This is a genomic window from Candidatus Poribacteria bacterium, from assembly GCA_026706025.1.
Taxonomy (GTDB): domain Bacteria; phylum Poribacteria; class WGA-4E; order WGA-4E; family WGA-3G; genus WGA-3G.
The window spans coordinates 1-57,671 of the sequence record JAPOZO010000100.1; the positions used below are offsets into that span (position 1 = coordinate 1).

General features: G+C 47.9%; 50 protein-coding genes and 1 pseudogene. 17 read left to right on the forward strand and 34 right to left on the reverse strand.

Going from position 1 to position 57,671, the window contains the following annotated elements:
• The 3 genes from OXH00_25395 to OXH00_25405 all read right to left on the reverse strand — a co-directional run.
• Positions 1-1,644, reverse strand: a 1,644-nt coding sequence (locus OXH00_25395) for a hypothetical protein (GenBank protein MCY3744364.1), incomplete at its 3' end; no start/stop codon positions are given.
• Between the two features lie 205 nt (positions 1,645-1,849).
• A complete protein-coding gene (locus OXH00_25400; GenBank protein MCY3744365.1) occupies positions 1,850-3,394 on the reverse strand; it encodes a S41 family peptidase in 1,545 nt (514 codons plus the stop codon).
• A gap of 90 nt (positions 3,395-3,484) precedes the next feature.
• Complete coding sequence (locus tag OXH00_25405) at positions 3,485-4,393, reverse strand: lysophospholipid acyltransferase family protein (GenBank protein MCY3744366.1); 909 nt, start codon at positions 4,391-4,393, stop codon at positions 3,485-3,487.
• Between the two features lie 237 nt (positions 4,394-4,630).
• On the opposite strand from OXH00_25405, the gene OXH00_25410 reads away from it, so the two are divergent.
• The 7 genes from OXH00_25410 to OXH00_25440 all read left to right on the forward strand — a co-directional run bounded on the left by OXH00_25410 (position 4,631) and on the right by OXH00_25440 (position 11,840).
• Positions 4,631-5,548 (forward strand): hypothetical protein, encoded by a 918-nt coding sequence (locus OXH00_25410; protein ID MCY3744367.1) that lies wholly within the window; start codon positions 4,631-4,633, stop codon positions 5,546-5,548.
• A gap of 58 nt (positions 5,549-5,606) precedes the next feature.
• Complete coding sequence (locus OXH00_25415) at positions 5,607-6,482, forward strand: hypothetical protein (GenBank protein ID MCY3744368.1); 876 nt, start codon at positions 5,607-5,609, stop codon at positions 6,480-6,482.
• A 45-nt stretch (positions 6,483-6,527) separates the two neighbouring features.
• Positions 6,528-7,616, forward strand: coding sequence for a hypothetical protein (locus OXH00_25420; GenBank protein ID MCY3744369.1), 1,089 nt, complete (start codon positions 6,528-6,530; stop codon positions 7,614-7,616).
• A gap of 41 nt (positions 7,617-7,657) precedes the next feature.
• Positions 7,658-8,245: a DUF4129 domain-containing protein gene (locus tag OXH00_25425; protein MCY3744370.1), complete on the forward strand. Its 588-nt coding sequence runs from the start codon at positions 7,658-7,660 to the stop codon at positions 8,243-8,245.
• A gap of 31 nt (positions 8,246-8,276) precedes the next feature.
• A complete protein-coding gene (locus tag OXH00_25430; GenBank protein ID MCY3744371.1) occupies positions 8,277-9,416 on the forward strand; it encodes a DUF4350 domain-containing protein in 1,140 nt (379 codons plus the stop codon).
• Between the two features lie 106 nt (positions 9,417-9,522).
• A complete protein-coding gene (locus tag OXH00_25435) occupies positions 9,523-10,476 on the forward strand; it encodes a MoxR family ATPase (GenBank protein MCY3744372.1) in 954 nt (317 codons plus the stop codon).
• 8 nt (positions 10,477-10,484) lie between these two features.
• Positions 10,485-11,840, forward strand: coding sequence for a DUF58 domain-containing protein (locus tag OXH00_25440; GenBank protein ID MCY3744373.1), 1,356 nt, complete (start codon positions 10,485-10,487; stop codon positions 11,838-11,840).
• Here OXH00_25440 and OXH00_25445 read toward each other — a convergent pair.
• Positions 11,829-12,830: a stage II sporulation protein M gene (locus tag OXH00_25445; GenBank protein ID MCY3744374.1), complete on the reverse strand. Its 1,002-nt coding sequence runs from the start codon at positions 12,828-12,830 to the stop codon at positions 11,829-11,831. The two genes, OXH00_25440 and OXH00_25445, sit on opposite strands and share 12 nt — an antisense overlap.
• A 236-nt stretch (positions 12,831-13,066) precedes the next feature.
• On the opposite strand from OXH00_25445, the gene OXH00_25450 reads away from it, so the two are divergent.
• Both OXH00_25450 and OXH00_25455 read left to right on the forward strand, forming a co-directional pair.
• On the forward strand, positions 13,067-13,834 hold the full coding sequence (locus OXH00_25450; protein MCY3744375.1) for an RDD family protein: 768 nt from the start codon (positions 13,067-13,069) through the stop codon (positions 13,832-13,834).
• Positions 13,835-13,853: 19 nt separating this feature from the next.
• Positions 13,854-14,825, forward strand: a complete 972-nt coding sequence (locus tag OXH00_25455) for a hypothetical protein (protein MCY3744376.1) — start codon at positions 13,854-13,856, stop codon at positions 14,823-14,825.
• A gap of 23 nt (positions 14,826-14,848) precedes the next feature.
• Here the strand turns inward: OXH00_25455 and OXH00_25460 are convergent, their stop codons facing one another.
• From OXH00_25460 to OXH00_25535, 16 genes and pseudogenes are all read right to left on the reverse strand, one after another.
• Positions 14,849-15,580: an AAC(3) family N-acetyltransferase gene (locus tag OXH00_25460; GenBank protein MCY3744377.1), complete on the reverse strand. Its 732-nt coding sequence runs from the start codon at positions 15,578-15,580 to the stop codon at positions 14,849-14,851.
• A 26-nt stretch (positions 15,581-15,606) separates the two neighbouring features.
• Complete coding sequence (locus OXH00_25465; protein MCY3744378.1) at positions 15,607-16,776, reverse strand: ankyrin repeat domain-containing protein; 1,170 nt, start codon at positions 16,774-16,776, stop codon at positions 15,607-15,609.
• A 477-nt stretch (positions 16,777-17,253) separates the two neighbouring features.
• Complete coding sequence (locus tag OXH00_25470) at positions 17,254-17,988, reverse strand: phytanoyl-CoA dioxygenase family protein (protein ID MCY3744379.1); 735 nt, start codon at positions 17,986-17,988, stop codon at positions 17,254-17,256.
• 313 nt (positions 17,989-18,301) lie between these two features.
• Positions 18,302-19,036 carry a phytanoyl-CoA dioxygenase family protein gene (locus OXH00_25475; protein ID MCY3744380.1) on the reverse strand — a complete coding sequence of 245 codons (735 nt, stop codon included), beginning with the start codon at positions 19,034-19,036 and terminating at the stop codon, positions 18,302-18,304.
• 133 nt (positions 19,037-19,169) lie between these two features.
• A complete protein-coding gene (locus OXH00_25480) occupies positions 19,170-19,904 on the reverse strand; it encodes a phytanoyl-CoA dioxygenase family protein (protein MCY3744381.1) in 735 nt (244 codons plus the stop codon).
• Between the two features lie 42 nt (positions 19,905-19,946).
• Positions 19,947-20,687 carry an HAD family hydrolase gene (locus tag OXH00_25485; protein MCY3744382.1) on the reverse strand — a complete coding sequence of 247 codons (741 nt, stop codon included), beginning with the start codon at positions 20,685-20,687 and terminating at the stop codon, positions 19,947-19,949.
• On the reverse strand, positions 20,677-20,823 hold the full coding sequence (locus tag OXH00_25490; GenBank protein ID MCY3744383.1) for a hypothetical protein: 147 nt from the start codon (positions 20,821-20,823) through the stop codon (positions 20,677-20,679). The genes OXH00_25485 and OXH00_25490 overlap by 11 nt, the downstream gene beginning before the upstream one ends.
• Positions 20,824-21,402: 579 nt before the next feature.
• Complete coding sequence (locus OXH00_25495) at positions 21,403-22,110, reverse strand: hypothetical protein (GenBank protein MCY3744384.1); 708 nt, start codon at positions 22,108-22,110, stop codon at positions 21,403-21,405.
• A 394-nt stretch (positions 22,111-22,504) separates the two neighbouring features.
• Positions 22,505-23,929, reverse strand: coding sequence for a DGQHR domain-containing protein (locus OXH00_25500; GenBank protein ID MCY3744385.1), 1,425 nt, complete (start codon positions 23,927-23,929; stop codon positions 22,505-22,507).
• 185 nt (positions 23,930-24,114) lie between these two features.
• Positions 24,115-25,536, reverse strand: coding sequence for a DGQHR domain-containing protein (locus OXH00_25505; protein MCY3744386.1), 1,422 nt, complete (start codon positions 25,534-25,536; stop codon positions 24,115-24,117).
• A 539-nt stretch (positions 25,537-26,075) separates the two neighbouring features.
• Positions 26,076-26,912: a phosphoadenosine phosphosulfate reductase family protein gene (locus OXH00_25510; protein MCY3744387.1), complete on the reverse strand. Its 837-nt coding sequence runs from the start codon at positions 26,910-26,912 to the stop codon at positions 26,076-26,078.
• Between the two features lie 72 nt (positions 26,913-26,984).
• Positions 26,985-30,479, reverse strand: a complete 3,495-nt coding sequence (locus OXH00_25515; protein MCY3744388.1) for a hypothetical protein — start codon at positions 30,477-30,479, stop codon at positions 26,985-26,987.
• The gene (locus OXH00_25520) at positions 30,472-31,320 is read right to left on the reverse strand and encodes a DUF4007 family protein (GenBank protein ID MCY3744389.1); all 849 of its coding nucleotides are present in this window, start codon (positions 31,318-31,320) and stop codon (positions 30,472-30,474) included. The genes OXH00_25515 and OXH00_25520 overlap by 8 nt, the downstream gene beginning before the upstream one ends.
• A 430-nt stretch (positions 31,321-31,750) precedes the next feature.
• A pseudogene (locus OXH00_25525) lies at positions 31,751-31,951 on the reverse strand (hypothetical protein).
• Positions 31,952-32,046: 95 nt separating this feature from the next.
• Entirely contained in the window at positions 32,047-32,319 is a 273-nt protein-coding gene (locus OXH00_25530; protein ID MCY3744390.1) for a BrnT family toxin, read from the reverse strand.
• A 575-nt stretch (positions 32,320-32,894) separates the two neighbouring features.
• The gene (locus OXH00_25535) at positions 32,895-33,215 is read right to left on the reverse strand and encodes a type II toxin-antitoxin system Phd/YefM family antitoxin (protein ID MCY3744391.1); all 321 of its coding nucleotides are present in this window, start codon (positions 33,213-33,215) and stop codon (positions 32,895-32,897) included.
• Positions 33,216-33,681: 466 nt separating this feature from the next.
• Here OXH00_25535 and OXH00_25540 point away from each other — a divergent pair, with 466 nt between their 5' ends.
• Together OXH00_25540 and mutY are read left to right on the forward strand one after the other, a co-directional pair.
• Positions 33,682-34,401 carry an SUMF1/EgtB/PvdO family nonheme iron enzyme gene (locus OXH00_25540; protein MCY3744392.1) on the forward strand — a complete coding sequence of 240 codons (720 nt, stop codon included), beginning with the start codon at positions 33,682-33,684 and terminating at the stop codon, positions 34,399-34,401.
• A 248-nt stretch (positions 34,402-34,649) separates the two neighbouring features.
• Positions 34,650-35,804 carry an A/G-specific adenine glycosylase gene (gene mutY / locus OXH00_25545; GenBank protein ID MCY3744393.1) on the forward strand — a complete coding sequence of 385 codons (1,155 nt, stop codon included), beginning with the start codon at positions 34,650-34,652 and terminating at the stop codon, positions 35,802-35,804.
• Between the two features lie 132 nt (positions 35,805-35,936).
• Here the strand turns inward: mutY and OXH00_25550 are convergent, their stop codons facing one another.
• Together OXH00_25550 and OXH00_25555 are read right to left on the reverse strand one after the other, a co-directional pair.
• A complete protein-coding gene (locus OXH00_25550) occupies positions 35,937-36,878 on the reverse strand; it encodes an aldo/keto reductase (GenBank protein MCY3744394.1) in 942 nt (313 codons plus the stop codon).
• A gap of 132 nt (positions 36,879-37,010) precedes the next feature.
• Entirely contained in the window at positions 37,011-37,634 is a 624-nt protein-coding gene (locus OXH00_25555) for a DUF1080 domain-containing protein (GenBank protein MCY3744395.1), read from the reverse strand.
• Between the two features lie 359 nt (positions 37,635-37,993).
• Here OXH00_25555 and OXH00_25560 point away from each other — a divergent pair, with 359 nt between their 5' ends.
• Together OXH00_25560 and OXH00_25565 are read left to right on the forward strand one after the other, a co-directional pair.
• A complete protein-coding gene (locus OXH00_25560; GenBank protein MCY3744396.1) occupies positions 37,994-39,451 on the forward strand; it encodes a sulfatase-like hydrolase/transferase in 1,458 nt (485 codons plus the stop codon).
• An 11-nt stretch (positions 39,452-39,462) separates the two neighbouring features.
• Positions 39,463-40,326 carry a phytanoyl-CoA dioxygenase family protein gene (locus OXH00_25565; GenBank protein MCY3744397.1) on the forward strand — a complete coding sequence of 288 codons (864 nt, stop codon included), beginning with the start codon at positions 39,463-39,465 and terminating at the stop codon, positions 40,324-40,326.
• Between the two features lie 290 nt (positions 40,327-40,616).
• Here OXH00_25565 and OXH00_25570 read toward each other — a convergent pair whose 3' ends face one another.
• Positions 40,617-41,870, reverse strand: coding sequence for a hypothetical protein (locus tag OXH00_25570; GenBank protein MCY3744398.1), 1,254 nt, complete (start codon positions 41,868-41,870; stop codon positions 40,617-40,619).
• A gap of 356 nt (positions 41,871-42,226) precedes the next feature.
• Here OXH00_25570 and OXH00_25575 point away from each other — a divergent pair, with 356 nt between their 5' ends.
• Positions 42,227-43,633 (forward strand): amidase, encoded by a 1,407-nt coding sequence (locus OXH00_25575; GenBank protein ID MCY3744399.1) that lies wholly within the window; start codon positions 42,227-42,229, stop codon positions 43,631-43,633.
• A gap of 208 nt (positions 43,634-43,841) precedes the next feature.
• On the opposite strand, the gene OXH00_25580 is transcribed toward OXH00_25575, so the two are convergent.
• Entirely contained in the window at positions 43,842-44,873 is a 1,032-nt protein-coding gene (locus OXH00_25580; protein ID MCY3744400.1) for an SMP-30/gluconolactonase/LRE family protein, read from the reverse strand.
• Positions 44,874-45,131: 258 nt separating this feature from the next.
• Between OXH00_25580 and OXH00_25585 the strand changes: the two genes are divergently transcribed.
• Together OXH00_25585 and OXH00_25590 are read left to right on the forward strand one after the other, a co-directional pair.
• A complete protein-coding gene (locus tag OXH00_25585; GenBank protein MCY3744401.1) occupies positions 45,132-45,350 on the forward strand; it encodes a type II toxin-antitoxin system HicB family antitoxin in 219 nt (72 codons plus the stop codon).
• On the forward strand, positions 45,347-45,532 hold the full coding sequence (locus OXH00_25590) for a type II toxin-antitoxin system HicA family toxin (protein ID MCY3744402.1): 186 nt from the start codon (positions 45,347-45,349) through the stop codon (positions 45,530-45,532). Before OXH00_25585 ends, OXH00_25590 begins: the two co-directional genes overlap by 4 nt.
• Positions 45,533-45,581: 49 nt before the next feature.
• Here the strand turns inward: OXH00_25590 and OXH00_25595 are convergent, their stop codons facing one another.
• The 10 genes from OXH00_25595 to OXH00_25640 form a co-directional block, all read right to left on the reverse strand.
• Positions 45,582-46,598, reverse strand: coding sequence for a Gfo/Idh/MocA family oxidoreductase (locus OXH00_25595; GenBank protein MCY3744403.1), 1,017 nt, complete (start codon positions 46,596-46,598; stop codon positions 45,582-45,584).
• Between the two features lie 170 nt (positions 46,599-46,768).
• Positions 46,769-48,679: a hypothetical protein gene (locus OXH00_25600; protein ID MCY3744404.1), complete on the reverse strand. Its 1,911-nt coding sequence runs from the start codon at positions 48,677-48,679 to the stop codon at positions 46,769-46,771.
• Between the two features lie 390 nt (positions 48,680-49,069).
• On the reverse strand, positions 49,070-49,279 hold the full coding sequence (locus OXH00_25605) for a hypothetical protein (protein ID MCY3744405.1): 210 nt from the start codon (positions 49,277-49,279) through the stop codon (positions 49,070-49,072).
• Between the two features lie 47 nt (positions 49,280-49,326).
• Complete coding sequence (locus OXH00_25610) at positions 49,327-51,054, reverse strand: UvrD-helicase domain-containing protein (protein MCY3744406.1); 1,728 nt, start codon at positions 51,052-51,054, stop codon at positions 49,327-49,329.
• Positions 51,055-51,166: 112 nt separating this feature from the next.
• Positions 51,167-51,685: a hypothetical protein gene (locus tag OXH00_25615; GenBank protein MCY3744407.1), complete on the reverse strand. Its 519-nt coding sequence runs from the start codon at positions 51,683-51,685 to the stop codon at positions 51,167-51,169.
• Between the two features lie 338 nt (positions 51,686-52,023).
• Positions 52,024-52,455, reverse strand: a complete 432-nt coding sequence (locus OXH00_25620) for a hypothetical protein (GenBank protein MCY3744408.1) — start codon at positions 52,453-52,455, stop codon at positions 52,024-52,026.
• 242 nt (positions 52,456-52,697) lie between these two features.
• A complete protein-coding gene (purQ, locus tag OXH00_25625; GenBank protein ID MCY3744409.1) occupies positions 52,698-53,489 on the reverse strand; it encodes a phosphoribosylformylglycinamidine synthase I in 792 nt (263 codons plus the stop codon).
• A 40-nt stretch (positions 53,490-53,529) separates the two neighbouring features.
• Positions 53,530-55,926, reverse strand: coding sequence for a phosphoribosylformylglycinamidine synthase subunit PurL (purL, locus tag OXH00_25630; GenBank protein ID MCY3744410.1), 2,397 nt, complete (start codon positions 55,924-55,926; stop codon positions 53,530-53,532).
• 367 nt (positions 55,927-56,293) lie between these two features.
• Positions 56,294-56,482: a hypothetical protein gene (locus tag OXH00_25635; protein MCY3744411.1), complete on the reverse strand. Its 189-nt coding sequence runs from the start codon at positions 56,480-56,482 to the stop codon at positions 56,294-56,296.
• Complete coding sequence (locus OXH00_25640) at positions 56,455-57,150, reverse strand: ankyrin repeat domain-containing protein (protein ID MCY3744412.1); 696 nt, start codon at positions 57,148-57,150, stop codon at positions 56,455-56,457. The genes OXH00_25635 and OXH00_25640 overlap by 28 nt, the downstream gene beginning before the upstream one ends.
• A gap of 114 nt (positions 57,151-57,264) precedes the next feature.
• Here OXH00_25640 and OXH00_25645 point away from each other — a divergent pair, with 114 nt between their 5' ends.
• Positions 57,265-57,552, forward strand: a complete 288-nt coding sequence (locus OXH00_25645; GenBank protein MCY3744413.1) for a hypothetical protein — start codon at positions 57,265-57,267, stop codon at positions 57,550-57,552.
• Positions 57,553-57,671: the final 119 nt, after the last annotated feature.

Consider the following 57,671-nt stretch of genomic DNA (forward strand, 5'->3'; position numbering starts at 1 on the left):
AAGGAATACGAAAGCGAACCCGCCAGACATAAAAGCGACTGCGCTGATATCGGGTTCTTTCGGGTGCTGCAGCCAACTTTGAAGTGGGTTGAAACTCTCCCAGCCGAATCGTCCGACAACGCCTTGGCATTGTGCGAGTACGCCGTAATGATATGCCACTTGTAAATAGGTCCAGAATGTTGCGAGTGCACCGACAGCGATAGCAAGAGCCATGCCTAAGAGCAAGGTTTTACCGGGCATACCTGAGCGTTCGCCGATCCGTAGAGATTCCATCTGGTTCGGCATCGGGTGTGAGCGGTTGCAGCGGTTAAAAGCGTAGAGGAAGGTCATCACGGTGAGGTTGGCACCCCCCAATTGCCGGGTCCCGAACATGCTCACCATCATCTGCCGTGGATTGATACCGATGACCTCGTGGTACGGGGGGCCAAGTTCGGCGCGCACGCGTCCTATCGCAATCGCAAAGGCGATAAACAGTGCATAAAACACACCAATTGCCCATAACGACATGCCTGCCGCGTAGCAGAATCCGAAGACAAGCCCGATGCTCACTACTGTGAGAACAGCCACTGTCCGGTAGGAGAAGGGTTCTCTGCTATCGTCTCCGCGTTCGCGCCCGATGATATGTCGGAAGAAGCGTACGAAATGCCGTCGGCTCATCCAGAGTGTCAACACAGCGATACCGACCCAAGCCCCCGAAGCCCGGTCGTTGAGATGCAGGACGCTGATATTCGTGACACCGACTGCGCTCGCAATGACGCGTTCTGCGCGCGTGAGCCAAAAGAAGAACCATGTTGAGAAGGCAAGGTCAAGCGGCATAAAGTAGGTGAGCCCAACAACCGCAAGGTTAAAGGACATAGAGGCGTAGCCGATTGCGTTCCAAGGGCGTTCTGTAAAGTGCTGATCGAGCCGGTAATTCGGTGGTAGGGCGGGGATAACAGGGAAAATGTCGTGCAGTCCAGCCATCACGCGAAGCAGGGCGGCGATTCCAAATCCGAACCACAGGGCGCGGGATCGGAAAAAACTGCGATTGGTTGTCATTTGTAGTGGCAGTTGTGTTAGCGGGAAACTTAGTTTTTCACGTTCCATCCACTGCTTGCGGAGGAGCAGCCCTAAACAGAGGAGTGAACCGTAGAGTAGAAAAATAAAGCCTGACCAGAGGAGTGCCGGTCTTATCCAGATGCGGAGATGTTCTGCCCAATAGATGCTGGATTCGCCTTCATAATACCCCGATAGAAACTCGAATTCGTGGACTGTGAGCCATGCTGGAATGTGATGGAGGAAGAGTTGTGCCCATTCGTTTTCAGGGCTTGCGAACCAGAAAGGATGTGCGAGTGTTCCCATCAGAATCGCCATCATTGCATGCCCTGAGATCGTGGACACCATTGTCACCATTATATAGATGAGTAGCAATTCTGCAGGTGTGAATGCAATACGGGGTGAAAGTTTACGGAGCAGGACGTTGAATGCTATTAGCACAAGTAGTGTGAAAACAGCATTGGAAAACGGGGATACCAGTGTGTAGACTGCATACCAGAGTTCGCTGGCGATGCCCACCCAGTAAGCGTTAACGACGACTAAGATTAATCCGACGATGAGTGCTTTTTTCGTGATGACATCGGGCGGGTTCGCGGTTCTGGAATTCATGTTTTGTATTCAAATACTCGCTGATGCGAATGAAAGTGAATGCGATGGTTCAGCGAAGCCATCCTCTATTAAGCAAATTTACGCAAAATCGGGGAATTAAACCTCTTCCGAGGCGGTAGGTGCGGTTAGGAAACCGCGCCTACCAGGGAATTGCGTAAATCCTGATGAAGTATGCTATGGACACGGGTAGCTTTGATAAAATTAGCTATTCCTCAGTGGTCGTTTCAGGTTCTACGGGTGTATTGGCATGTGTAGTTGAAGGCGATTCTGTCTCTTCTGGTGGGTTGAGATACTTTTCAACTTCATTGTTATTAATGATACGGATCGCCTCTTGCAATTGCTGGTCGTGTGCCAAATCGACGACCTGTTCAATACCGACATGGAAGTTAAAGAGTTGCTCAGCGCGCTGGCTCAACCATTTTAGATTCACGTGAATCCCTTCTTCTTGAAGCATTTGCTGGAGTTTCGGGAGTTCAGTTTCCAGGAGTGAAAAATCTTTGGGGATTTCACCGGGATCTGTGTAGTTATCATCAATCCATTTTGTGACAAAATCCCTGAAAGTATTACTTGCATCAATTTTTCGTAGCATGATCCCTTCAATCTCATCGGGAACTTCATCGGTAATAGAGACTTGTGGGCTGATACCTACTCTGTTAATTGAGGTGCCGTTTGGTGTATAATAGGCGGAGATCGTGAGCGACATAGAAGCCTCGTCTAACAGTTCGTAGCGTTTTTGGACGACTCCTTTGCCGTAAGTTTTTTGCCCAACGAGGATACCGCGGCGCGTATCTTTAATTGCGCCTGCTACGATTTCGGAAGCGCTTGCACTATATTCATTGACGAGTACAATGAGCGGGATATCTGGTGGGCAGAGGAGATTAGATGTTGCTTGATACGCCTCATTAAATTCACCTTTTCTCCCTTTCGTCGAGACGATAACGCCTTCATCAATAAAGGCATCAGCGATGTGATAGGCAGCGTTCAGCAAGCCACCCTGATTGTCCCGCAAGTCCAAGATAAGTGCTTTCATACCAGCGGTTTTATGTGCTTCGAGGGCGTTATTAAACTCTTCTTCCGTGCCTTCTGTCCGTCTGCTACCTATAAAACCTGTGATTCGGATATAACCGATGTCTCCGGCAAGCATGGTTGACTTGACGCTGTTGATCGGGATTTTGCCGCGTGTTAGTGTTACTTCAAAAGGGTCAATGAATTTACGTTGGATGGTAATTGTCACATCGGTACCGAGCCTGCCTCTAAGTAGATCGATCACATCGTCGAGTGTCATTCCGGTTTTTTCGCTAATGTGAATTCGCTGACCATTAACTTTGGTAATGTAATCTCCCGCTTGAAGATTGGAACGTGCGGCGGGTGTATTCGGTATCGGTTTAGAAATTTTGATGAAGCCTCGATGGTCGGGGTAAATCTGGACACCAAGTCCTCCAAATTCTGCGTTGTAAAGATCTTCAATAGCGCGCTGATGCTCGCGCTTTGGGACATAATACGTGTATAGATCCCCGAGCGATGCCAGTGCGCCTTTAATCGCACCACGATACATCAGATTGGTATCTTCTATCGGTTTATAGTTATTTGCCTCGGCAATTTGGATCACTTGATCCAATGTCTCAATGAGCATCGCTTTCGTGACACGTTCATCTCCACTCATCGCATTTTTTTCATTGGGATTAATGAGCAGGAACGGAATACCGATGGCGAGGATTAAGACGATGAAGGACAAAGTGTATCTTCTCATGGGAGTTCCTCTGTATTTTTAGGTTTGATTAATGTTCGTCACTATTTTAACACGGATGCAACATTCTGGCAATAGATTTTTTCCGAGTGGTCAGTCGGAATGCGGTTGTGTTTTCCAGCGATTGTGAAGCCACAGCCACTGTTCTGGATATTTATGGATGTAGGTCTCCAACTGTTTCAACATTTGTGTCGTGTATAATTCGACATCTTGCTCGAAATTGTTGGAAGGTTCGGTGTAGATGGGAGTTGAAATATAGACATGGTGCTGACCGTCGGGGTGGCGTATGTCGAGTGAAAAGAGGAGCGGTGCGCCGGTCTTGAGGGCAAGCACAGCAGGACCGCGAGCCGCGGAAGCCGTCTTCCCCAGAAACTCGACGAATACGCCTTCGGGCCCGGCGTTCTGATCGGCGAAGAACCCGACCGCCTCGTTGTTTTTAAGGGCGCGCAGCGTTTCACGGACTGCTTGTTTCCGCGGAATTAGTTTCAGGCTCATCTGCTGGCGGTGCTGCCAGATGTAGGTGTTGAGCAGATCATTTTTTATAGGGAAAGCGATGGCTTTCGCTCGGTCTGGGATCAAGGCACCGTATACGAGTGAAAGGAGTTCCCAATTTCCGAAATGTGCGAGAAACACGATCGCGCCTTTACCGCCTTCTAAAGCAGCATGGAGATTTTCCCCGCCTTCTACAGTGACTTCGTTCCAAATGTTTTCGGCGTTGAGTTTGGGAAATCGGAGGAATTCAATGCAGGTTTTGCCGACATTGATGAAACTTGCCTTACAGATTTCTCTGCCCTGCGCTGTTGTGAGTTGACTGCCAAACGCAATCTGTAGATTATGCAAGGCAATCTCGCGCCGTTTTTTGCTAACATGATAGAATAGGATTCCTATACCACGTCCGAATTGTAGTGCCCACTCTTTCGGAAGTTGACGGCACCACCACCCGAAGAGGGAGACTATCCTGTATATCCATCTATCTTTCCATTTACCGCGCGCATTAGGCATCCCGTTTTTCCTTTGTGTGTGAATCCAATAATAGATAGAGTATACCACACCTATTTGTCTGAGGCAAAGCATTCGTTTCTATGTTAAGATCATTTATGGTGCGGTTCGCGCCTATCGGGCCTCGGGGCCGATTGAATGTTCCTGACTTGACACGAAGACGTGAAACCTATAGAATACCTTCATAGGGGAACGTTAAAGTATAGTTTATCGGTATTACGGGCGATGGGTGGTGGACAGATGTTAGATTCGACTGATACGTTAAAGACAGACAATAGGCAGATGACCACGTTACAACCGATGGAACTCGGTGGTATTCTGGATAATGCTTTGAGTCTTTACCGAAATAATTTTCGGCTCTTTTTGGGGATAGTCGCTATCTATTTCATCTTAATAGCGTTGCAAGAGGCGGTAGTCGTCTGGTTATTAGAAGGCACCAACACACCGAACCTTGACGACTTCATTTCTGATGTGGATAGTCTATTAGACAATCTTGTATATATGTTCTGTGTTGGTGTTTCTGTCATTGCAAGCAGTGAAATCTATTTAGGCAGACCGGTCACATTTCAAACCGCATTACAGCAGTTCTGTTCCCAATTTCTGATATATCTTGGTGGATCGCTGCTTTTTTTGATGCCTTATATGATTTTAACATTAGATTCAATTGAGATATTAATAATAGCACCGCTCTCATTGCTCTCTCTGCCTTTTTTGTGTGTATTTTATATAAGTTGGGTTTTCTACGGGCACGCTGTATTGCTTGAGAGGTTTAGAGTTAGGGCAGCATTTGGACGGAGTAGGATATTAGTCCGAGGGACCTGGATGCGCGTCTGCAGCATAACGCTTGCAATTTTATTACTTGAAATAGGCATATATTATATATTAGGGGGCTCTTTGGGTGTTGTCTTAGCCTTATTGGGCATCGTTCAAGAGGGTAGCCTCATGGAGATGATTGGAGATCTGTTGCGTTTGAAATACATAGACATTCGCCCAACATCTTTGGATTCGCTGATTATGTATATTGTCTATCTTGGATGGGATGCCTTTACGCTCCCGATTTATGCCATCGGGGTGACACTTCTCTATTTCGATTTGCGTATTCGGAAAGAAGGATTTGATATTGAGATGCGGGTCCGTAATTCACAGGATTTGATGTAAAGCGTGAAGTGTGATAGAATAAACAGATACAATAGTTATTTTTTGAACAGGAGGAACTATGAACGAACGTAACGATTTAGTACAGACAGATAATAGTGAAATGACTTCTGCGCCCTTGCAACCGATGTCTTTTGTGGATATTTTGGATGGGATGTTCAGTCTCTATCGGAGCTATTTTCAACTGTTTTTTGGTATTGTTGTCGTTTATTTTGTGGTAGGGTTTGCGGTCAACCTTATTTCTGTGGCTACTGCTATTGATGCGGTACCGAGTACTGCTATTATCATATCAGTATTGACGACTGTTGTGAGTATTTTAGTGGCTCTTTTGGTTGTTGCGGGGTTGGCTTATGCGAGTGCCCAGGTATACTTAAGCAAGGACATTACTTCTCAAGCAGCCTTGCAACAAGCATGGCGACGTTTTTTCCCGCTTCTCGGTAGTACGATTCTCTATTACTTGGTTGTAATATGTTTATCTATTACAATTATCGGTTTACCGTTCGCAATCTATTTTGCGTTTCGGTGGGGTCTCTATACACTTCCTGTGTTGTTTGAGGAAACTACACCGAGGCACGCGTTGCGACGGAGCACAGAGTTGGTCAAAGGTACTTGGTGGCGAGTGTTTGGGATTAGTATAGCGATTACTATAATCGGTTTCATGATAGCGTTTATTCTTCAGACATCTTACGCCATTCTTTTTGCTGCGTTAACTGGCGGAATCGGAGGCGGGGATGCAGATTTTTTGGGGATGATTCGCCGTCTATTTGCCCCGACTCCTATTGATATTGGATGGGCGTATTATACGATTTATACTATCGGTTCATTGATCATCGCTGGACTCGCGATGCCGATTAGTACCATCGGTTTTGCGCTACTTTACTTCGACCTCCGGATCCGGAAAGAGGCTTTTGATATTGAGATGCAGGTGCCCGATTAAGAGCTTGGATGGACACTTTCCGCACACACCGGAAGGGACATTGGAATGGTTGACAACCAAGGCGCGAATCTTGCGCGAACAATTTTCACACAGTATCGAGACAATTTTGGGGTGTTCTGGCGTATCATGTTACCGATTGCTATTATTGCAATCGTTTTAGAAGTTGTGGTGTTTTTTCACAGTGTCACACGCTTTGAAAAGTATGTTGATGGGACATTTCGCGAAGATGTCTATACAACTGTCAGTAATGTTAACACAATCAGGGGCGTTCACCCGACGCTTTCACTGCCGAAAACGAACGCTTCAGCAGAAACATCTGAACCCGATGTCAGTTGGGGGATCCTGCCGATTCCGTATTTCACTTCAACAGAGCGTGGCGGGATTACATGGCTATGGGGACTTAATTTCCGAAGTTTTGACTACAGTCCTCTAATTCTCCTGCTGCTAACGCTCTGTCCGTTATCACTTGCTGTTGCTCGGATATCGCGTGGCTCGGCTTCAGAGGCATCAGTTCCGCTCACCGCTCGTGATATATGGCGGTCCACTGGACGTAAGGCACTGGCAGTCTTTGGTGCCTCTCTGCTATTCGTCCTGATTGTGGATGTAGGTAGTTATCTCTATATTTTAGCTTCGTGGTTGATACCGTCACAGGTTCATGCATTACCTATAGAACTACTGTCTATTTTGATGATAGTTTACCAAGCCTATGTTCTGGTAACGTTGAGCCTCTACAATCTGTGTCTCATCCTTGAGAACACCTCCATCGTAGGTATTTTTCGCCGCAGCCATGCTTTGGTTAGTGGGGCAAGGTTGCGGTTTTTCGGGGTTTATCTTCTAACGGGTTGGATCGCGTCGGTTATGACTTCTGTTGTACTTGGTGCCGTCTTATTGGGATTTTCTGTGTTTATTCCTGATCTTGCCCAGGTTCGCGATGCGTTGTCACCACTGAGATTTTTAACGCTGTTCATCGGCGGCGATATTGAGGTTGTCCTGCCCGAGTTATTGAGTGTTCCAGTTACAGTAGCAATTCTTATCGTCAAGGGGTTGATTGCCACCTTTTTGGTGCCGATATGGGCAATTCTAACGACCCATCTCTATTTTGAAGGCGTAGATGGAATAAAAGAGGCGGTATGAGTTTGAAAATAAGCATCGGTATTTGTATGATAATGTCTCTTATGAGTCTTTTTGTCCTTTCGGTATTGGCGGCAGAGGAGCAGATGTTTCGCGAAGAATTGGAGACACGCCGTTCAGGTACGGAGGTCTCATACGAGAAATATCGGGAGGATTTGGAGAAAATTCTTAATCCGCGTATGTGGGATGCCGATCTCAGATTTGTGCTGTTTCCGCTTGCAGCCGTCGCGCTGGGGGCGGTGATTATCTTTTTTATTCGGCAGATCCGGATGAATTTGATTCGCGAGGCGCGCGACGAAGTTGCAGAAACCGAGTTGGAACAGGTAGAGACGGAAAGAGCAGCACTTGCCCGCGCTGACTCAGCAGAAGCCGCAAACGATTTTCGCAGCGCACTCCGTTTCTTGTATCTCTCCGCGATTTTGCACCTCCAAGAACGCGGTGTGCTTCCTTACGATAAGAGTCTCACGAATCGTGAGTACCTCCACCAAGCACAAACAGATATTGATCTGCACACTGCGCTTGGGCCTGCGATTACCGTTTTTGATGAGGTCTGGTACGGACACAAACCGTGTGATGCGGAAACTGTGGCGAGTTACCGAAATCTGCTAAAAAATGTCTACGCGAGTCACTAAATTTATCACTACTTTGCGGGCAAAGGTGAAAATGCGAATCGTCCGAACATGTATTTCCAGTCTCATTTTGGTAGTGTTTGTTAGTTTCCTGAGTTCGTGTGATGGACCGGGATATGGTACTGTACTTTACCAGATCTTGGGGAAGTTAAAGTTCCGCGTCACGGAAATATCGGAGGTGTATCCGGCGCGTCTGTCCAGATACGATGTGTTGTTCCTGCAAGCTCTCGACCAGGCACCTACAGAAACGGAGGTTCGGGACATCCAAGATTTCGTCAACGCCGGTGGCATCTTAATCGTGGCAGGAAACAATAAAGTTTTGGACGGTCTTTTCTCGGCTTACGGCTTAGAACTACGAGATTTAAAAAAGCGGTTAGAATTCTCGCAACGAATTCCAGAGGAACCGCTGTTTCCACTACACCCGGTTGACGAAGTTCGCACGGGTACGGATTTTGCTATTGAGGCTATAGAACGTGAAGTCGCTGTGCTTTACGGTAGAGAAAACGATGCGACGATTGTAACGCTGCACGACGGGGAAGGACGCGTTTACTTTATTGCGTCTGATTATCTGTTCAGCAGAAGTGGGATGCGGCATGGTGGTAACGCTGCGTTCCTTTATAATTTGATGTCAACGCTCCCAGACAAGGCACGCATCGGTCTCGCTGAAAGAAGATATTACACGCTTGAAACAAAGCCTCCGAATCCGTTTGTTGCATTTGTGTTTGGGACACCTGGGGGTTTGGGTGCCGTTTATATCTGCTTGACGCTTTTCATTTTTTTGGTGCTGCGGGGTCGGCGGTTCGGCAAACCTTTGGATGCAGAAAAAATAAATAGACGCTTGAGTGCCGAATACGTGCACGCAATGACGGCTCTGTATCAAAAGGGAAACCATACGCGCAGGGAAGTTTTAAGACACATTCGTGACAGGTTCAAGGCGGATCTTGGTGCCCGTTGGCGTGTCAATCCGAATTTGGATACGGCGACCTTTTTGGCGGAATTGGCACTGCGGAGTGCTATTGATGAAGAGGGCGAACTCACAAACCTCATGGCGGATTTAGATCCGTCTGTGAATATATCAGAGGCGCGGTTGCTCGACATTGCGAAGCGCGTTGAAGCTTACCGTGAAATTGCGAAGATCGGGAGGACAAAATTGACTGTGGGTCGAAGTTTCTAAGTTAAAGCCGTCAATCGTAGGCATTCTTCCGATGGAAGAAACCCGCTGAATCCCCCTTATCAGGGGGACTTGCAACTTCCTGTTGTGGAAAGGCATTTTTTACTATATGAGTAATCTCGTTCAAACTGTTTTTGAGAAGATGAAGCAAGAGGCAGAGAAAGTTATTGTCGGACAGACAGAACTCTTTGAGCTTGTCGTCGTTAGTCTGTTTTCAGGTGGACATGTATTGTTAGAAGGTGTCCCCGGTACCGCGAAAACGCTTATCGCCAAGACGTTAGCGATGGTAGTTTCTGGCGAATTCAGTCGTGTGCAGTTTACGCCGGACCTGATGCCGTCAGATATTGTCGGTACGAGTGTCTATGATTTGACGACGAACCAATTTAACCTAAAACGCGGTCCTGTTTTCACGAATGTCCTGCTCGCTGACGAGATCAACCGTGCGCCTGCCAAGACGCAATCTGCGCTCTTAGAATGTATGGAGGAACGGCAGGTAAGCATTGACGGTGTCCGTCATGTGTTATCGCCGCCGTTTATGGTGTTAGCGACGCAAAACCCTATTGAATATGAGGGCACCTACCCGCTCCCCGAAGCCCAACTGGACCGGTTCCTGTTCAAATTGCGCGTCGATTATCCGGTTGCCGAGGTTGAGACGCAAATTTTGATGAACTATCACCACGGTTTTAACGCCACGCGTCTGGAAGCAGTAGGGATCGAAAGTGTTGTTGATAGCACGTCGCTTCAGGAGTGTCAAAGCGAAATTCAAACAGTGACGGTAGAGGATTCAATCTTCAATTATATTGTCGGTTTAGCGGCGGCATCGCGTAATTCCAATGAATTAGTTCTCGGTGGGAGTCCACGGGCTTCAATTGCACTCTTATTGGCGAGTAAAACCTACGCTGCGCTGCAGGGACGCGACTATATCCTGCCTGATGATGTTAAGTTTCTGGCACCACATGTTTATCGGCATCGTATCCTGCTGAAACCTGATGCCGAGATTGAGGGGTTAACGCCAGACGATGTGATTGATCGGCTGCTTGCGGAGGCAGAAATTCCGCGTTAGGTACAAAGATGCACTTTAGCAACCGCCTCCTCCTCTTCCTGCTTCCGGTAGTGATCCCGATTGTGCTTTACAACGTTTCACCGAACCTGCTGTTCGTCGGTGGTGCCTATCTGGTACTGCTGTTCGTCGTGAGTGTTATAGATTATGCTACCAATCCTTTGTTGGAGCAGGTTGCGGTCAGTCGTGAGATGAATTCCAAATTCTCGTTAGGGGTGGAGAACGTTGTGACGCTGAAGGTTATCAACCGGTCTCGGCATCGGTTAAGACTGCGTATCAAAGACGACTTTCCAGACGAGTTTTTGTATGAAACGGTGCTCCATGAGTGTCGTGTTTCGCCGACGCATTCTACGGATGTATCGTATCGGCTCACGCCGCTACGGCGAGGGGTTTACGAGTTCGTAGATATTCATCTGCAGTGTTGGGGTGTGTTGGGGTTGATTGTTCGTCGCCGACGTATTCCTGCAGCGGTGGAAATAAAGGTTTATCCGAATCTGCAGGCGGTGCGGCAGTATGAACTCTTAGTAAAGCGCGGTATGCTCCACCAAATCGGGCTTAAGACTTCTCGGCAATTTGGGGAAGGCACAGAGATGGAACGGCTGCGTGAATATTCGCCGGACGACGATTTCCGCCGCATTGATTGGAACGCGACTGCGCGCCAACGCAAACCGATCGTCCGCGAATTTGAGACGGAGCGGAGTCAAGATGTTGTGATTATGTTGGATACCGGTAGACTCATGGCATCGCCGATTCTTTTAGAAACGTCCGCTCTGTCTGCTGAAGCATCGACTGCACAAAAGGCGATGCTTAAATTGGATTATGCCATCAATACAACTCTGATGACGGCTTACGTCTCAATGTTAAAGGGTGATAAAGTCGGGTTGATCGCTTTTGCAGATAGCGTTCACCAATATCTCGCGCCGAAGCCGGGCAAAAAGCAGTTTCTGACGATGTTAGAGACCATCTACGCGCTACCGGTGCATCCGGTTGAGCCGGACTTTGAGGAAGCGTTCAAATATCTGGCTTCGAAACAGCGTAGGCGTGCCCTCATTATCCTTTTTACGGACATCTTAGACAGTGATTCTGCCGAAGGGATCGCCGCTTATGTCTCGCAACTTTCCAAACATCACCTCGTTGCCTGCGTGACCTTGACCGACTCTGGCATTGTTGAATTGGCGGAGCAGCGTATCCAAGACTCTAAATCGGTCTATCAGAAAACGATTGCCGAACGGTTATTGCAGGAGAAACACGCGACGTTAGAGATATTGCGCCGTCGAGGCGTTATCACGATTGATGTGCCAGCACATCAGTTGACAATGGCGGTCGTGAATAAGTATTTGGAACTTAAGGCAAAATCAAGGATTTGAGTGCGTAGTTGTAGCGACACTTTGTGCTTGTGGTTTAGTTGATGCGTCAGTGTCAGGGGCTTTCATTGCGAAGAGGTAGGTAAACAGCAAGATACCTGTCAGGGCACCGAACCCGATTTTGACGGCATTTGACAGCTCGGAGGGTGAGACGAAGCCTTCAATTGTCCCTGCAACGATGAGCAGGGCCACGCATCCACCCAGTAGCCGAACAGCGATTTTGGCAGCGTCTGTCAAAGCACGTTTGCGCGTATACAATGACGGGGCGATAAGCGAATATCCTAACTTCAATCCGGCACCGCCTGCGATAAAGATTGTTGTTAGTTCTATATAGCCGTGTGGCGAGACAAACGACCAGAGTGCTAATGAAACGCCGTTGGCATGGCATAACCCTGCAATCGCACCGATATGGATACCGTTGAAGACTAAAATATAGGCGGTGCCGACCATAAATATGATGCCCCACGCGAAGGCAAAAAAGGCGACGCGGATGTTATTTGTCATCACAAAAGAGGCGAATAGGTTTCGCCATTCAGCTGACGTATCGTTCCATGCGTCATCTTCTAACTTCTTGATATGGGATACATAGTGTTCAGGGATAAGTTTTTCCGCAAAGTCGGGATTCGTCAGGCCGATCCAGTACGCTGCCGCGAATGCAACAGCGAACATGAGGAACGATGCGCCAATGAAACTGAGGTTTTCGCGAAACAGTGTCGGGAAGCCGAAGCGAAGGAACTGCCGGAGATTCCCTCGCTTGAACGGAGAGGTCTGGTAAACCGTGGCGTGTGCGCGTGATGCGAGTTCGTTGAGATATGGCACACATCGGTCTTGGGGGAAATCGCGGCGTGCTACCGCTAAATCGGATGTGACACGCCGATATAGATAGCCGAGCCGGTTAAGTTGCGTTGCATTCGCATCTCGTGGACGGTTAAGCAATGTTTCGAGTTCGTTCCAGGTTTCTTGTTTCTTTGAAATGAATTCTGTAATTGTCATAACGGGGAATAGTTGATAGTTGCCAGTTAGCAGTTGCCAGTTAATCTGAATGTGAATTTTTCTCTACATCATTAAACGCTATTTCATATCAAAAATCAAGCCTTTTTATGGTAGATTACAGAATTACTTATACATCCTCTGTAAGCAGAAACCGCCCTATAAGAAACACCCCAGCAAAAACACCCCCCTTATCAGGGGGGAATTTGGAAGTTTGAAAAGGAGAGCTGCTTTCCAAAATGAACGAACAATTATCGATAGAAACACCAGAACAGATTGACATTAGTTTTCAAAAGGCGGGCATCGGGTCGCGTTTTTATGCGGCACTGCTTGATACCTTACTGCTGGTGCTGATCCTCTTTATCGGATTTTACGTTAACCGAAATTTCATAATGGAACTCGGTGAGACGCTCGGTAACTGGCTCGGTGCGTTAGGCGGTATCATCGTCTTCGCCCTCTTCTGGGGTTATTACATGGTTTTTGAAGTTACAACGAACGGTCAATCACCGGGAAAACGTGCGCTCGGACTGCGTGTCATCAAAGACGGTGGCTACCCGATCGGTTTTGCGGATTCAGCGATCCGTAATCTGGTACGAGTGGTTGATTTCCTTCCCTTCTTTTATGGTGCCGGATTGATGGTGATGCTCATCACCGACGACTGGAAGCGATTGGGGGACTTGGCTGCTGGGACACTCGTCGTTAAAACGGCGCGTACGGACCTGAAACTTACAGGTGTGAACGCAAAGGCAGCGGCATCCGCTCTCAATATTTCACCGCAAGTATTTGACTATGCGGCTTGGATCCGACCTGAGTTGGTTACAGAGACCGAGTTGGGTACGATGCGGGAGTATCTTGTGCGTCGGGGAACCCTCCCAAAAGTTCGCCGCTCAGAGTTGGCACGGACGATAGCCGCTCCTATCATCGAAAAGATGGGGGGCAGCGGTTCGGTGGATTACGAGAAATTTTTAGAAGAGGTCTACGCGCTTAAGACCCCGCAAACGCCCTGAAACAGTTAAGGAAATAGTCATGCCAGAGCCAACGAATAATGGACTCCGAAAACTGCAAACAATGGGATTTGGCGAACTCCTGGATGCGGTATTTAGCCTCTATCGTGCACATTTCCGTTCATTGCTTGGAATAGCCTCCGGTTATTTCATCGTGATGCTCATAGGAGTTTCAATCTTTTTCTTGGACGATGCGTTAGGACGAGGCGCGAAGATAATCATCTGGGTGCCAGTTATTCTTACAATCTTTGGTGTTTCTGTTTTCGTGGGAAGTGCCTTGATTTTTGCTGTTGCGGAAGTCTATCTGGGAAAGCCTATTAAGACAGGGATTGTGCTTGGGCAAGCGGTACGACAATTTTGGCAATGTTTCTTCGGTTCGCTTATTTTAGCATTAGTTTGGGGACTTCTTTTAATTTGCTTGCTAACAATCTTTGTCCTCTTAATAAGAGTATTTCTGGCACCTCTTGCAGAGGACAGTCTCTGGATTACTGCTATCGGTCTTAGTTACCTATTGACAGCGGCTTGTATCACGATTCTCTTTGTAGGTTATTGGTGTTTCTACATCTTAACTACCTATATGGAAGTGGTATCCGTGTGGAGTGGGCTGAAACGCTGCGGAGGGTTAGTCAAGGGCACGCGATGGCGGATTATTGGCACAGTGCTGGCGATATTCCTACTTTCTTTCGCTATCGGTTTTATACTCCGCACTGTTTTTGCGTTTCTATTTATTCTTATAGGACTTGAAGATATAGGAAACTTTAGGGAAACTATACAGTGGATGGCACTGTGGGAACTTCCTACAACACTGTCCGGGTTGCGTCTCTCTTACGCGCTAATGCACCTTATCAACTTAGGGATTGACACGTTTACAATGCCGATTTGGGTGATTGGTGCTACACTCCTCTACTTCGATCAGTGTATTCGGAAAGAGGGGTTTGATATAGAAATGATGGCGACGCGTCAAGGGGAAGATAGGAATGTCAGAGCAGATTGAGAACAGGAATGGCATCCAATCTCTCACCTGACATACGGTTCGGGGTTATGTTCTACCTCTGCCAAGAGTGTGTCCACGTAGGTTTTGATGTGGAACAACCGACAGCCTGAATCTCCCACCTTGCCTTGTCTTAATTCGCCGAGTGCGTCCCAAAACGCGCCGAGTTTCGGACGGTTCAGCCCGATAAACGTTGCCTGTGTGTCTTGCGCAAGACGTTTGTTCCAATAGATAACCTCAACGAGATGGATATAGGTCGAGGTGTTGTAATCGACACCAATCATGAGAAGTTTAGCGTTCGCCTTGTAAGCGCGGAACATCGGTGAGTGCGTGCCGTAAGTCTTTCCCCATGGGTGGAGATCCCATGGCGATTGATAGCCTTCACGTCGGTGGTGATCTGCCACAAACGCTTCAGCGTTTTTTCCGCGTGCAGCAACGGCGTGGGAGTAGTGGTCGGAGCGATAGGTGCCGGACATCTGCCGAAAAAACTCTGTCAGCCATCCGACTGTAGAGGGGGTTGTTGGTACATCCCACGATGCGACGCGTTCTTCCCGACTCGGTAAGAGGCTGAAGGTCGGCATCAGAATCAGCCCGTCTTGTCCGACGGTTTCTTCTAATGCAGCGATGACTGTGCCTGCCCCCTCCTCAACGGGACCCAGACTTTTGAAAGATGAGTGGATGAAGAGGGTGTCCCCTTTTTCAATGCCGAGATTGGTGAAGTCTTGAATGAGTCTCTCGCGTGTGTAAGGTGTTTTCATTATGATTAGCCGTCAGCAGTCGGCTTTCAACCGTCAGTCTTGTATTTTCGCAACAATTCAACGATTTTTCCTGCGTCTGCCCTTCGCATCCGCTGCGCGACTTGCAGCGGTGTCAGACCTTTCCTATTCTTAAAGTTTGGATCCGCACCTTTGACGAGGAGTGCTTCGATTGCTGCGCGCTGTTTTTCGCTGTCCTTTATTGTTGATCGGATCGCTTCAAACAGTGCGGTTTCGCTGTTGTTATCGAGGGCATCAACCGTGGCACCTTTTTCGATGAGCAGATTGATGACTGTGAAAAAGCCTGCTTTCGCGGCATAGTGTAACGCCGTTTTTCCTTTGTAATTCCGTACATCGATATCAGCACCGAGTTCCAACAGCCTCAGAATTTCGTCTGGATGCTCGCCGTTATCGCCCCGGCAGGCGTAAACGAGCATGGGCCATCCCATGTCACCCTGATCGTTTATGTCTTTCGGTGGGGCACCGTAACTTTCGAGGAGCTTGCTCATTTCGGAACCGTCGTCCAGGATCCGTGGTGCTTTGTTCGGATCCGCCCCATTCTTGAGTAATAACGCGGTAATTTCTATCCGGTTCCCTGAGACGGCGTAATCCAGAAAGCGTTCGCTATAGGGTTCGATTGTCGCCCCTCGCGAGATGAGCAATTCAACGATTGCCGGGTCTTCGCCCCTGATCGCATAGCAGAGCGGCGTTGCCCACGCCGTTTTTCGGTGCTCAAAGGTGTGCGGTTTTCCCGCAGGTAGCATGACGGCTTGAAGATAGGCACTATTGACGAGACTTGGGTCGTTATCAAGATGCGAGCGGACAGTATCGTAATCGGCAAGGTAGGCGGCGGTGTGGATGTCGATTGTCGCGCCGTGTTGAAGTAGATAGTCTGCCACAAGGTCGCGTCCTTCGTAGCGTGCGACACAGTAGGGTGTTATCTCAAGGCGGTGTTGGATATGATAGCAACCGGGTAGGTTTATGTCGGCACCGCGTTCAAAGAGGAATTGCACCATCTCCAATTTCCCGCGATATGCCGCTTCCCACAACATCGTCCGACCGTGCGAACCGACGGTGTGAATCCAAGCGGGGTTATCGTCAAGCAGTTGGCAAACAGTTTCGATATCACCGCGACCTGTCGCTGCGACAACAATTTTAAGGAAATCGCTCTGGTTTCCAGTGAGTTGGACTTTTGGCATTTATATGTTCCTTCTCTGTTTCCAGACCCGGTAGGTGTGGTTTCCTAACCGCACCATAGGTGTCAATTTAGCGACTTTAATGGCATTTTGTCGAGTAGATATAAACATACTGAAGAAACACCCTATCAAAAACCCCTTACAGGGCTAAGGTCCTTACTTGATACCGCTGCTATAAACATATCGTCCTTACAGGACTGAAGAGGTTTTTGAAGTTATCAAGGTTTCCGCGTAGAATCCGGTTCGGTTGGGAAACCGAACCTACCGGCCTGGAGGTCGCGACGGTTATTTTTCTTAAATTGACACTTATGGTGTGGTTTCCTAACCGCACTCGTGTTATTAATTCTGAACTGTGATTTTTGTGATTTTTGTGATAAGAGAACCCATCACAAGCAACTGAAAACCGAGTCAATTGAGTCCCGTAGGGGCGAGTTGTGCTCGCTATACTACCGGCCTCGGGCATAAATGAACTAACCTTGTTTAATCCGTATCTATAACGCGCGGGCGACTGCCAATGGATGGCGGCAACAACATCCGTTTCTGTTGTTCCGTCAACTCGCCGTATTTGCTGATGTCGTAATAGATATTCGACCATGAGGAGTGTCCGGGACTGTATTTATAGAGCAACGACCGCCGTTGATGTTTTGCCTTCCACGGCATTGTTCCATGAACGAGGGCTTCGGTGAAAAAGACGACATCCCCTGTTTTGATGGACGGTTGGACGACGTAGTGTGTTGGACGCTCGAATCGCCGCACCTCTAATGGGATTTCCCGCAAAAAATTGCTCTTGTGGCTTCCTGGAATACAGGCGAATCCGCCTGCACCTTCCGGGGCATCTGCTAAGTTGTAAGCCATCACGGATAAACCGTTGCGCATGATGCCGTCGCGGTATTTGTACCAGTGATCCGCTTCGGGTCCACCGGGGCCACCGCCATCTTCGCCACCGTGCAATCCATTAATCTGTGGGCCTTCCTCCATGAAGATGGCGTAATCGTGGTCGAGTCGGACGTGTGGACCTAATAACTCAAGGAGATACGGTAGGATTTTCGGATGATCAATGAGCCGCTTAAAGGGTTCACCCCAGAGACTCGGCGGTCCCTGACGCTCACCGTTGTCGATAATATCGTTCATCTCAGCGACTTCATCGTCGGTCAAGACGTTCTTTATGACGAGGTAACCTTCAAGGTCTACCTGAAATTTTTCTTCACCTGTCATGGTTGTAGTTCCTTTTGTTTCGCTGTCAGCGGTTGGCTATCAGCCGTCAGCCATCGGCTGTCAGCAAAGAGGTTTCTTATATGGATAACCAACTACTATAAGGCAAGTTGCCCCTTGTTTATTCTCACTGCGAAGCAATAGCACCCCTACGGGGTGCGGTCGCTTGAATATACCATTTTCTATAGATATAACACCCCTACGGGGTGAAGACAATGTCCGAAAAACTGTGTTACAATACGCAGAAATACCCAAGCAAAAACCCCAAAAATCCTTGGTAGCAAATTGGGTTACTATATACAGACCTTTTGGTTTTTTAATCTGGCTCAATGACTGGTGGTCTTCTGCCGATGGAGGGTGGCATCAGCATCCGTTGCTGTTGTTCCGTTAACCCGTCGTATTTACTGATGTCGTAGTAGTGTCCTGACCAAGCGGAATGTCCGGGACTGTATTTATAGAGCAATGATCGGCGTTGATGTTCCGCTGTCCAGGGCATTGTCCCGTGGACGAGTGCTTCTGTGAAGAAGAGTACGTCCCCTGCTGCCAGAGCGGGTTGGACGACGTAGTGCGTGGAACGTTCAAATTGGCAGACCTCTGACGGGATCTCCCGCAAGAAATTGCTCTTATGGCTTCCGGGAATACAACCGAACCCGCCCGCACCTGCCGGGGCATCGGCTAAGTTATAGGTCATCACACATAAGCCGTTGCGCATGATACCGTCGCGGTATTTGTACCAGTGATCGCCTTCGGGACCGCCGGGTCTACCGCCATCTTCACCGCCGTGCAGTCTACCGCCTTTCTGTCCTTCTTCCATAAAGATGGCATAGTCGTGATCTAAACGGACGTGCGGACCCAATAGGTCTATGAGATATGGCAGGATTTTCGGATGATCAATGAGTCTTTTAAAGGGTTCACCCCAGAGGCTTGGGGGTCCCTGACGTTCTGCGTTATCGATGATGTCGTTCATCTCGGCGACTTCATCGTCGGTCAAGACGTTCTTTATGATAAGGTAACCTTCAAGGTCTACCTGAAATTTCTCTTCACCTGTCATGGTCGTAGTTCCTTTTGTTTGGCTATCAGCCGTCAGGGGATTGGCTATCGGCTATCAGTAATCGGCTGTCGGCAAAGAGCGTCTGACACCGATAACTGAACATTGATTACAATATATAGATTTCCAGTCCTTTTTAATCCGGATCTATGACGCGGGGTCGTCTGCCGATGGAGGGTGGCATTAGCATCCGTTGCTGTTGCTCGGTTAACCCCTCATATTTGCTGATGTCGTAGTAGTTGCTCGACCACGCGGAGTGTCCGGGACTGTATTTATAGAGCAACGACCGGCGTTCATGGTCGGCTGTCCAGGGCATCGTCCCGTGAATGAGTGCTTCGGTGAAGAACAGCACATCTCCGGCTTCGACGGGCGGCTGGACGACGTAGTGCGCGGGACGCTCGAATCGGCGTACTTCCGATGGGATTTCCGGTGCGAAGTTACTCTTATGGCTCGCTGGGATACAGGCGAATCCGCCTGCGCCTGCGGGTGCGTCCGCGAGGTTGTATGTCATCACAGACAATCCGTTCCGCATGTGACCGTCTCGGTATTTATACCAGTGATCGCCGACGTGTCCACCGGCGCGTCCACCGTCCTCGCCGCCGTGCAACCCGCCGCGTCCTTGACCTTTCTGCATAAAGAGAGAGTAATCGTGATCGAGTCGGACGTGCGGACCTAATAGATCAATGAGATACGGCAGGATTGTCGGATGGTCGATGAGCCGTTTGAAGGGTTCACCCCAGAGACTCGGTGGTCCTTGGCGGTCTCCGTTATCAATGATGTCGTTCATCTCGGCGACTTCGTCGTCGGTCAAGACGTTCTTTATGACGAGGTAGCCTTCAAGGTCTACCTGAAATTTTTCTTCACCTGTCATGTGTACGAACTCCTTTCGTTCTGGCGGTCAGCGGGTGTGAGATCAAATAAACTGTGTTGTGAGTTCGGAGAGTTTGGTTATTGTTCTCCCATCAAGTGTGAACTCTTTTTTCCCTAAACTATCTTTATCGACGTTGAAGTCAAAAGCGTTGCCGTCATTTTCCCTTTGTATCAGTATCGGGACAATACCAGCATCGCGGGCGGCTTTCGTATCGTCTTCTGTGTCTCCGACATAAACAACTTCTTCAGGCTTCATCCCCGTCTGCTCAAGAGCCGAATCAAATATTCGTGGATCCGGTTTCTTGATACCCACCTCAGCGGAAATAACGACCGAATCGAAAAGGGGTGTCAGACCGAGTTCGCTGAGAACGGAATGAACGTGCGGTGGATGGTCGAAATTGGAAATGAGGGCGAGTTTTTTGGAACGCTGTAGTGTTTGCAGCACGTGTAATGCCTCAGCATCGAGCGGTATATGTTTTTGCCAAGCACTGGCAATTTTGTTTGCGATCTCTGTTATATCTTCAGCGGTTAGATTCAGTTTTAAATCGGAGCAGAGGTTTTGGATACGTTGTTCAAACACCGTCATATTGTGTTGCTGCGGTGTTGGTTCGTTTTTACCGAAAAACTGATCGCAGCTTTTAGCAAATGATTCAATTGAACGCGTCAATCCGTGCAATCTGAGTTGTTTATGAAATTCGTTTAACCAATCAGACCATGCGGCATCCATATTTCCGTACACCAAGAGTGTCCCGTATAAGTCAAAGAAAATTCCGTTAATGGTCATTTTGTGTCCCATTCCCCAATAATAGATTGCGGCGCGGCTTTTGTTGTAAACCGTCTAACAGTTGCCAGTTCAAACGGCTTTCCAATTTTTGGGTGCCGTCTTGCGTCAGATCGAAAAGCGTGCGTTGATCTCTCATGTGCAAGGGTTCCTTCATTTTCGTGCCCCTAATCCGAGTTAATATGAAAATGATAACATATCTAAAGGACGGATGTCAATTATTATACCATTAGTGGCAGGACCATTCAATTTTAAGAAATTATTGGATTGGATGTCTTTTTTTGCAGGATCCGGTGCGAAATCCAGCGAAATCCAGCGAAAATTTCAGCGTTTTTTCATAATACATAACATAAATTAAGTATTATCATCTGCGAATGCGAAAAGGACAACACCCAAAACGGACAATTGAATGACCCCGCATTCGCGGGTTTCTTTGGGCATCGTTTTTCTGGTATTTCTAACGCGAGTTGCCACCTATTATAGACATAGCACTCCTACGGAGTGCGGTCGCTTAAATACGCCGTTTCTATAGACATAGCACCCCTACGGGGTGAAGAAATGACTTGAAAAAGGCTTTGGAAATCCGCTGAAATACCGTTTTTGCTTGGGTGTTTCTTAAGCCAAAACACCAACATTTGTTAGTAGCAACTTGGGTTATTTCTACCTGTTCTCATCGCGTCGGTCTCTATCATCTGGCATTGAAAGTTTCCTTTGTGGGTTACCACTCCTGTGGCGTATACGCGATGTGTAGTCTTGAGACATTTGCGAGTTTTGCTTCCAGTGTTTTGAGGGAGATAAATAATTTCATCAAGTGCTGTTCTTCCTTCAACCGGAGGTCATACCATTTCACCAGCGATTGATCTGTGGCGTAGAGATTTCGGAAAGCGTCGTCCCGTACCTCTTGCATTCTGGCTTCTGCGTGTGCTGTCTGGTAACGGTTATAAAGTTCGTGTAAATGTTCAATTTTTGCGTCAATCTTTTCCAACCGCGCTATTTGTGCTTCGACGCGTTCGCGGAGTGTGTCTTTCAAGAGGGTGTCCATCCGGGCATAAGTGATCCCGAGTGTCTCACGGATGTGTTCTTGGTGCAGGTCGTAAAGGGTTTTAAACCGGCTTTTTGCGAAGACGGCACTGCTTGGGTCGCAGATCCGAAGTCTATCGGAGAGTCTTTTTCTGAATGTATCATCTGCGCGATCTTGGGTGTACCGTTCGGGGAATTGCTCTATAATCCCGATGACGACATCGCCGCGTGCGAACCCTCTGGCGAAAAGTGAGATGGCGTATTCTATCTCGTCGGGTGAGAGTTGGATGGGTGGCAAGGCTGCGACTTCTCGGACTTCTTCAAGTTCTATGTCGTCATAAACGAGCGGTTTCTCTTCAATTGCGGGTGGTAACTGTGTTTTTGGGTTCTGGTGTTCTGTGTTCATGGTTTTATCTCCTTGCGAAATGCTGCGAATGTTTCCGCAGGTTGTTTTGATTTTGATGTTATCATACTCATAATATAATATAATATATTTTAAGTATATCATATATAAAGTATAAAGTCAAGGGAAATATTTGGTTTTTTGGTGGGTGTTTATGGTAGGGTTTGAAAATGTGTGGACATTTGCCGGTGTCCGCACCTCTGACACTGTTTCCGAACTTCGCCAAAAATGGGAATAGTGAGTGGCTTCCCAATTTTTTTCAGTATGTAATGAATTGCACTCTAATGAATCTTTCTATCTTGCCCTTTGCCATAAAAATGCCGTCCCTATTGAAGAAAGGGCGACAAACTGATCTATAACAGTTGTCTTGGGGTCAAGACACTCCGCTACTAATGATTTACCAAGACATAGTCGATTTCCGGTCCTCAACCTGTTGCCATAACTCATCAATTTCCTCTTCAGGTGGTGCTGACATTAGAAAATTCTTCCACTGGTTTTTCAGATTCTTGGCAAAATCTTCATCTTCATATTCTAAACCCAGAATCCACTGTTGAATTATACGACCACAACGGACAGCGTTAGCACGTTCTTCACTTCGCATCACCCACCTACGCTGTCCAGTTCGGGTTACAGTAGGAACTAATAAGAAATACTGCCACGGAGCTTGATGGAGCTGCCATTCCAATTTGTTCAGTCCTTTCAACGCATATTGGACAGTGTCAGGAGTAGGGTTTTCAAGATCAGGGAGTCGTCTATTGAGCAGTTCTCGTGCTATTTCTACCAGCATCTGTTGTCCGATGGGCCAAAACAGTAGGTGATCCATTCCATCTTTATCTTTCCTATCTGTAATCTCATGGAAGCGCATTTTCATCGGATCGTTATGAAGGATAGGAAGTTCAGCGAGTAGTCCCTCCCAATATATCAGTAATTCGTCGTAGAGGCTATCAATGTATTCCTCAGGTGGACGAAATTTTTTGAAGGTTTTCAGATCGGCACCTTCATCACTACCTTGTCCCCATCCTGTGGAAATTCTGTTTGATGAACTCAGCAATCTAATATTCATTTCATACAGCGTTTCAATGCTGGTAAAATATGAATCTCCAGTTTTGAGATTTTTGCCCTTTGTAGTCTTAATTCTATCCGATTCTAACTGTCTACGAGCATCTGTGTGAAAGAAAGTGTGATCAGTAATCAATCGTCGTGTGAGAATAGCAAATGTGTCGTCTTCGTCCATAATGATGTTAGTTGCCTGATCCATCGGTTTAGCATAGCGATTGAGATTAGAAAAGAGGCGGCGATACTTTTGCATGAAAGTTTCATTAGGTTCGTTCTGACTCGGCACAACAACGATAACAGAAATTTCGTCATTTTCAAAATCAGCAGGTGCTCCATCGGATGCAGAGTCAGTTCGATCCAGCAATGTTTTAATTGCTGATAAGCGGTGCTGACCGTCTAAGGCATAGTATTTTTGAGTTCCGTCGAATTGCAAGACACCGAATGCTTCGTTAAGCCGACGATCACCACGAAAAAGTGTGAAACGTGGATCTGCTGTAACCTCAACAGCATGGAATTTTGGATTGCCCTCAAGTGCAGCAACGACAATTGAGGAAAAGAAACGGTTCGGCTGACGTTTCAAATATTCCACAATATCTTTCTTTACTCTACTTTCATCTAATACTCGCTGAATTGCTCTATCAAGTGTGCGATCATCATGGACTTCGGAAGCGTACTTTACATTTTGGCTTAGTTCGCTGGCACTCATTTTGACAGTATAATAGTCCCATGTGCCCATTCGTGAACGTAAGGCTGGATACATATTCATAAAAACGTTACCCTCTATTAGGTTTGATAGTTTCGGATTGTAAAGTCTCCAGTGTTAATGGATATTAGGGACAATATCCATGAATTCCCCACTGATGTATGGAAAATTTATACTCAGAATGATTTTCATCAGCTTAATGATGACATGTCTGTTAAACAAGTATCAATTTCACAACAATTAATGAATTATCCGGATATAGAGGACTTCATTTTTTCAACTTGTTGCCACATTTGGTTGCATTCTTCGTCAGGTTGTGCTGGAATTAGTAAGGATGTCCAGAGTTCTTTAAGATCTTTGACTTCGTTTTGATCAAGTTCATCTAGTCCTATGACCCATTGTTGAATTCTACGACCACAACGAATTGTTCCTGCTCTTTGCTCATTTCGCATAGCCCACTTGCCTGCTGTATTGTGAATTAATAAGAAGTAACGCCAAGGGGCATGATGCAATCTCCATTCTAGTTGTCCAAGTCCGACTAATGCTTCGCGGACAGCGTCAGGGGTGGGATTTTCGGGATCGGGAAGGCGTTTGTCGAGTAAAATTCTCACGATTTCTGCTAGCATTTGCTGTCCAATTGGCCAAAACAATAGGTGATCGGTTCCATCCTCATTTTTTACCTCTGGAAGTTCATGGATTCGCATTTTGGTAGTAGGTACATTGTGGAGCACGGGCAGCTCAGCGAGCAGGGCTTTCCAATACATTTCCAATTCTTCGTAGAGGCTTTCAATGTATTCCTCGGGTGGACGGAATCTTTTAAAAGTATTTTCATCCTCGCCTTCTGCACTGGTAGGTCCCCACCCCGTAGTTTCTCTCTGTTGTGATTTCAGCAAAGTGATATTCATCCCATACAAGGTTTCAAGACTAGTAAAGTGCGGGTCGTTAACCGTGAGATTTTTGGTCTTTGTCTTGATCCGTGTTGAATGCTTTTGTCGTCCTTCAGGTGATTTAAAGAACGGATTTTTGTTGATTAATCGTCTTGTAAGAATAGCAAATGTATCATCTTCATCCATAATAATGTTTGTTGCATTATCTGTCTTTTTGGCGTAGCGATTAAGGTTTGAGAATAGTCGGCGATACTTTTGCATAAAAGTTTCATTAGAATCTGTTTGATTTGGTACAACGACAATGACAGAAAACTCGTCGCTCTCAAAATCTTTAGGAGCTCCATCGGACAATGGAGGACCTAGAAGGGTTTTAATTGCTGACAGGCGGTGCTGGCCATCTAAGGCGTAGTATTTTTGAGTGCCGTCAAACTTCAAGAGGCCGAATGCTTCATTAAGCCGTTGATCCTCGCTAAAAATTATAAATTGCGGATCTTCAGTGATCTCGACCGGATAGAATCTCGGGTTTCCATGGAGCGCAGCGACAACGATTGAGGAAAAGAAGCGATACGGTTGACGTTTTAAATATTCTACAATATCCTCACTGTCTCTCAGAGTACGTTGGATTTCCTCGTCCAAGGTAAGTTGAATTTCTTCGTCAGAAGAACTTTCGTAGTATACTGCTGAAGCGAGTTGGACATTATCAGCCAATTCGCGAGCACTCATTTTCACGACATAGTAATTCCAAGCACCCATTTTTGAACATAAAGCTGGATAAAGATTCATTAGTATAAATCTCCATTAGATTTGAAAGTTAGTAAACATCAAGCGGGGCGACCTTCTGTTGTCCTTGCAGGAATGCTTTCCTGTTTGCGATTGGCTGGTGGACCAAAACATTTTATTAGATGTGCCTCAAGTTCCTGTACCTGATTGGAATTTATTTCAGTATACCAATATTCAAGGTTATCACTGAAACATTCTTTTGCCTCTTTCACACCTCTCTTAGGTTTGTTGCAGTGCCTAAGAAATCGTTCCCGGATAGAGTCCTCTGATCTACCGACATAAATGATTTCATACAAATTTTTAAACGGGTATTGATTGAAATTCACCTTTCTGAGTTTAAGACATATTGCATACACACCTGGACCCTCTGGAACATTATCTTGGTACAAAGGATCTAATCTCGTACGCGACCAACAAGTTCCGCTCATGACTTTCAGCAGATTATCCCAATGCTGTTTTTCAAGTGTCCAACCATAGCGCATAATATGTCTTAATTCAATTATTTGCTGTCTTTTTTACAATAACCAAAAGGCTGTTCGGCATTACTTATGGCAAATCAGGCACGGTTCTTCGTCATCCTCATCGTCGTGGACATCCGTGAGGATCTCTATTAGACGACGATTCGGTTTCGCTGTTTTCTTAGATGCCATAGCCTTTTCAGTATTTGCCTTGATCTCCGCTACCCGTTCTGGATCGGATAACTCCTCTAAACTTTCACCTTGGCACCACGTGAACCGTTCTCCCGTCTCTGGGTTGAATTTCTCGTATTCTTTGGCGAGTTCAAAGAGGTCTGGATGCTGCTCTAACAGTCCCACCCACTCGGATTTGCGCTGGAAGAAGCAGAAGTAGCACCCAGAACGCGTTCGCCATTTGTAATAGTCAGGTAACCCGAGTCCACTTTCCTCCAGAATTTGATAGACATCCTCTTTAGTGATGCCGTCCTCTTTGAACGGGTATTTGGGTTCAATGTTACGATGGGCGGAGGTCTTTGGAGGTTTGTAACCGATGCGATCTTCGTCGGCGCGGATAGCAATGTAGTGATATGCTCTGTCTTCGCCGATGTATTCTTCGAAAGGTCTTATTTTAAGGTTAACGGTGCACCAACGGACTTGTGAAGACGGCAGCAAGCCTCCATAAAGCGTCAACCAGTGATCGAAATCTCGGTTTCTGCTGGCATCAGTGTCCATATTGAGGCGCACAATAGGTTTGCCGAGGAATACTTCTAACCGGTCCAAAAACTCATAAGTTTCCGGCAATTCCTTACCAGTATCAGAAAAGAAGTATTCCATCTCCGGCACCCTGTCCCGCATATAAACGGCGAGTGCGGAACTGTCTTTTCCTCCAGAGAGACCGAGCAGATGGCGTGTTTTTTGTCCCATGTTTTCTCCCAAGGTAGTCGTTTACTTTTTATAATCATAACATATATGTGCCAAAAGGTCAAACTGTGCGATTTATTTTTCCTCTTCCATCAATTTTTGTGAGATACGTGCTAAGATGGCGAGACGAAATTCGGAATTTCCATCTACGTCAAATTTATCAAACACTTGCTCAATTTCCTGTTCTATTTTGTTAGCCTGTTCTTCGGTTGTGGCCGGTAAAGCGACAACCTGCTCCTGTTCAGGATGGTTGGGCCTTGTAATACCTATCCGAATTAGTTTGCCTGCCGATGATTCAGTGTGCTTCTGTTTTTCGTATGACACCGCTTCAAAGTGCCGAAATTTCCTTGCAAGTTGAGAGAGGTTACTTTCAAATTGTGCTTTGTCCAAATCTACCCATGATGCAGGCGGCTTTTTGACAAGAAGGGTTGCGATTGCCTCAAGCCAACTCGTGAAATCATGTCCAGCACTATAAACATTGATTAAAAAGCCTTTGAGTTCAGTGTCGATTGTTACTTCCAACAAGGGCTCAGCTCTGGCAGCCAATTCTGCGCGGAATTTTTCTTTTTCGGGACTCAAATTGAAGGCTTCTACGAGCAGCTGCTCAACTGAATTTAGTAAATGGTCATAAGCCTGTTCTAATTCGGATAATGCTTCTTGCAGTGTGTTGAAAAAATCCGAGACTACTTTTGCATCTGTTGCTGTTTCTGCATCAAAAGGGGGGAAACCGAAGGCATCTGGTAACTGTTTAAAAAGAAGCTCATCAGGCTCACGCGCGGTCTGAACAACTTTACGGAGATTTGTCGCTCTATCGCTTAATTCGTGTGTTGCTAATGTGTACTTCGGGAGCTGCGCAATAAAGCGCATGAGCGGCGTGACCACCGTTAACAGATCTAGCTTTTCGGTTTTCACCGGTTGGTTGAGCATCTGCAAAAATTGTGCGAATACATCCGCACGGATACCGGCCATCCGAAACCGCTTTAGTTCAAATTGATGTGGTGCTTTAAGTAGCCTTTCAAGGACCGGCATTGACAAATCAGCAATAAAGGATCCATTTTCATAGAGCGCGACTTCTGTTTTGTAATGAAGCATCACAGCGCATAAGAGAATTGGGAGTGGACCCTCCCTTAGGCCTAATGGCGGCTCCTTGAGGCATTGATAGAAATTTTCGACGGGTTGTCGATCGCTTTCACACTTGACAAGAAACGCTTCAATTGCTTCCCATGTAGCTACCATTCTACCATTATCATTTAGTGTTTCTGGTGGATGGAATCCCCACACACCTGAGACTTCGCGATGTATGCCTGTATTCCATAAGAGGGAACGGTAGATACTCATCTGGGGTGGATAACCGGTGAAACCTAGGTTTTTCTTAGCACTGTCTTCAAGCATAGCTTGAATTAATTTCTTTCGTGCGGTTGTTACAGCACCAGAGATCTTACGTCGATTGATTAGTTCGTTCCGAATAAGAGGCGTCTTGTCGTAAATATCGTCACAGATTTTTGACAGATATGTGTTCCTTGATTTTGGCGAGTTAATACTTGCAGGTTGCCCCATATGATACCATGTACAAGAACCCTCACTGCCTCCCTCAAAAATGTTTGTTAACCTATCAGATACTTCTTTTTCTGCTTCTATCATCCGTGCGGAGAGTTCACGTCTCGCAACTGCATCACTGTCGAGTTCAGGTGTGTTTTCCTCAATCCAACGTAAACGGACGAGTTCAGTTACAGCATCATTCAGAAAACCGATGGAATTTGGAATGGCAATTAACGTCGCTTGGTGCTTTACGGTATCTATTTCACACGCTGTTTCAATCAGTTGTGCGACTTCTTGTTCGTTTGCAGGTAGTGCATAGAGCAGAAGTCCATCCGCATCGCCGAATGGTTCTTTCAAGTTTGCGTCAAAGTTTTCAAGATCGGTGTACCGGACAGTAAAGTAGCGCAACGTACCGGTTTCAAATAGATGCCTTCGGGCGACGAGGGGACGTGTTGAGGTATAGTGTGACAAATTGGTGGCGAGTGGGGCTTTGGTGTCAACGTGCGTTGATGCCTCACGGAGTTTTACCTCAATGTCTATGTCGCTTCCTTCCCAAAGCGCGTAAATATTATTGTAACGACGGTAGGTGACAATTGAGCGGCTTTTCAAAATTGAGAGGGCGTTCTTAAATTCATTGGCAAATTCTTCTGTGTTATCGTCTAGCGCGTAATAGAGCAACCGCTCTGAGGCTTTCAGGTTGGGAATTGCTTCGCCAACAACTCCGAGTAGTCCAATGGTTTTAATGAGTTGGAGTACCATAGGAGCGGGATCTGACAATTGATTTATAGCAGATTCAATTTCTGCCCACTTCTTGCCATTATATGTAGTGTAGAGCCGATTCCCTTGTGTAACATTGAGATAGTCGTACAGATCCGCAAGCGAGAACGTAGGTAGAGAACTGCCATCGTAATGTTGAAGGGATAAGAAATCTTGTAGTCCGTTTGGTTCATTTGAGCTGAGGAAAGCGAAGAGAGAACGTTCGTTTTGTGCGAACCGCCGGAAAAGCGGACCGATAAGGAGTGCCACCGTCGGATGAAGCGGTAAGCAACTCTCTAATAAATAAATAAATTCGTTTTCGTCAAGTTGACGCGGCTTAAGTCCTAAGTCAATTGCTGTATTCAAGTTGTTCTTCTGGAAAACTTCTGAGCACCTTTCTAATGCTGTTCCAACTAAATGGAGGACCTGTTCTGTAGATTCTGAAAAAGCAATATCCTCGAATCTTCCTTGAACTTTTGCCCACTCTTCTTGTTGTGATTTACCGACGCGTTCAGCATAGAGTTCGAAAGCCTGATGAAGAATCGTTATTAAGAAGAGTGGCGTTTTCGCACTTCGGTCTGCAAATTCGGCAAGTGTCTGTAGAACAAACATATCCCCTTGTGCCGGGTGTTGTGTGGCGTACTCGAGAAACTTTCCGAGTTCGTCGATCACAAGTAGAAGACCTGAGCCGCCGGATTCACAAATCTCATGCGTTGCTGACTCAAATAGGACAGTGATTTCTGAGGCAGATGAGGGCATTCCATTTTCTACTGTTTCCAACAGATTTTCGAGGTCCTGTAACAATGAAGTGGAAGTTACTGTGTCGTTGGAAAAGGTGAGTCTATGCCTTAAACCTCTTAGGAGATTGTGTGAGAGTGACGCGCGTTCTCCAGAGATGAGCACGGGACAAAACCCTGATAGTGTTTTTTTCCCGTTTCCATTTGGACTCACAAATCGCTCATAAAGCGAAACATCCGCAACTCTCAACACTTCTAGTGCCTGTTGAGTGGTAGGAGCATCAGGGTTTCCAAGGAGTTTTGCGGCGAAGAGGGCAAATGCTGATTTTCCTGACCCATAGGGGCCAGTGAGCGACCACGCCTTTGATGACGCTTCATTTTCAAGCGTTGAAATGACTCGTGATAACGTTTCCCGTGCAGTAGCGGTCAAAACGTATCCATCTAAGGCGTTTTCCGTATAGAAGTCGCGTTCGAGATGAACTGAACGCTGGAAACGCCCTTTAACTTGGAAGAGATCTGATAAGGGAACATTATCCATAATATCTCTCTAAAAATTCCATCGGATTTAGATCCTTATGTCGAGAAACCTGTTTCAGGTCAGCAGTTTCGTCATATCGTAACGCACTATCGGTGAGGTCTTCAAGTCTTTCAAGATACAAGATCATCGTATTTTCGTCTAATCTGAAGATTCGTCCGGGGCTTAGTGGGTCATACATCAATTCTCGAAACGACATTTCAGCAGTTGCAGAGAAACGAGCATCCCAAAAGGCAACCAGCGTTGCTACGACAATTTCAATCGGCAACGATTCTTTTTCGCCTCGTTGGAATTCGTATCCATCTCTATCGGGCAATTCAGCGAGTAAGTTGAGTTCAACAAGCGGACAATCAAAGGTTTCCTCGGCTACGGCGGTGTCAGAATTGTGACGTGACTGGCAATAGGTTCGGATAAAGCAATGGACATCTCGTTGAAGTGTGTTGTCAGCGACCGATCGCATGGATTCCTTTTGCTGCAGTGTCCACTCGTACAATTCTGTTTTGAATGTATCGGATACGAATTGGTTTTCCCTTAAAATGTTAAATGCCCAGTACCATGCGGTTGCCTGATTAATATTCGTTGCGATTTTCCAGTGAATCAACCACAGAGTGGCGGGGTCGTCAAGGTACGGATCAAACCCATCTTTGTCGTCAAAAATGGCTTTGCCGAAGGGAGTGGGAACAAACCGCCCACGTTCATAAGGGGCCGTCCTAATAAGCCCCACAACGTTACACCAATGCCGGATGGAAGCCACCATGTTTTTTCCGACCCCTAAAGTAACAGAAGCGTCTTCTGATGAAAAGATAATCGGGTCATCTGTTACAGCATCAACGCCTTTTTTCAACCACGTGTACCTAAAAGGAAATGTCTGGTGGCCCGAGAAGGAAAAGTTAATGTTATCTAAATTAGATGTGGACTGAATTTTCATGTTTTTTTACATGCCTTAAGGTGATTCATAGTTGCTAAGTGGATAAGTAGGAAAAATCTCCTTTCTCATACAATTTCCCCCAATCAGAAATTTATTGCTAAGCGGGTTGTAGGTGTGGAAATCCTATGTCCACTGGATTTGGAGAAACCCTCGCTGGCAGGTAGAAGGAAGGTGTCTCACTGTTTTTTTTCGAGGTTTGAATCAGACCTCGGAGTGCCTTGTTAACAGAGGCATAGTCTGGAAATGCTTCAAAAACATCGGGTTCTAACTTGACAACGAAGTTACCGGACCCCTTCGGTGTTTGGTCTACAACCCTTCCGGTTAAGTGGAAGGAAGGTGTCTCACTGTTTTTTTTCGAGGTTTGAATCAGACCTCGGAGTGCCTTGTTAACGGTTGCATCATCTGGAAATACCGCAGCAATATCAGATTCTAACTTGATAAAGTTACCAAACTGATTGCGCGTAGGACCTAACTTCCGGACCCGCAAACTTCTTAGGTCATACTCTGGACGAAGTTCGTCTTGAACTATCGCGTGATTCTTGTTCATAAGTTTCTTTCTCTTTGCAGGTTGTATTTGCTGGTATTAATCGAGTGAATCATACTTCAGCAAAAATCAAGAACAAAGTAATCTTATATTTTCTTTCATCCTTCTTGGTATTTTTGTCTCTCACTGGGAGTAACTTCTCTCGCGGAGATCAATCGAATCACATTTTCTTTATCGGTAAATGATACAAATAATAAATTACGTTGTACTGACTGACCAATGATAATATATCGGTCTTCCTCAGAAGAGTGGACTGGATCATCAAAAATAATATAAAAATGATTTCGGAAAACAGTTTTCGCTTCATCAAATGACACGTTGTGCTTCGACAGGTTCGTCGCGGCTTTATTTTTATCCCACTTAAATTTCATTAAGACTAACCTAACATTAGGTGTATTAAATTGTTCACTTGAAGTCCGAATCTATCAGTATAAATCCAGTTAAAAACACTGTTAGTTTTGTTATTATTACCTCAATAATTTTCTCAAACAACGAATAACAAAATGGAATGTCTGGTACCTTTGAAAAAAGAAAGACTCGTCAGGTACAGTGGGCTTATGGGTTTGGTGATTAAAAAATTCTCCATATTACTTATTATACGATAAATAATAAAAAAAAACAACAGGTTTTTGTGAAGTGAAGTTAAGAAATCGGACTCGTGGATATAAGAGGAATGGTATGTCGCGCCGTTTGAGTATGAATAGAAAAAATTCACTCTCTAAATGATCCGAGAAATCTGTGTAAAATGCAGCGTGAATAACTTTCCGTGGTTACAGTGAATCAGTAGCGATTTTCAAAACGGGTGTTTGCACGGACTTGGGGTTCAATTGATAACCGGCATTCAAGCGTATTCAGTATACTCCTAAGCATGTCCAACAGCGGCGCATTCGCCCCAGATAATGCTTCCAAAAAGGTTTCAGGGTCAATGCTGGTGTGTTTAGAAAACTCAGAAATCCCGCCCTGCGATTCTACAAAGGTCTGGAGTCCCCTTACGCGCTTTCTCCGTGCGCACCTCGGCAATTGCTTGTTCGATATCTGCTTGTGCTTCTTCTTCGCTCACTGCTGGCACTTTTTTCCATATTCTATCCAACACTGAAAAGGCTTTCTCGCGCTGTTGAAGCATCTCCTCGTAGGCCTCAATGGGAACAATGGCAGCAAGCGACTTGTTGGCATCTTTGACAATCAATCGGTCTCCGTTGCGGTAGACACCATCGAGCAATTCGCCAAGTTTCTGTTGTAATTCCGTTGCTGAGACTTCTTTTCTCATCGTTTTCTCCGATTATTATCGTTGGTATACGAGACACGAAGGATATTTTTAAGTATACCATAGATTCGCCGAAAGGTCAAAGGTTTTTGTTAAATTAGAGGAACGTCGCGTAAATTCCTATACGGTCGTAGGAGTGGGAAACGAGAAATCACACAAAAAACGCTCACAAACGCCTATGGAGACTGGATTTACAGCAAAAATCAGAAAATTATCAAAAAAAAAAACGCAAAATTACGTCACATTCCTACGTCACACGTAGTTTCTGCACGTTACATGTGACGTTTTAAACGTCACATTAACGTCACATCTTAACTCTCACTGCAAGGCAAACTGATAACTGAAAGGTTTTCGCAGAAATACCTATGCAAAAACACTCGCGCCTACAACAAGAGATTGAAACAGAGGCTGGTGATGTGTTATAGTAACAGTTAATTGTAAGCTATATTAGAGAGACGACTCACCTGACATGCACATTGAAACACTTGATTACCCTTTAATCCATATTCCTGCTGGGGCGTTTACGATGGGGACGATTCCGACTGGGATGCGGAAGACGGATCCAGAGGAACCGCAACGGAGCGTCCGACTTGATGCTTATGCTATCGGTATGTATCAGGTCACGAATGCACAGTATGCGGAGTTTGTGGAGGCGACGGGGTACGCGCCTCCGGAGTTCTGGGACGATGAACGTTTCAACGCGCCGGATTTTCCGGTCGTTGGGGTGAGTTGGTACGATGCTGTCAATTTTTTGGAGTGGCTCGGTGCGCTGGAAGGTGTGGCGTATCGGTTGCCGTCGGAGGCGGAGTGGGAGAGAGCGGCGCGCGGCACGGATGCTCGTGAGTATCCTTGGGGCGATGTATGGGATGCGAGTCGGGCGAATACGTCGGAGTCGGGGAATAAGCGGTTGCTGCCTGTCGGGAGCTATGCGTCGGGTGTGAGTCCTTGTGGGTGCTACGATATGGCGGGTAACGCTTACGATTGGTGCTTCGATTGGTTTCACATGGAGGCGTATAAGTACTCGTCTGATGAGAATCCGTTGGGTGCGAGTGAAGGTCGGCGGAAGGTGATTCGGGGTGGTTCGTGGATTGCACGGGGTGAGTTTGCGGCGCGTTGTGCGAATCGTGCGGCGTATGAGCCGATTCGAGGGCTTCATAACGTCAGTTTTCGGGTTGCGGTGGATCTGTAGAATGGTTTTCAGTTATCAGTTATCAGTTTTCAGAAAGAGGGTTCTGATTAAGGTAATCTTTTTTCAATGCCCCTTTGCATCTCTGGTTTTGACGAGCATCGGCGCGGTTGCTTGAAGATTAAATAAATATTTCGGTAATTCTTACAGATCGCGAGCACAGCTCGCTCCTACCAAGAGGTTTTTGATGCATTACCGAATTAAATTCTTAAACTTCATCAAACCGCGCCTGCTAATTTGAGTGCCGTGATATGGATAAGAAAGAATTAACCAAACACTATCAAGATTTTCGGGATGCGTTGTTGGTGTGGTTTGAACGTTACCAGCGCGAGATGCCGTGGCGCAATACGGACGATCCGTACCGGATTTGGGTCTCTGAGGTGATGCTCCAGCAGACACAGGTTAAGAAGGTTATAGACTATTATGAGAAGTTCATCGCGAGATTTCCGAGTGTGCAGGATTTGGCGGCTGCGCCGCTACAAGATGTGTTGAAAGTCTGGGAAGGGTTGGGGTATTATGCGAGGGCACGGAATCTCCACAAAGCGGCACAGGTTATCGTGAACGAACTGGATGGGGAAATCCCATTGGACTATGCGACTTTTCGGAAGTTGCCGGGTGTTGGCGATTATAGTGCGGCGGCGGTGCAGAGCATCGCTTTTAACGCGCCATACGCGGCGGTGGATGGGAACATCAAACGCGTGTTGGCGCGCCTGTTTCTGATGGATGCGCCGATTAACGATGCGAAGTCGGCGAAATTGTTTCAACAAAAAGCGGATGCGCTTTTGGATCGGGACGCGCCAGGACTTTTCAATCAGGCGATGATGGAGTTGGGGGCAATGGTCTGTCGTCCGCAGTCGCCGACGTGTCTGGTGTGTCCTGTGAATGCGTTTTGTGAGGCGTTCGACACGATGCGTCAGGAGGAGTTTCCGAAACGGCGCGAGTCGAAACCTACACCGGAACACTCTCTCGCTGTTGGGGTTATCTATAATTCGGCAGGTGAGGTACTGATTACGCAACGGCAACTTGATGGACTGCTCGGTGGACTCTGGGAGTTCCCCGGTGGTGAGATTGCTGATGGTGAAACTGCTGAGGTGGCGTGTGTTCGCAATATCGCTGAGGTTGTCAATCTCTCTGTCAGGAATGTGCGGTATCTGACGCGCGTGAGGCACGCGTTTACGCATTTTAAGATCGTGGTGGATGTGTTTCGGTGTGATTATGAGGCGGGTGAGGTCGTGTTGAATGGACCGCGGGATGCAAAGTGGGTTGCGGTTGCGGCACTGCGGGATTATCCGCTTCCGCGTGCGACGCATAAGTTTTTGGATGAGTTAATAGCCGTCGGCTGTCAGCGGTCAGCAGTCAGCAAGAACAGCCGTCAGCCGTCAGCGATCAGCAGTCAGCAAGAATAGTTTCCATCAGCCATCAGCAGTCAGCAAAGAGGGATTAGATTCACCCAACAACTTTCGGTAATCCCAACCGCTCTTTACTGACGGCTGAGAGGTTTTTTCGCAGAAAAAACCGCCCTGACAACTGACAACTAATTATCCAAACCGTGCTTCGTATTTTTCCCAGACTTCATCGGGTAACGGTGTGCTGGCGGCACGGACGTTTGCTTCGAGTTGCTCAACGTTGAGACTCCCGATGTTGTTGCCTTGAATCCGCCCTTCTTTTAGACAGAACTGGAGTGCGAGTTGAAGCAGACTGATTCCTTCTTCAACGCACCATTCCCAAATTGGGTACGCTGCTGCAACATCACCTTCTTTTTTCCAGCGTCCACGTTCAATTTCTGCATCGATATCAACGCCTGTGAGGATACCGCGTAGGATCGACCAGCCGTTCATGACACCGATGTCGGCTTCAGCGGCGGCGGGCAGCACCTCGTCAGCGGCGGTCTGGCGGATGAGGTTGTAGTCGTTGAAGCACAAGATGAGATCGACATCGCCTGTTGCCATCGCCTTGAGATGGAAATCGTGCTGACGCATGCCGTATCCGACGTAGTTCACGAGTCCACGGGCTTTGCACTGGAGCAGCCCGTCAAGCGTGCCACCCTTTTCGAGGGTGGGATCAATTTCTATGGGATCGTGGATGAGCATCCCGTCAAAGTAGTCTACGTTGAGAATTTGGAGTTGGTCTTCGACGTCAGCGATTGTGCGTTCGGCGGAATAGTCAGGTCTGCCTTGTCCGTAGCCGCCCCACTCTGCGGCGGAGTGGCAGCAGAGTCTGCCGGTAATAATGACATCCTCGCGCGGGATCTCCTTCATCGCCAGCCCAAGTTTCCGTAAGGAATCGCCATAACAGCGTGCGCAATCGAAATGGTTCACACCGATGGATATCGAGTGTTTGATGAGTGCGATAGCGTCTTCATCTGAGACGAATCCGAAGTTGTTTCCGAACCCCTGCGTGCCGAATGGAACGACAGGGATACTCAATTCCGTTCTTCCCAATCGTCGTCTCGGAATTGTCGGTAGGTCTTGATTTGCCATAGAGAATTCCTTTCTATTGGTTGTCGGTTCATAGTTGTCAGTACTCAGTACGCTGCGCTTTCAGTTATCAGTTAAAGAGGCACCTGATCAACCACAGCACCTCTTAACTGAAAACTGAAAACTGATAACTCCTTAATACTGATCCGAGCCTTCAAGTGGGAGTGGGACTGCCCAGACGTTCCGGTATCTAACATCGTTGCCGTGGTCTTGCAGACGGAGTGGCCCTGGCTCGGCAGCCTCGCCGACGCTTCCGCCTGTTGACCCAGCCAGCTGCGCGTTATTGATGATGACCAACCCGTTCTGGATGACGGTGATGCGTGGCCCTTCAGTCATCTCGCCTGCGTCGTTGAAACGCGGTGCGCGGAAGGTAATATCGTAAGACTGCCATTCGAGGGGTGGTTTACAAGCGTTGACGAGCGGTGCGAACTGGTTGTAGATTGCGCCACAGTCGCCCATGCCGGGAACGTCAATACCGTAGGAGTCCAAGACCTGAACTTCGTATCGACCTTGGAGGAATACGCCGCTGTTGCCTTTTGCTTGTCCGGAGGCTTCAGGCATATCGGGGCACCTGAATTCGATATGCACGAAGTGATCCGTGAAGGTTTCTTTGGTGATGATGTCGCCGGTGCGTGGAATGACGAGCATTGCGTCGCCTTCGACTTCCCAACCGGGTGCGCTGCCGTCGAGGCTTGTCCAGTTGCTGAGGTCTGTACCGTCAAAGAGGACAACTGCGGATGCTGGTGGTGTTTGTGTCATGAGTTTTCCTTTCGCGTGTTATGCGTTGAAAATAACGATTTTTCACTATTTTAAGGAAAATCGTTTTTTTGTCAAGGGGGTTATCAGTTGTCAGGGGAATAGTTATCAGTACGGTTTTCTGCGAAAACCTTTCAGTAGTCAGTTTTCAGTTAAGAAACACTTTGGTTACGGCGCACGGAGTGTGTCTACTACAGGGAATAGTTATCAGTACGGTTTTCTGCGAAAACCTTTCAGTAGTCAGTTAAGAGGTTACGGCACACGGAGTGTGCCTACTACTTTGCAAAACCGATTTCCGTTGACAAAAACATTTGTGCAAGTATAATGAGAGCAAATCCGATAATGTTCATGAAGGCGCTTAGATGTCCACGCAAGGTCCCAACCTACTCTATATCCACTCTGATCAGCATGACCTCTATGTAACCGGTTGTTATGGTGACCCATTGGTGCAAACCCCGCATCTTGATAGCCTTGCTGCCGAAGGGGTGGTTTTTGATAATGTCTATTGTCCGTCGCCAATCTGTGTGCCGTCTCGGATGTCGATGCTGAGCGGACGCTATCCTCATGAAAATGGCGTATGGACGAACAGCCATATCCTCGATTCTGGGATCCCGACTTTCGCACATGCGATGGGTGCAGCGGGGTATCAACCGGTGCTTATTGGACGGATGCATGCGTTGGGGCCGGATCAGCTGCACGGGTATGCGGAACGTCTCGTTGGGGATCACGGACCGAACTATCACGGTGGCGGCGGTGTCGATCACGGTGAACTTTCTGGAACTGCGGGATCCGCGCGTGTGAGTCTCGAAAAATCGGGCGCGGGACAGAGTGCGTATCAGGTTCACGATGAGGACGTGACGGCAGCGACGGTCGATTATCTCAATCGGCTCGGTGTCCAGAAACGGGCAGGGCTTTTGGATACGTCGTTTTCGATTTCGGTTGGGTTCATGTTGCCGCATCAGCCGTTTGTTGCGCGTCAGGAGGATTATCAACTTTACGAAGGACAGATGACGCTGCCGCGGAATCCTGAACCTTTTTCGGAGACGTTGCATCCGTACTTCCAATGGTGGCGTGAGAAGTGTGGTATCGTTGAGGTTTCCGATGCTGAGATTCTCCGCGCACGCGCGGCGTATTGGGCACTGGTTACGCGGATGGATGTGATGATTGGACAGATATTGACGGCACTCCGAGAAAATGGTTTAGACGAGAACACACTCATCCTTTATAGTTCGGATCACGGTGAACAGGTCGGTGAACATGGGCTTTGGTGGAAACAGACGTTCTATGAGCATTCGGTGAAGGTGCCTGCGATTTTATCGTGGCGTGGCACGTTGCCAGAAGGTGTGCGGTGTAATCGCGTCGTGAGTGCGTTGGATTTGAATGCGACGATGCTCGATGCACTCGGTGCCCCGGCTTTGCCACATTCTCGCGGACGGAGTACACTGCCGCTGCTCCGCGATGAAGATGTGCAGTGGGAAGACACCGCTTTCTCAGAGTATTGTACCGATGATGGCTGCTATCATCGTATGGTTCGCGATGGCGAGTGGAAGTTGAACTACTATCACGGGCAACCGCCGCAGCTTTTCAACTTGAAGGAGGATCCGAACGAATTACATGACCGTGCAGCGGATCCAGAGTGCCGAGACATCTTGGCGGAATTGACACAGAAAGTATTAGACGGCTGGGACCCAGAGCAGGTCGCAGCACAGATGGCAGCGAAGCGTGCAGACACACAGCTCCTCGGTAGATGGGGACGGAACACACAACCGGCAGACCAGTACCGTTGGAATTTGTTACCAGAGATGGATTATTTGGATTAAGGAGAGACAGCATGGCGAACAGTCCGATACTTAAAGGTGCGCGTTTTAGTGAAGAGAAAACCGCGGAGATTGCCGAGCAATTCTTCCGTGATGGGTTTGTGCATATTCCGGGAGTGCTGACAGATGGGGAGGTGAGCGCGATACGGGAGAAGACGGACGAACTTTTTGCGGACCCGGAACTTATGGCGCGAACGAATCCAGACCTTGCGGATGTTAGGTATATCCAGATGGGTGCGCACGCTGAATCCAAGGAATCACTCCCCTTCGTTTTACGGAATACGATTGAATTGGATCCGATCTTCCGGGATATGCTCCTCCGTGAACCGATTCTGAGTCTGGCGGAGGCGATTGTCGGTGAGAACTGCAAGTTTTGTGGGCAGAATGTGCTTCGGAACCTCCCTGGACTCTCGATTGACACGTGGCATGTGGACGGTTCTGTGCATTTTCCTGTCACCGAGGAGATGCCACGCCACGACCCACGCCTACGGATGCCTGTGATGTGGTTTACTGTCCAGATGGCGTTGAACGATATTGATACCATAGAAGAGGGACCGACGCAGTATGTTCCCGGGAGCCACTACTCCGGTAGGCATCCGAACGACCAAGAAAATCCTGAATTTGAAGGCAACAAACCCGTCTCTATTTTCTGTAAGGCAGGCGATATTTACTTACAGGATCCGCAGTGTTGGCACCGCGGTGCGCCGAACTTGTCTAACAAGACGCGCTATATTATACAATCGCAGTATGCGGCGTATTGGGCGTATTGGCGGTTTAGTCTTTGTAACGGGGTGCCTGTGCCTGAAGAGGTAATCAAAAATGCGGATGATCGGTTGATGAGCCTTTTGGGACGGCCGCGTGTGAGTGGTGTGAATTAGTCGTTTAAAGCGGCGGTATATCCGATTTGACCTGATCTTAGTTGGGCACTCTCAAACAGTCTGAATGCCCGTTAGAGGCGTTCAGACCGGAAACCCAAACGAACAGTTTATGCTCCAACGGGACAATTGAGGTTACTATAACAGGACTCACGCAAATTGGGTTCAAAAGCAATATATTTCACCCAAAAATGCCTCGCAGTGAGAGTATTTCAGTTATTTAACCCCCCAAATCCCCCTTATCAGGGGGACTTTAAAAGGAAATGCGTAAGCCCTATATAATTTCCATGTTATTATTTAATCGAAGCACTTATTATTCTGCCTGTAGGTGGATCGCAGGAGCAGGTCATGTAAGTCGGTGAAGGTGGATCCCCCTCCCAATTAACAGGATTCTGATCCCATACCACGTTAACCGATATTGCTGAATCCGTTGTTTTAATGAGGGCTTGAGCAATGTATGTCCTTGGATTGTTTGGATCGATGCGCGAGTTACAGGGCCAGCTGGGGATAGAATAGCAACTTAGGTCATCAATCTCTCTTATCGTTATGTTTCTGCCGCCTGAAGTGATTGTAAATCCAGGGTTGTCTACTGTAGGCGTTCCCATGTAGTTTTCTGGGTAGTACACCGACACTGACCACTCTCCACCGTAGTACATTGCGTCCGGCGTAGGGTGGCGGGGCGGATCTGGTTCCACATTCCCACTGTTACCAGTACCGAGTTGATTGTTTGTTAGCGATGGTGGCGGTGGCGGTGGTGGTGGTGTGTTATCACTGGGCGGATCTTGCGGTGGTGGTGGCGGTGGCGGTGGTGTGTCGTCCGGGTTGTTATTATCATTCGGATCATCGCCAACATTGCCACCAGGCTGAGCACCGGTTTGTGGTGGTGGCGGCGGGAGCGGCTGCTGTTGCGTGTCGTCCGTGGGTGTATCTTGTGGTGGTGGCGGCGGGAGCGGCTGCTGTTGTGTGTCGTCCGTGGGTGTATCTTGTGGTGGTGGCGGCGGGAGCGGCTGTGGTGCCTCATCGGCATCAGAGACAACAATGTCACCGGACGGGACACCGGTTTGTGGCGAGGGATCTTCTTTCGCCTCTGTCAATGTCTCTACAATCTCGGTGGTATCCATTATCTTTTCTGCGCGTACAATTTCCTTGCCTTCATGATAGAACATATAAACGAGTTTTTCTGGATGAATATGAATGATGGGGCCATTGACACTATCTGCCTTTTCTGTGTCTTTGGGGATAAGTGTCAGACATGCTGAATCGGTACCATTCTGTAGGCAAACGAACTCTTCATTAGGTGACACCATATACTGGTCTACCATATCATTAGTTGCCGTCATTGAGCCGGTATAAGGCATATCAGAACAACCGGCTATAGAGAAAAAAGCGATTAGGATACCGCTGATGAAACTTAACGATAAAGATTCAATTTTGCGCAGCTTCACCTTTATGCGCTGAATACTTTCGAGTGTTGTCAAGACATCGACCGCCGTTTTAACACAGTTAGGATGGGACATATCAGTAATTTCTAATTTTGTTTTTGTCATGTACGACTTCTCCTTACATTAATTCTAACGTGAGATTATAAACACAAACGATTAGGACTCATGTTGCGTTTCACTCTACCGACACAATTTTGGCGTTCAATGAATGTAAGAGGGTTTTCGTTAAATGATGATGTACTGCGTTCCGTTGAATTGCGGATTATCACAGATTTCTTGAATTTGGAGTCTCCAATATCTTCCGTTCAACAGATTGGGGAGTGGGCAGATCAATACGGGTGAACGGCACAGTGACTGTGCCTACTACTTTTTAGGGTGAACGGCACAGAGACTGTGCCTACTACTTTTTAGGGTGAACGGCACAGTGACTGTGTCTACTACTTTTAACAAGAGGGAAGGATATGTGTGAAACACCACTTTATTTCAAAACTATTACTGAGATTTCGGAAGATATTGCTTCTAAGCAATTATCGCCTGTGGAAGTGACAGCTGCGATGCTGGCGCGCATTGAGCAGCTTGATAGTCGGTTGCACAGTTACGCCACGGTGACAGCAGAGCAGGCGATGGCTGCCGCACAAGAAGCGGAACAGGAAATTAACGCCGGAACGTATCGCGGTCCGCTTCACGGTGTTCCGATTGCGGTGAAAGACCTCTGCTTTACGAAGGGCATCCGGACAATAGGCGGGGTGGAGGTGCTTGCGGAGCATGTGCCTGCGTTTGATGGTACAGTCATCACAAGACTCGCTGCTGCGGGTGCAATCCTGCTCGGTAAGCTCAATCTGACGGAAGGCGCGATGGGGGGCTACAATCCGAATTTTGATATTCCCCAGAATCCGTGGAACCCCGATCGGTGGACGGGTTCGTCATCGAGCGGTTCTGGTGTTGCAACGGCGGCGGGGTTGTGTTTCGGTTCGCTCGGTAGCGATACAGGCGGTTCCATTCGCTTTCCGTCAGCGGCGTGTGGTGTTGTCGGATTAAAGCCGACGTGGGGGAGAGTGAGTCGTTACGGTGTGCTTGCACTCGCCGAATCGATGGATCATGTCGGACCGATGACGCGAAGTGTGGCTGATGCGGGGATTATGCTGGCGGCGATCGCTGGTTCTGACCCGAACGATCCGACTTCTCTGCCTGCCCCGGTGCCGAATATGCTTGAGCGAATTGGACAGGACCTCCGAGGTGTCCGCATCGGGTTTGATGAGCACTATGCGACGCACGGTATTGACGTTGAACTCGCTGCTGCGGTGCGCGCGGGTGTGGCAACCCTCTCGGCTCAAGGGGCTGAAATTGTTGAAGTTAAATTGCCTGACGTGGATGAATACGTCTCGGTGTGGCCCACGCTGTGTGCTACTGAGGCGGTGGTGGCACACGCGGCCTATTATCCCCTTCGACGGGATGCCTACGGGCCTTGGTTCCAAGGCTGGCTTGATATGGGTGCGAAGGTAACAGGGGCGGCATACGCGAAGGCGAACAATTTACGAGCTGCATGTACAGGGCATCTCAGACGGGTGTTTGCGGAGATTGATGTGTTGGTGTGTCCGTCGATGTCCGCCCCCCCACACGTTGTCACGCCAGAGGTATTATACGGACCGTATGACCCCCGGGACCGGGAACCGAAGTTCCAGCGGTTCACCGTGCCGTTCAACTACAACGGCGCGCCGACGCTATCTGTGCCGTGCGGCATGAACAGCGAAGGGCTACCGTTGAGTATCCAGTTTGTTGGGAAGCATTTGACAGAGCCGTTGTTGTGTCAGGTTGGTCAGTCTTATGAAAGCGCGACACCGTGGCAGGATCTTCATCCGGATGTTTAATTCTACACAAATGTTGAAAAAACACCCAAGTAAATAAATCCTACGGAACTGAAGAGGTTTTTGAAGTCATCAATGTTTTCGCGTAGTATCCGGTTCGGTTAGGAAACCGAACCTACCGGCCTGGGGGTCGCGACGGTTATTTTTCTTAAATTGACACCTATGGTACACCGCAAAACCGAACCTACCGACCTGGGGGTTGCATAGAACACTACTTCTGTGGTAGGCGATACCCCTCTTTTGTCGTTTGGATGCTGTAGAGGCAATGTTCTGCTGTGATGTAGAGGGTCTTGTTCGTTTTGCCGTGTCCAAATGCGACATTGGTGGGTTTATCGGGTGTCTCGACGTAAGCGAGTTCTTCACCGTCAGGTGTGTAAACGCGGACGCCGGGTCGGGTTTCATCGCGCACTGCCACCCAGAGATTGCCCTCTGCATCGACGACCATACCGTCTGGCCCGTCCTGTGGTGCGTAATCAACAAGTACTTTACGGAAAGTTGCGGTGCCTTCCGGCGAGAGATCATAAGCGAGGAGTGCCATCTGTCCTTTATGGGGTTCCATGTCATCGGGGAGGTTACTACCCATGGCGCCGTTGTCGTGACTGATGACATAGAGGGTCTTTTGGTCCGGCGAGACGGCTACACCGTTCGGTTTGCCGCCATCCGTGACAACGAGATGAATAGACCCGTCAGGATCAATGCGATAGACCCCAAAAATGGGTTGTTCGACGGGTTCGTGTCCGGCGTACCGTGGGTCCGTGAAATAGATGCGTCCTTGCTCATCAATCGCGAGATCGTTCGGTGAGTTGAAAGGTTTTCCGTTATAGAGACCGGCGATAATCTCAGTTTTACCGGTTTCCATGTCTGTGCGGGTAATCCTACGTCCCCCGAAATCAGCCCCTTCTGCAACAACCAAGCGACCTTGTGCGTCAAACTCCATACCGTTGGACATCCCACTCGGCGAACGGAAAACGGTTGTTTCACCGGTTTCCGGGTTGTATCTCATGATATGTCCGGCTTGCATATCGGTCTGATCTGTGAAGGTGATGTCGCTGAAATAGACTGTGCCATCTGGGGCGACGGTGGGTCCTTCTGTGAAATGTGCGTCGTTAAAGAGTTCTGTGAGTTCCGCGCCCGGTGCAATAATGGGGTCGCTGTCTGCAGCATTTCCATTCAACGCAGGTGCTAATGCGAGACCTGCAGCAATAGTGCAAGCGAGGGTTTGTGAAACATTTAGATTCGGCATATTTGATCTCCTTTGTCGTTAACTGTAAACAACTATCCCAGCGCGTGTGCCAAAAAGTATACGTTAGCTATGCCGTCTTGTCAACAGAAATTGTAAAAAAATTGCATTTTAATCTAAGTCTCAAGTATAATACAAATTACCCTAAGGTGTAGGGGCGGTGCCTTTTCCTACTCGTGTTCTCGGCAACGCAAATAATACGAATGAAGTCAATAGAAGAGTATTAGTCATGATATAGTGATATGAAAGGAGAGGTCGAGGATGAAATTTAACGCAGTTTTCAAAAAAGTTCCAGAGGGTTACATCGGATTTGTCGAAGAATTGCCCGGTGCGAATACACAAGGTAAAACGCTTGAAGAAACGAGGGCAAATCTCCGAGAGGCAATTGAACTGACGCTTGCGGCGAATCGCGCCCTTGCTGAAGAAGATATCGCGGAGTTACAAGATGTCATTCGTGAACCTATTTCTGTGCGGTTATGAAAAGGCGCGAGTTCGTTCGCCATCTTGAAAAGAATGGTTGTGAATTTTTTCGCGAAGGCGGCAACCATACTATTTATGTTAATCGCCAAACACGGCGTGTCGCACCTGTCCCAAGACACCGGGAATTGAACAGATTCTTAGTGCGGAAAATTTGTAAAAATTTGGAAATTCCGTTTCCATAAGGCTTATATTTACTGAGTGGCGGGATCCTACCACACCTCAGGAACGGTGTTAACCCATTGGATGCGGTCCATGTGTTGCCACGCCTTGTCGGGCATGTGCGTAGACGGCATCCTGAATTTCAAGAATCTTTACTGCATCGGCAACTGTCGGCTCGAAGGTGTCGTCGTTGCGGATTGCGTCAAATGCTTTGCCCATTATCCCCTGAATCCTTGCGCCGTGTGAGATGTCTTCGCTGAACTGCACGCCTTCTGTTGTATGCACTTCAATCAAGGGTTCACCGTTGCGACCATATTGCTCAAATACGGATGCCTTCGTTCCTATGAATCTAAAAAAATGATCGCCACCGCGTGTGCCGGACGGGTAGTTATAACCGGATTCAATAATACCGGTGATCCCGCTCTCCGTGCGTAGTACGCCGATACCGCTATCCTCGACACCTCGACTGTACATGGCGTTAGACATAACCGCACCGACGACTGTAATTGGTTCGTCGCCGACGAACTGGAGGAATGTATCAATACCGTGTGCTGCCTCAACTGCCCAACATCCGCCGCCGGATATGCTCGGATTGTTGTGCCAATAAGAGGGTGTCGGATCGTAACGGGATGGGGGACCGTTATTGAGTCTGCTGTTATATAACGTCAGTTCTCCCAAGCTGCCATCAGCGACCATCTCTTTGACGACACTCACGATTCGGCTTGCCCGGTTCGGTAGCACAAGCGCGCTGAATACACCGTGTTTTTCGGATGCCTCAGCAGCAGGACGGAGCCTATCGGCACAATCTGCGAATGGTTTGTCTAAGAGGTAGGGGATACGTCGATCTACGCATGCCTGTACATGCTCCCCCATTTCAATGTGTTTACCAGCGACAAGCACAGCGTCCGGTTTGCTTGTGTCGAGGCACTCGGCTGCTGTCTCGAATCCGGGACATTGAAAATCGTCGATTAACTGTTGTCGAGGTTTGGGTTCGCTGTCCATAACCGCGACAATCTCGTGTTCGAGTTCTTTCGCGGTGCGTGCCATGCTGCGTCCGTGGTGGCTATAGGAAAGTACTGCTAATTTCATTTTTTAGCTCCTTCAATAGTTTTCAGTACGATTTTTTCTGCGAAAAAATCTTTCGGTTTTCAGTTGTCAGTTAACAGTACTCAGTTTTCAGTTAAGAGGGCTCTTGTAACTGATAACTCTCACTGCGAGGCAAACTGTTAACTGTTACCTAATTCAACTGACAACTATTATTATCTGTAGAACGAATACATCTGTACTCCTGTAAAGAGCCGAATGAGTACCCATATACCGCCTATCATGAATTCACCGAGGATGAGTCCGAGAAAGAGCGGATAGGCTTTGCGATACAGCCGAATCCCGCCGACTTTCAGCAATATCGTTTTGATGCCCCAGCTGAGGAATATTGAGAACCAGAGTCTACCGATCGTCGATTTTTCACCGGCGACGAGGTAACCTGCTGGATGGAAGGGCCAGAACGGGAACACTGTCCGAAGCCACCAGAGGAAGCCGGTGAAGAGTGCGCCGATACCGATGAAAGTCACGGCGGCAGCGTCGGTTTCGGTAGGGTGTGAGATCCAATTTTGGAGGAGGTTGTACCCACCTGTGCCGAGATCACTAACGACCCCGATATTGTATCCGACGAGGAGGTATGCCCAAAACGATGCGAGGATCCCTACCACTGCCGCGAACATCATTGCGACAATGAGTCTGCCGGAACGCATGCCTGATTCCTCGGCGAGTTTGAAGCCTTCGAGTGTATGCGGCATCGGGTTTGCACGGGAACCGCGATTGAAGGTGAGGTAGAGACGCATCATCGTCAAACTACCGTGCGAAAGGATTCGGGTGCCGAAGATGTCGGTAAGGATACCGTGCGGTGTTGCATAGGTGCGAATCGTCGGCGGACCGACTTCGGCACGGATACGGGTGAGACTCATGGATAAGAGGTAGTAAATAAGGAAATAGAGACCGATTGTCCAAATTGCCATCCCACCTCGGTGTGAAAAGACGAATAGAAATATCAACCCACCCACTAATCCGAATGCTGCCCAGCGGTAGCGCATCGGTTCTCTGCTGTCGTCGATTTCACCGGGTGAGTGGTACCCCCGAAAGATATGCTTCGCAACGCGAAGAAAGAAGCGTCGTCCGCCCCAGAGCGCGAAGCAGGAGAGTACGAGGTAGCCCCCCATTATCTGTTGCCAGTCGTAAGGGAACCCCGGCATGATATCGAGTCCAAGCGCGCTGCCCAATATCCGTTCTGCTTTCCAGAACCAATAGAAGAACCAGACAGAAAATGACATCTCTAACGGCATTAGGTAGGCGAGTCCGACAGCGAATGAGCGGATATAGATAGGTGTCCAACCGATAGAGTTCCACGGTTTTTGGGTGAAGTATTGACCGATCTCGGCGTGCCGTACTGGGATTTCGGGGAGTTCAGGGAAGAGGACATGTATACCGTTGATGAGGTTGATGCCGCCTGCAATCGCGAATCCGAGCCACATCATTTTTGACTTGAAGAGTCGTCCATCAAGCCTCGTCATCTCCAGTGGCAGCTGCACAATCGGATAGGATAGCCGTTCACTCTCAATCCACTGTTTTCGGAGGAAAACGTCGATACAGATCATCACCCAGATAAGGACGGTCAGAAACACCGTCCACCAGAGGATAGGACGTAGCCATCCGAGCAGATGTACCTTCCGATAAACCGTGCTTTCGCCATCGTAAAACAATTTTAGGCTTGCTTCGTTGTTAGAGGTCAGCCACGCGGGTAGGTGTCGCCAGAAAAGTTGTTTCCATTCGTTTTCGGGGGTTGCGAACCAGTAACCGTCCGAGATTGTCGGGATGACGGTTTGCATCATATCGTGCCCGGCAATTGCGGAAGAGAGCGAGAGCATGGCGAAGATCGTCAGCAGTTCACCCTGTCTGAAAGCGAACTTTGGCAGGAACCGCTTTAGCAGTAGGTTGAACGGGATGAGTACCATCAACGTGATAACCACGTTGTAGATGAGCGACATCGTGGTCGGGAGGGTACTCCAGAATTTGAGGTGGTTTGCCATGATGAAGTAGGTATTCACCGGAATCAGTAGCAAACCGAGTGCAATGGCACGAAAGGTTACGCCCGGATGGGGAGCTTGGTTTTTCAAGGTCGCGTCTGGCATATAGGGGTTGAACTTGGGGTTTATTGTGATATGTTTTATTGAACGTTGAATAGATGCTGGATTGTCCTACTATGAACTTAATTTCCTAAGGGTTATGATTTTAATTTTCCCACAGCAAAGTGTCTATTTTGACGCGGATAACACCTAAAACACTTTTTTAAAGTCTTATGATATACATTATATCCGCCATCATTCAGATCGTAGGAAGCGCAATAATGCACGTCGCATTTGGGCGAGTACGCCGCAGAATTGCGCCACTACGAACCAGGTTTCCGTTCATGAGAAACGGTTATTCAGAAATAGTGTTTATTTGAAAATAGCGACGATAATCGAGATGATAATAGCACCAACGGCACACGCGGTCGTTATCCAGTTTCACATTCCCGAAATTGCTTGTTGCTTACCCGTGAGTTCCGATATACCATTCTCAACGGTGCGGAGTCGGGTATCCACTCCATCTAACCGAGTATCCACCCTATCTAAACGCTGATTGATTTCATTAAAACGCTGGTTAACTTGATCAAAGTTTACTCTGACCTGATCAAAGCCGTCTTTCATCACCTGATAGAGTTCTTCATTTGTCATTTCTTCTGTTCTCCTTTGGCTTTTTGATAAAAATTATACCACATCTCCTATTTTGCGTCACCTTCTTTTTTCAATTTCCTTCTCGCTTGCCAGTAGGCGAACTGACGGAGATAGTAGTTGAGGTTTTTGTGGATTTTCTCGAACTCTGGCACGAATGGACACCTTCCGCCGAGGACGATTAGTTCCACCTTGGCACGCGTCATCGCAACATAGAAGACACGACGTTCCTCTGTGAGTTCACTATCAGGACGCGGGAAACGTCGCTCAAGTGTGTTATGAATGAGGATAACCTTTTCCCACTCCCGTCCTTTTGATTTGTGAATTGTTGTTATTTCAGGGGCTGCTGGGTTATTGGCAAGCATCGCTTGAATCTGATCGGTTTCGTAGTTGGTGCGTGCTAAAACGGCGGTTTCTTGTGATGATCCTAACTCGCGTCGTAAAGCAGCTGCGATGGTTTCAGGGGTTGTCTCTACGGTTTTTATGTGCTGTCGCATCGGGTTGTGGGCGCGGAGGTTTTTTCGGATTCGGGGTGCGTTGCGTTTAATCAACGCTCTGGCGTGTTCAACAATGGTGGATGTAGAACGATAATTGCGCGTGATTTCATATTTTGTTACGTTTCGTTGGTTGGTGAATGCCAGCATGATTTCTGAGTTACCGCCGCGAAAGCCGTAAATCGCCTGATCGTCGTCACCGACAGCGAAGATGTTCTCAGAAAGACGTGAAATCAGTTGGAAGTCGGCGGGTGCAATATCTTGAAACTCGTCGACAAGGACGTATGGGTATTTGTCGCGATAGGTTTGGCGGAGGTCGGGACAGGTCTCAAGTAGGTTCGCGGCGTGGATAATCATGTCCTCGAAATCGACAGCGTTTGCTTCGGTTTTGAGGCATTCATATTTTATTGCAAATGCTCGCGCCACAGGGTCGTCAAATGTGGTTGGGTCGAACAGCCCTGTGATGACTTGACGTTTCGCACGCATGACTGTCTCTTTTATGTCGTCGAAACGGTCGCGGAGATTCTCGAAATCGGGGTGTGTGTCGAAATTTTCTTCGTAAGGGATACCGAAATGCTGGCAGAACATCTCAAGGATGAGTTGATTGCTGTACTGCCTCCGTAGCGGATCTGCGCGGTTGAACACGCTTGCGCGGTCTCTGTAGTACGCAATCCAGTGTGCTTCACGACGGTTCGCTTCTCGTCCTTTGACCCGTTCTATCACTTTGAAACTGAATTGTGTCTCGCCTTCATGTCGGATGGCTTGTCGGAGTCTGTCGTTTGATGAATGGTTGAAGTGTTCTTTTTCACGTCGTTCTGGGTTCGTGGTCTGTCCGATGTAGCACTTACCGGTCTCTTTGTGCTCGATTTTATAGATGGCGACCTCGGTTGTGGTGGCTTCGCGTTCAATCTGTCGCCGTTCTTCTGCAATGATTTGGTCAATCTCTCCCGACCAGATTTCGGGGATATGGCTAAATTCTGCGCGTTTATAGTTTTCGGTGATAATGTCTTTGCCGAAGGCGTGGAGTGTACGGATAACAGGTTTTTGGGAGGTTTCAGTTTCGGATGCCGTGAGTTCCCGCGAGATTCGGGTTTCCATCTCTTCAACGGCTTTTCTGTTAAAGGCGATGGCGAGGATCTGTGAAGGTGGGATGTTATGTGTCTGGATGAGGTTCAGGATTCGTGCGGTTACGACTGTGGTTTTGCCGCTGCCGGGTCCTGCGATGACGATTGCGGGGCCTGTGACGTGGTTAACGGCTTTTTCTTGGTTTCTATCGAGTTTCATATTTGGGTAGGTTAATTAAGTGCGAAAACCTCCAAAACTATCGGAGGTTTTCATGCCTCAACACTATTTGATTGATAGTAGTGTCTCTGAAACTTTCACAAAACCCTCTCGCTTATGACAAAAGCCGCTTCCCCAATGTTTCGAGATTTCGTATTTGGAGTTCTTGCTCTTCAGCAAGGAGTGCATCCATTTCTTGCGTCTCTTCCGATTCTAACATTTTTTCACCGTTTAATGCCAAGAGTTCTGCTAAACGTTCTTGTTTTTCTACGGGTAGAGGTTCAAATCCGAAACTAACATGTCCCGTCCTAATCATTTCAGCCACGTCCATCTTTGTACTTAAAACTTCTCCAGTCCCAGCATTAACACGTATTTCTCCAACTTCAACAGGAGGGTCAACATTGGTAAAAATAGGAACTATCCATAAAGGTGGCGTTGATTCTTTAAGAATAGGTTCTTTTGCCATCAAGCATCTACCCGCGCGCTTTCGTAAAAAAGTTAGAGCGGTGTCTCTTACTTCGTCGCGTTCGAGTTGAAACAACACAAAATCTTCAAGTGAAATTTTAGATACTTTTGCTTGTTGCGTCAGTTTTTCATATAGATAGTCTGGTAAAGAAATTGTCAGTGGACGCATATTGAATTCTCCAGCAATAGTTGTGAGCTCGTCTATCTTAACGCAAGTTGCTACCTATTTATAGACATAGCACCCCTACGGGGTGCGGTACCTTAGATACACCGTTTCTATAGACATAGCACCCCTACGGGGTGAAGAAAATACTTGAAAAGTGTTGTTGAAATACGCAGAAATACGCAGAAATACCCAAGCAAAAACACCAAAATCTGTTAGTAGCAACTTGGGTTATCCTACATGAAGTTTACCACACCTGTGCCAATTTTTCAACCAGTATTCAGTCAAAGAATGTTTGACATACATCAAAGCTCTCCTACCAACAGCTGAAAACTATTCCTAATTCATTTCGGGATGCGCCGGACCCATAATAGCAATGCCACGTTCATCGCGCCGATGAAGCCGAAGACGTAGGATTGGATGCCTACCAACGTGTCGAGTGAGCGGATGAGGAACGGACAGAAAATCGGCAATCCGAGTGCAACGCATGTGTAAAAGGTTAGGAGTTTCGCCCCTTTTGCTTCCCAGAAGGTTATCTGCCGCTTTAAAACCTTTAAATACGATTGCTGCCACAGGCGAGAGTTCCACTTCCCCTGCATAAACCCCAGGGCGATTCCTAAACCGAAGCCGAAACTTGACCAACGGAGGTCAATACGAACGTCTTGCGAAATGACGGCAACCCAGAGGAGCTGCCCCAGTACCGAAAGCACGATAAATGCCCAAAAGATGGGCAATTTCATATAGAATGGAAGGAGACGCCGCGACAATTTATCCATTTTTAATTATTAGGTTTCTGCTCCGTTTTTTCCCCCCTTCCCAGTAACGGGTGGGGACCCCTGTCAAAAACGGGTTATCGTTTATAGTAGAGTCTGTAATTACTTACACATCACGGAGCCACAGGCTAACAGCCTATGCTACGAGTGTGAACATATTTTCGGATTTTACTATAATTCGGCAGTTGTCTGGAGATTATAGTAGAAAAAGCGAATAAGGGTGAGGTAACGCCCACAATTCGCTCCTACAGGAGATTCGCTTTGACGTAATTAACAGCGTTTTTGAAGATGGCGAGTCCATCGCCTTCTTCAGAAGCGGTGTCTTGTGTTTCTGGGAGCCGTGTCCAGCGTGGGTGATTCCATTTTGTCAAGAACCGTTCCGGGTGTGGCATTAAACCGAAAATCCTGCCTGTTGCATCACAGATGCCAGCAATATCGGCGTCCGAACCGTTCGGATTGCTCGGATATTTGCTCTCTGCATATCGAAACACAACTTGATTGTGTGTTTCTAATTCAGCCAATACATCTGCTGGTGCAGTGAACCGTCCTTCAGCATGCGCGACGGGCAGATAGACACGTGGTTTGATGCCTTTGGTAAAGACACACGGACTTTCTTGTGTCTCTAAATCTACCCACCGACACTCAAATTTTGCGGAGGTGTTCATTGCGAGTGTCGAGCGTTGCGTCATCTCTGCGGATGCCTCTGTACCCGGCAACAAGCCTGTCCGGACGAGTACTTGGAATCCATTGCATATACCGATGACGAGGTTACCGTCTGCGACGAACTGGTGCAGCACGTCCGTCAATTTGTGTTTCATCTCAATTGCCAGTAGAATACCGGCTGCGATGTCGTCGCCGTAGGAGAAACCGCCGGGAATCGCGAGGATCTGATAGTCGGTTAGGTTAACTTTTCCGGATATGAGGTTCTGGATGTGGACTAACGCGGTCTGAGCACCGGCGAGTTGAAACGCGGTGTCTGTTTCTGCATCACAGTTAGTCCCAGCAGTTCGTAAGATGAGTACTTTAGGTTCCGTCATTTTTATCTCCTATGAATAGAACACACAACTTGCTGAAAAGTTACGAATGCAACGGTGTTTGCCATGCGAATTTAAGAGCATCAATTGAGGTTTCGATAATCGTGTGTCCTGCTTTCCCTTTGATAGTGAAGTTTGGAGCGTCTATGACAGTGCCGAAGTATCCTGTAGGTACATCCGCCATGTGGGTTTCAAAAGCGTCTCGGTGTTGTGGCTCAATCTCTACAATGAAACGGCTGTTTGACTCCGAAAAGAGGAGATAGTCGTCAGCGGTAATCTCGTCGCCTGTGGGAATGTCGTCAAGGTTCAGGGACATCCCGTATCCGCCAGCAAAAGCCATCTCTGCGACTGCCACGCCGATCCCGCCTTCGGAACAGTCGTGGCAGGAACGCACCCATCCATTATTGATGGCAGTGCTGAGGCGTTCCATCGTCAATTTACCTTCATCGGGACGGATAGCAGGTGCGGTGTTTCCGATAAATCCGTGGATACCGAAGTAGTGTGAACCGCCTAATTCAGTGTAGGTGTTGCCGACGACATAGATAAAATTGCCGGGAGCCTTCACATCCATTGTAACGGCGTGACGGATGTCTGGGATGACACAAATCGCGGAAATAAGGAGCGTTGACGGAATCGCGCGTTGCTCGCCGGTTGTTGTGTCGCGATATTCGTTATAGAGACTGTCTTTGCCAGAGATGTAGGGTGTGCCGTAGGCGGTTGCGATGTCATAACACGCTTTCGCGGCGCGGACTAACTCGCCGAGACGGTCAGGTTTGTCTGGGTTCCCCCAGCAGAAGTTATCGAGTAATGCGGTCTTTTCAAGGCTACCACCGACAGCGACGATGTTTCGTAAAGCCTCATCAATCGCTGCAGCGGCACTGAGATAGGGGTCTACGTCGCTATATTTTGGGTTGATGCCGTTGGCGACGATAACGCCTTTCCGACTGCCTAAAACTGGCGTGACGACGCAGGCATCGCTCGGTCCGTCGTTTGCTACACCGACGAGTGGATTGATAACCATACCGCCTTGGACCTCGTGATCGTATTGCCGAATGACGGATTCTTTACTGGCGATGTTCGGACTGGCAAGGAGTTTTCTGAGATCCTCTGTATAGTCTTGCGTTGCTGCGTCTCGGGAGGGCATCTCTTGATGCTTCGGCGGCTGCCATACCGCCTGTTTCACGGGTTTCGGGAGTCCATGGTGCAGGAATTCCATCTCTAAATCGGCGACGATCGCGCCTTGATAAAAAACTTGTAGTCTATGTGTATCCGTGAAAGTCCCGAGGACTGTGGCTTCAACGATTTCTGCCTCGCAGATCTCCATCAGTTCCGATAGATTTTCAGGTGGCACGGCGATGACCATCCGTTCTTGTGCTTCGGAGAGCCAAATTTCCCACGGTGCGAGTCCTTCATATTTCAGGGAGACGCGTTCGAGATGTACCTCGGCACCGACGGGTTCCCCCATCTCACCGACAGCAGACGAGAACCCACCTGCGCCGCAATCGGTTATCGAACGATAGAGGTTACGGTCCCGCGCTTGTAGCAACGCATCGACGATTTTCTTTTCCATGATGGGGTTGCCGATTTGCACCACACTGCCGAGGTTTTCGGAGGTGTCGTCCAATTCAGCGGAGGAGAAAGTCGCACCGTGAATACCGTCGCGTCCGGTCTGCCCACCGATCGCCACGACCAGATCGCCGGGTTCAACGGATTTTTCGCATCTGTTCCTCGGTATTAGACCGACGTTTCCGCAGAAGACGAGCGGGTTCGCGGTATAGCGGGCATCAAACAGGATGGCACCGTTAGCCGTTGGGATCCCCATCCGGTTGCCGTAATCTCGGACACCGGCGACAACGCCTTTAAAGACGCGTTTCGGGTGGAGCGTGCCTTTTGGGAGCTCCGCATAAGGTGTATCCGGCATCCCGAAACAGAAGACATCCGTATTCAGAATCGGTTTCGCACCGAGTCCTGTGCCGAGTGAGTCTCGGATGACACCGCCAATACCGGTGCCTGCACCGCCGTAAGGTTCAATCGCTGATGGATGGTTGTGCGTCTCTACTTTGAAGACGAGATTGAATGTTTCATCGAATTCAATGATGCCTGCATTATCTGAAAAGACAGAGACACACCACGGTTTGTCAATATCTTCAGTTGCACGCTGAATATAGGTTGGAAACAGACCGTCAATCTGTTCGGGTTCTTTTCCTTCTTCGGAATAGCGGATAATGCTTTTGAACGTTTTGTGAACGCAATGCTCAGACCATGTTTGGGCGATGGTCTCTATCTCTACATCGGTTGGGTTGCGACCTAACGCGCCGAAATGGGTCTGGATCGTCTTCATCTCGTTGAGATTCAGGGATAGGGTCCCCTCTCGGCTGATCCGCATTAGTTCAGCGTCATCCGCACTTAGGATATCTATTTCGTTAACTGTGTTGGACATTAATTTCTCCACTATTTACTCGTTGTCTTCTTGAAGAGATTTTGCTGCAAATCATTGATGATATAAACATACCGCCCTTACAGGGCTGAATCGCTTTCTACAACCCTTTTCTATAAACATAGCGTCCTTACAGGACTGAAGAGAGGTCTAAAACATCTAAGATTTTGATTAAAATCCGGTTCTGTTGGAATGCAGGTCGCATTTGGTCGAGTACGCCGCAAAACCGCACCTACCGGGCCTGGTACCAAGATAGTTGTTTTTTCTTAAAATGACACCTATCGCTATGTTACACGATGCACAGCCTAACAGGCTATGCTACATGGATACGATTGCACAACCTAATAGGTTATGCTACAAGTTGCTGATTTCATTCTTTAAATGAAGCAGTGACGCGTGGGATGCTCTCTTCACAGGCGAAGCGTTCAATACTGGAGGCACCGACGAAGCCGACGGTATCCGTTTTCTCGTTGATAAATGCCGTCCTTAGGTTTGGAATGTAGACCCTACTCTCGTGTATCAGACCAAAGTCTATCGCTCCCTTTTTAGTGCGCCCCACAAGGTGGTCAGGTTCATTTTGGCGGAAACAGGCCGAATATCCTCCACTTCTTGCTCAGGTTCTTTGTCGGGCACGGGTGTCAAGAGCCCCACTAAATCATCAAACCCGAGTTCACGCGCTACTTGCAAAGGCGTTTTGCCGCTTTTGTCTTTGATGTCGGGGTCTATACCGTCGCGCGCGAGCAATACCCTAACAACATGGGCATATCTATTCAAAACCGCATGGTGCAGGGCAGTCAAGCCGTCGCCGTCGATGGCGTTGATGTCAAGCTTGTTATCTTCGCGTAAAATTTGCAGCGCATATTTTGCGTCTGCCTGCTTAATTTCAAAGATGAGCGGATACTTCGGCCGGCAGCCATCGGGGGACTTTTCCAGTTCGTAGTTAGGGAAAAAACAGTCTTCGAGTGGCAGTTTCTCGTGGATATGCTTGTAGAGCCAGATGATGCCGTTTTCGTCATCCTTGCCAATACCGCCAAGTGGGTCAGCTTGAAAGTTAAGGTGAGACATGATTGAGGCGGGTTGTGTGCCCACGGTGGCCCGGAGTCTTCCCGTGCTAACGTCAGGTTTCTCCAGTCTACCGACATAGGTGTCTCCTAAACCAAAGGTGTGTCCTATCTCGTGTAAGAGGGTTCTTTTGAAGAGTCCGTTTATTGCGCTACCCGTGCGCATTTCGACTCCAGGCGTTAGTATAAGTCCTTTAGAAATCACTATTGCTCTAGAAGCTCTCTCTTCGTTGACACAATTCACAACTATCCTCAGATCCTCCTCGCGCAGATCCTCCCTGTGCCGAGCCTCCTTGTGCAGATCCTCCCTGTGCAGAACCCCCCTGTGCTTGTATCGGAAGTCATTGACTATCGGTTGCGCGGTGTTCATGTCGCGCAGGGGTTGGAGCCACAGCTGCAAGGCGGTGGTGATTGCCTTTTCCAGTTCCGCGGCATTTTTTTCATCTTCTGGGCGGCAGTCGTCGAGATACACGTAACCGATGATCCAGTGATCCTTATGCACTACATGTATCATGAGGTGATGTCGTATCTTGAGCGTATGTTCCAGCGAGCTGAAGCCTTGCACTGATAGGACAATGCTAAAGAGCAGGCATCCTACCAGCACGCCTATAAAGAAAAGGTTGTTTTTTTTCCAAAGGTTCATTACGGTGTTTTCTCTGTTTGTATATCGCATGTTATAGTAACGCA

What these genes read in the sequence shown, in the direction of transcription:
- OXH00_25415 (MCY3744368.1), top strand. Translation starts at nt 5,607, where the DNA reads ATGAACGAACGTAACGATTTAGTACAGACAGATAATAGTGAAATGACT.
- OXH00_25495 (MCY3744384.1), bottom strand. Translation starts at nt 22,110, where the DNA reads ATGAACACAGAACACCAGAACCCAAAAACACAGTTACCACCCGCAATT.
- OXH00_25450 (MCY3744375.1), top strand. Translation starts at nt 13,067, where the DNA reads ATGAACGAACAATTATCGATAGAAACACCAGAACAGATTGACATTAGT.
- OXH00_25435 (MCY3744372.1), top strand. Translation starts at nt 9,523, where the DNA reads ATGAGTAATCTCGTTCAAACTGTTTTTGAGAAGATGAAGCAAGAGGCA.
- OXH00_25555 (MCY3744395.1), bottom strand. Translation starts at nt 37,634, where the DNA reads ATGACACAAACACCACCAGCATCCGCAGTTGTCCTCTTTGACGGTACA.
- OXH00_25465 (MCY3744378.1), bottom strand. Translation starts at nt 16,776, where the DNA reads ATGCCAAAAGTCCAACTCACTGGAAACCAGAGCGATTTCCTTAAAATT.
- purL (MCY3744410.1), bottom strand. Translation starts at nt 55,926, where the DNA reads ATGTCCAACACAGTTAACGAAATAGATATCCTAAGTGCGGATGACGCT.
- OXH00_25420 (MCY3744369.1), top strand. Translation starts at nt 6,528, where the DNA reads ATGGTTGACAACCAAGGCGCGAATCTTGCGCGAACAATTTTCACACAG.
- OXH00_25605 (MCY3744405.1), bottom strand. Translation starts at nt 49,279, where the DNA reads ATGACAAATGAAGAACTCTATCAGGTGATGAAAGACGGCTTTGATCAG.
- OXH00_25470 (MCY3744379.1), bottom strand. Translation starts at nt 17,988, where the DNA reads ATGACAGGTGAAGAAAAATTTCAGGTAGACCTTGAAGGTTACCTCGTC.
- OXH00_25610 (MCY3744406.1), bottom strand. Translation starts at nt 51,054, where the DNA reads ATGAAACTCGATAGAAACCAAGAAAAAGCCGTTAACCACGTCACAGGC.
- OXH00_25430 (MCY3744371.1), top strand. Translation starts at nt 8,277, where the DNA reads ATGCGAATCGTCCGAACATGTATTTCCAGTCTCATTTTGGTAGTGTTT.
- OXH00_25580 (MCY3744400.1), bottom strand. Translation starts at nt 44,873, where the DNA reads ATGCCGAATCTAAATGTTTCACAAACCCTCGCTTGCACTATTGCTGCA.
- OXH00_25400 (MCY3744365.1), bottom strand. Translation starts at nt 3,394, where the DNA reads ATGAGAAGATACACTTTGTCCTTCATCGTCTTAATCCTCGCCATCGGT.
- purQ (MCY3744409.1), bottom strand. Translation starts at nt 53,489, where the DNA reads ATGACGGAACCTAAAGTACTCATCTTACGAACTGCTGGGACTAACTGT.
- OXH00_25585 (MCY3744401.1), top strand. Translation starts at nt 45,132, where the DNA reads ATGAAATTTAACGCAGTTTTCAAAAAAGTTCCAGAGGGTTACATCGGA.
- OXH00_25535 (MCY3744391.1), bottom strand. Translation starts at nt 33,215, where the DNA reads ATGAGAAAAGAAGTCTCAGCAACGGAATTACAACAGAAACTTGGCGAA.
- OXH00_25510 (MCY3744387.1), bottom strand. Translation starts at nt 26,912, where the DNA reads ATGGGACAAAAAACACGCCATCTGCTCGGTCTCTCTGGAGGAAAAGAC.
- OXH00_25440 (MCY3744373.1), top strand. Translation starts at nt 10,485, where the DNA reads ATGCACTTTAGCAACCGCCTCCTCCTCTTCCTGCTTCCGGTAGTGATC.
- OXH00_25445 (MCY3744374.1), bottom strand. Translation starts at nt 12,830, where the DNA reads ATGACAATTACAGAATTCATTTCAAAGAAACAAGAAACCTGGAACGAA.
- OXH00_25515 (MCY3744388.1), bottom strand. Translation starts at nt 30,479, where the DNA reads ATGGATAATGTTCCCTTATCAGATCTCTTCCAAGTTAAAGGGCGTTTC.
- OXH00_25480 (MCY3744381.1), bottom strand. Translation starts at nt 19,904, where the DNA reads ATGACAGGTGAAGAAAAATTTCAGGTAGACCTTGAAGGCTACCTCGTC.
- OXH00_25425 (MCY3744370.1), top strand. Translation starts at nt 7,658, where the DNA reads ATGAGTCTTTTTGTCCTTTCGGTATTGGCGGCAGAGGAGCAGATGTTT.
- OXH00_25475 (MCY3744380.1), bottom strand. Translation starts at nt 19,036, where the DNA reads ATGACAGGTGAAGAGAAATTTCAGGTAGACCTTGAAGGTTACCTTATC.
- OXH00_25505 (MCY3744386.1), bottom strand. Translation starts at nt 25,536, where the DNA reads ATGAATCTTTATCCAGCTTTATGTTCAAAAATGGGTGCTTGGAATTAC.
- OXH00_25500 (MCY3744385.1), bottom strand. Translation starts at nt 23,929, where the DNA reads ATGAATATGTATCCAGCCTTACGTTCACGAATGGGCACATGGGACTAT.
- OXH00_25455 (MCY3744376.1), top strand. Translation starts at nt 13,854, where the DNA reads ATGCCAGAGCCAACGAATAATGGACTCCGAAAACTGCAAACAATGGGA.
- OXH00_25620 (MCY3744408.1), bottom strand. Translation starts at nt 52,455, where the DNA reads ATGGATAAATTGTCGCGGCGTCTCCTTCCATTCTATATGAAATTGCCC.
- OXH00_25615 (MCY3744407.1), bottom strand. Translation starts at nt 51,685, where the DNA reads ATGCGTCCACTGACAATTTCTTTACCAGACTATCTATATGAAAAACTG.
- OXH00_25575 (MCY3744399.1), top strand. Translation starts at nt 42,227, where the DNA reads ATGTGTGAAACACCACTTTATTTCAAAACTATTACTGAGATTTCGGAA.
- OXH00_25640 (MCY3744412.1), bottom strand. Translation starts at nt 57,150, where the DNA reads ATGCGCACGGGTAGCGCAATAAACGGACTCTTCAAAAGAACCCTCTTA.
- OXH00_25540 (MCY3744392.1), top strand. Translation starts at nt 33,682, where the DNA reads ATGCACATTGAAACACTTGATTACCCTTTAATCCATATTCCTGCTGGG.
- OXH00_25590 (MCY3744402.1), top strand. Translation starts at nt 45,347, where the DNA reads ATGAAAAGGCGCGAGTTCGTTCGCCATCTTGAAAAGAATGGTTGTGAA.
- OXH00_25550 (MCY3744394.1), bottom strand. Translation starts at nt 36,878, where the DNA reads ATGGCAAATCAAGACCTACCGACAATTCCGAGACGACGATTGGGAAGA.
- OXH00_25595 (MCY3744403.1), bottom strand. Translation starts at nt 46,598, where the DNA reads ATGAAATTAGCAGTACTTTCCTATAGCCACCACGGACGCAGCATGGCA.
- OXH00_25405 (MCY3744366.1), bottom strand. Translation starts at nt 4,393, where the DNA reads ATGCCTAATGCGCGCGGTAAATGGAAAGATAGATGGATATACAGGATA.
- OXH00_25410 (MCY3744367.1), top strand. Translation starts at nt 4,631, where the DNA reads ATGTTAGATTCGACTGATACGTTAAAGACAGACAATAGGCAGATGACC.
- OXH00_25490 (MCY3744383.1), bottom strand. Translation starts at nt 20,823, where the DNA reads ATGAGAGATCAACGCACGCTTTTCGATCTGACGCAAGACGGCACCCAA.
- mutY (MCY3744393.1), top strand. Translation starts at nt 34,650, where the DNA reads ATGGATAAGAAAGAATTAACCAAACACTATCAAGATTTTCGGGATGCG.
- OXH00_25565 (MCY3744397.1), top strand. Translation starts at nt 39,463, where the DNA reads ATGGCGAACAGTCCGATACTTAAAGGTGCGCGTTTTAGTGAAGAGAAA.
- OXH00_25485 (MCY3744382.1), bottom strand. Translation starts at nt 20,687, where the DNA reads ATGACCATTAACGGAATTTTCTTTGACTTATACGGGACACTCTTGGTG.
- OXH00_25530 (MCY3744390.1), bottom strand. Translation starts at nt 32,319, where the DNA reads ATGAAATTTAAGTGGGATAAAAATAAAGCCGCGACGAACCTGTCGAAG.
- OXH00_25570 (MCY3744398.1), bottom strand. Translation starts at nt 41,870, where the DNA reads ATGACAAAAACAAAATTAGAAATTACTGATATGTCCCATCCTAACTGT.
- OXH00_25560 (MCY3744396.1), top strand. Translation starts at nt 37,994, where the DNA reads ATGTCCACGCAAGGTCCCAACCTACTCTATATCCACTCTGATCAGCAT.
- OXH00_25460 (MCY3744377.1), bottom strand. Translation starts at nt 15,580, where the DNA reads ATGAAAACACCTTACACACGCGAGAGACTCATTCAAGACTTCACCAAT.